We start from the raw sequence: 56,147 nt of genomic DNA on the forward strand, positions 1-56,147 counted from the left end.
ACATCGACGACGGCTATGTCGGCGCCGGAAAGCTGAAGGACAAGCGCATCCTGATCTCTGGCGGGGACAGCGGCATCGGACGCGCCGTGTCGCTGCACTTCGCCCGGGAAGGGGCGAAGGTCGCCTTCATCTACCACGCCGCCGAGGACAAGGCAGAGGACACCCGCAAGGGCATCGAAGCAGAAGGCGCAGAGGCCTTGGTGATCCAGGGCGACACTGCCAGCAGCGCGGACTGTGATGCTGCGGTTCAGAAGGTCATCGACGCCTGGGGCGGGATCGACGTTCTGGTGAACAACGCTGGCTTTCAGAAGCCGTACAAGACGTTGGAAGACGTGAGCGATGAAGACTGGCGCGCCCATTTCGACGTGAACATGGCGGGGATGTTCTTTCTCTCCCGTGCTGCGCTGCGCCATATGACCGAGGGCGCAAACATCGTGAACACCACCTCCATCAACGCCTTTGTGGGCAACGATGCCTTGGTGCCCTACAGCGCGACGAAGGGGGCAATCACCGCCTTTACCCGCTCTCTGGCAAAGCAGTACATGGATCGCGGTATTCGCGTGAACGAGGTGGCCCCCGGACCCGTTGCCACAGACATCCAGTCGGTCTTCGAGGATTTTGACGAAGACATCCTCAAGAACATGGCCGCGCCCATGGGGCGTGTGGGGCAACCGCGCGAACTGGGGCCGGCCTATGTGTTTCTCGCCTCGCGGGACGGCTCCTTTGTGACAGGGCAGACGATCCATGTGAATGGTGGGATGATCGTCGGTGCGTGACACCCTGACGAAGCTGGACCGCCCGACAATTTACGAAATCTACCCTCGCTCGTTCCGGGACACCACCGGGACGGGCGAAGGGGATCTTGCCGGCATCCTCAACGGGTTGGACCATGTGGCCGCGCTGGGCGTCGACGCCATATGGATCGCGCCGTTTTACCCAAGCCCGCGGGCCGATGGCGGCTACGACGTGACCGATCACTGTGCCGTGGATTCACGGCTTGGCACGTTGGAGGATTTTGACCACATCGTCGAGAAAGCACATGCGCTTGGGCTTGGGGTGATGGTTGATCTGGTTCTCAAACACACGAGCCTCGATCACCCGTGGTTCGTGGCGGCCGTGGAGGGGGATGATACCGCGGCGGCCCGCTACGTCTGGCGCGATGCAAAGCCCGACGGCACGGCCCCGACCAACTGGATCAGCTACTTCGGCGGCCCGGCGTGGACGTGGAACCACAAACGCCGGCAGTATTATCTGCACCAGTATGCCTCCGAACAACCGGCTCTGGATCATCGCAACCCGGATGTTCAGGCAGAGATCCGCGCCATCATGGACTTTTGGACCGCGCGCGGCGTCGACGGATTTCGCTTTGATGCCGTGACCTCGTGGTTTCACGATCCGGACTTTCGCGACAACCCGGCCGCGCCACCCGACGAGAGATCCCGGATCGAAGGGCTGCCCTTCAATCCCTACACCCACCAGTTCCATCGCCACGACATGATGCCGCAAGAAGGCGCCGCCCATATGGCCAGGATCCGGGACTGGGCGGGGCCGGATGTCTTCCTGATGGGAGAAAACAACTTCGGCATTGCTTCGGTCGAGATCGCGCTGGAGTACACCGGGCCGGAGCGGCTCGACGCTTGCTATACGACGGACACCGTCAAATGCGGTGCGGGGCTGGCGGTCTGGGATGAGCTGCTGAGCGCCATCAACGGGACATGGCGGCTGCCGTGGTGGTTCGAAAGCCACGATCAGGCCCGCAGCCCCACGCAGCTGGGGGACGGAACTGCGGCTGCCGCGCGCTTTCTGGCGCTGCTTGGCGGTGTTCTGCCCGGCGCCCTGATGCTGTATCAAGGACAGGAGCTGGGCCTGCCGCAACCGCATCTGGACCGCAAGGACGTCGAGGATCCCTATGACCTTGCGTTCTGGCCGGACGGACCGGGTCGCAGCGGCGCTCGGGTGCCAATCCCGTGGACCGAAGCGCCGGGCACGTGGGGCTTCACCGACGGCACGCCCTGGCTGCCTATGCGCTGGGCACCGGGCGCGTCGATCGCAGCGCAAGAGGCCGACCCCGACAGCGCATTGGCGTTTCAGCGCAAAGTGCTGAAGCTGCGGCGCGCGCTTGAGCTGGCGCGCCCTGAGCGGTTTGCCCATGACACAGCAGACGGGGTGCTGAGGCTGGAGATGGAGACGGGGGCAGGGCGCTTTGTCGCCGGTTTCAATTTCTGCGACCAAGCGCGCCCCGTGCCCGAAGGCGGCGAAGTGGTGCTGTCCAGCGGTGTCGACAACGGGCAAATGCGCCCACGTGGCGCGGTGCTGCGGCGGGCATGAACCTTTCCTTTTCCAGCTTTTGCCTCATCATTCCCAAGGGTTAGACAGAGAGGGGGGAACCAGACATGATCCTTGCGACCGTAGGCGCGCTGTTGTTGGCGGTGGTCCTGTGGGACATCCTGATGTCCGCGCTGGGCGCGGGCAGTGCCGGACCTTTGGCGCCGCGCATCGCGCATGGCGCCTTTCGATTGATCAGGCTGCTGCCGGACCGTGCCTACGTCCACCGCATCTGCGGCCCGCTGGTCACCGCCAGCATCGGCGCGGGATGGATCGTGCTCATGTGTGTTGCATGGTCGCTGATCCTGTCGGGCGCGCCGGAGGCGGTGGTCACCGGCGCGGAGGGCACACCGGCGGGCACCCTTGGTCGTGTCAGCTATGCGGGGCACCTGTTGTCCACCCTCGGTGGTGGGCTCAACCAACCGGGGACGCAGGCCTGGGGCGCGGTGTCCATGCTGATCGGCGTGTCGGGAATGGTGGTCCTGACCCTGTCGGTCAGCTTCGTCTACTCGACGACGCAGGCGGTGGCGACGGGCCGCGCGGTTTTGGCCCTCTCCGAGATCCACGGGCCGGGCACCGAGCGCTTCGACACGGTGCTGTTGCCGGAATTGGCGACACTGGTGGCACAGATAAAAGCGATCCCGTTCTGCCTGTACTTCAGCACGGCCCGGCCGCATAGACGTTTGCCAGCCGCGCTTGCACGGCTGCGGTGTGACGCCCGCCTTGACGCTGAGGACCGCGCGCGCCTTGATGTCTTGCTGACGGAATTGCCGGGCATGGAGCACGCGCCCGCAGACAGCTTTGGCACATCGTTCGAGGATTGGGTGCAGCGCTATTCGCTGAGATCATGGCGGTGACTTACACCGTGCGGCCTGTTCAACCGCGCCCTGTGCGCGAAGTCCAGTCCAACACCCTCGTCGCGCCTGGTCGCATATCCGCGCGTTGAGCATTTCGAGGGTGTCACAGGACCGGACACCAAAGCGGGAGCAAGGTCAGCGCCGCAGGGCTTTCCCGGTTTGCCCTGCGTTGCAAGCAACGGCAAAAACGCTAGGCAAAGCGAACGTCCGTCGCGGTGACACTGCTGATCAGTCCGCCGGTGTTCACAGCTCGATAGAGTGATCTTGGCGGCCGGGCGGCCTCGTCAACAGTGCGCTGAACCCAGTGTCTTGCTTCCATTGTCTTCAACGATTGCGACAGGGCGCGGTCCGTGATCGTTCGCAGATTGCGTTTGATGTCGTTGAAGTGGCTGGGCCGGTGGAGCACCGTCAACACCGGTAAGGTCCATGAACGGCGCAGCAAGTCCTGATCGGCTTCGGCGGTGACGCCTTGAACTTTGTGGGCGAGCGCCGCGGCAGCAACGCCAGGTTGCGTCAATCGAAACTCCGGGCGCAACGGGTGGCCATAACCGGGGTTTCGTTCCAATAACCCCAGTGAGATCAAGTGATCCATGCTCTGCGCAAAAGCGGTTCTGCTGGCGCCGGTGGCCGCCAACAGCGGTGCCTGTCGCCCGGCAACGCCTGCGTGCAGGTTGGCCAGAATGGGTATGGCCCAGGCTCTTGAGGTTGTGTTGACAAATGCATCTATGTCCATAAAGTATAGTTAGTATAATTTCAGACAAAGGGGAACAGCATGTCACTCATTTCGCTGGATGCCACCATTACGATCTCGCTTTCTGTCAGGGATCGCCATGCGAGTGCCGAGTGGTATGAGAACATGCTTGGGTTTGACACGCTCTATCATGCCGACGAGGCGGGCTGGTCAGAACTGCAGACCAAGACAAAAGGCGTGACGCTTGGATTGGGCGAGCATACCAAGCCTGCGCCCGGGAACTGCGTTCCTGTCTTTGGTGTCGCTGATCTGGATGGGGCAAGGCAAAAGCTCGAACAGGCAAACGTGACATTTGACGGCGAAACCGATGTGGTCGAGGGCATGGTCAAGACAGCCACCTTCTACGACCCGGATGGCAACGCCTTGATGCTTGCCGAAGATCTGTCGGCGGGATCATGAGTGTACGTCCCGCGCGACAGCAGGGCTTTGCACAGGCTGACGCGGCGGAGGGCTTGGGCTGCATCTGTTGGAAATCTATCGCGTGAACCCGGGGGCGGTCGATTCAGATCCCGCGTCCGTTGGGCGGATCAGCGTGATTGGATGAGGGCAAAAGACGTAGCTGGTGGTTTTCTCCGTCGGCTCAGGTAAAGACCGCGTGCCGCGGCTTCAGCTGTTAGAGGCGTGGTGCAGCGATAGGGCTCATGCGCTTTTGCGGTGATCTGCAATGACCGCGATGTGACACGTTCACAGCCCGCTGCTGGCGCGTGCGGTGGCGCTTTTTATCGACGCGGGTGTGGGGGTCCGTTGTGCGGTTCGCAATCCATTAACCACGTTTCGGCGAAGGCTTTGGTGTAGGCCCGGAACGGTTGCTTTGGCCGGAAGGCTACACGGCGGCGTCCGGAATGCTGATGTCCGACGGGCCGTGCGCATGGCAAAAAGATGCACGCTCAACTCTGGACGGCTTGCCGCATAACGGGTAGGGCAAGGTGTCAGGAAACATCTAGGTTGAGCCGTGACGCAAGGTTAAGGCGATCCTAACTTGAGATTACACGTTTAACGTGACAGTGTTTAGACGTGGATAAGACCTGAGGCGGAAACGTGCAGACGCAATTCTGTCCCAAACGGGCAATGGCAGGCTGGGGAGCGTCAAAGACGCCCGATACCGCCCTGCTGATTCGGTGACTTTTCAACCATGACTTGTCATCGCCGTAATCAATAAATCCCGCAGGTCTACATTGGTTCACCAACTGACACAGACGGCGCCGAAATGTGTCCGACTTGTTTTTGTGCCCGCGCCTTCAAAAAAACCCACACTATTGTTTCCATAATTATCGACAATCCGGGGCAAACCACCGGGCGACGTGGCTGGAAACTTCATATTTCCTCAGGAAAAGCGCGAATGGTGTTTCTCAACCTGACACAATAACCGGCCAAGTGTCCGTTGCCCTTGTCAAAATTCGCGCCGATTGGGGCGCGGATCTGTCGCGTGTTGTCCAGTTTCCGACAATTTTCTCTTCCGAGCGGAGGCACACTTGACGTATTAACATCTCCAAGCCCGCTGGGGGTGAAGAATACAGGCCGCGGGGGTGGCCGCTGAACAGTTCGGTTCTGACAGGTCCGACGTGATGCCAGGACGAAGCGCGTCCAAGCCGCCGTACTTCTTCGCCTCGCAAAAGTCGCGGGCAGAGGCATGGCGAAAACGTCGACCCATCAGAGCAGAGCGAAATGAGTAAACGGGCAGTGCCGCGAGCAGTGTCGTCGCAGTGTTTGCGACTGGGGGCTTCCCCGACAGGAAAATGAGGGCTTTTAGATGGTTGATCTGGTTCTGGACTGGGGTGCACTTGGCGGGTACGGCACCTTACTGACCGACACTGACGACACCGGTGGCGCGTCTGCCACGGTGGATACCGGCGGCGTTGCCGTCGACATTTCATTCGACGCGGCTGAGATCGGCGCAACGGCGTTCACCTTCAACGCACCCGGCTATGTGGCCGACGGCGAGACATTCGATCCGCAGTCCTGGCTGAAGCTGTACGGCGCAGCGGACGATACCGCCGATGCGACATCCACAACCACGCTGGATTTTCGTGCAACCGACGATCTGTATACCGATCAGGTCCAGAATGTCTCCTTCCGCATCAACGATATCGACACAGATACGATGGGCGACAAACAAGATGGGACCGCCGGGCCGTTCGAGGATATCCTGACAATCACGGCGCTCGATGCTGATGGCAACGAAGTCCCGGTGACATTTACCCCGGCGGGTTCGGTCAATGTGACCGGCAACACGCTGGACGGTGAAACCTCGACCGGTCTCCAGGATGCTGACGGCTCCGTTCTGGTCGAAGTGGCCGGTCCTGTCGCGTCCATCGTGATCCAATACGCCAACGGTGGCGTGTCCGATCAGCGCGTGACGATTTCCGACGTGGAATTCTCCACCGTCGATGTGGATGGCGCCAATGTTGCGCCGGTCGCGGTGGACGATTTCGCCTCCACCGATCTGGACACGGTTGTCACCATCGACGCCGCCGACAACGATACCGATGCAGATGGCGACACGCTCACCGTGACATCCATCGGCGCCGTGACCAATGGCACCGCCGAGATCGACCCGACCACGGGCGAGGTGATCTTTACACCGGACGCCGGTTTCATCGGCGAAGGCACCGTGGAATACACTGTGTCCGATGGCACTGCGACCGATGTGGGCCTGATCACTGTCACCGTGACGGATCCGACAGCGCCGAACACACCGCCGACCGCCGTGGACGACGAGGCGAGCACCGGGGTGGGCACGCCCGTGACCCTGACGCCGCTGGCCAACGACTCCGATCCCGAGGGCGATCCGATCACGCTGACCTCCGTGACCGCTCCGGCCAACGGCACCGTGACCTTCGATCCGACCACGGGCGAGGTGACCTACACCCCCAACGCGGGCTTCGAGGGCACCGACACCGTCGACTACACCATCACCGACGGCGCGCTGACAGACACCGGCACAATCACCTTCACGGTGGATGACGACGACCTGCCGCCGCCGCCACCGGCGAACATTGATCCGGTTGCCGTTGACGACACCGCGGAAACCGCGCCCGGCACGCCGCTTGTCGTGACGCCGCTGCTGAACGACACCGACGCCGACGGCGATCCGCTGATCCTGACCGGCATCACCCCGCCCTCCAACGGCACGGCGTCCTTTGACCCGACCACCGGGGAAGTGACTTACACCCCGGCAGATGGCTTCATCGGCACGGACACCATCGAATACACCATCTCCGACGGCAACGGCGGAACGGATACCGGCACGATCACCATCGGCGTGGGCACCCCGGCCGGAGGCGTTGGCGCCATCGACGCCGATGTGTTCCCGGTCGATCCGTCGCTCCAGCCGCTCGATCCGCTTGATGGCCTCGACCAGGACTCCGATCCGTCCGACGATCTGGACAGCGTGACCGGCACCTCCGGCGCGGACTACATCACCACGGGCGACGATGACGACACCATCACCGCAGGCGGTGGCGACGATACGGTCTTTTCCGGCATCGACGACGACGTCGTGAGCCTTGGCGGCGGTGATGACTACCTGTACGACGTCCAGGGCGCCGACACCATCTCGGGCGGTCAGGGCAACGACACCATCATCGCGGGCACCGACACGTTCTCGGATTACGAAGGTGACGATGCCGCCTTTGCACCGGGCGGGTTCCTGAATGATACGTTTGGCTTCACCTCTGATCCGAACCAGGAAGACGGTCGTGACAGTGTCGATGGCAACATCGGGGACGACTACATCGAAACCGGCGATGACCGCGACACCATCAACGGTGGTCAGGGCAACGATACCATCCTCGGCGGCATCGACGACGATTTGATCCGTGGCAACCAGGGCGATGACAGCCTGATCGGCGGCCATGGCTCTGACACCATCGACGGCGGGCAGGGCAACGATTACATCGACGGCTCCAACATCGCGGCGCTGGAACTGACCGACGACATCGACGTCAACACCGAGAACGACCGTGACCTGTTGCAGGGCTTCCTTGGCGATGACACGATCTTTGGCGGTGACGATGACGACACGCTGGAGGGGGGCTCGGGCAACGACTACCTCGACGGCGGCATTGACGACGACCTGATCTCCGGTGGGCGTGACAACGATACGCTGATCGGTGGCCAAGGTTCCGACACGCTGAACGGCGGCGCGGGCGTTGACTCGATCTCCGGCGGCGAAGGCCGCGACGTGATCGTCGTCGACAGTGCGGCGCATGGCGCTGGCGACGTGGTTGACGGCGGCTCCGGTGGCTTCGTCGATACGGCTGATCCTTCCGATCCGGCGAATGGCGACTACGACATACTGGATCTGACCGGCGTAGGGATGCGCGGCGAAGACTGGCGCATCGTGAACCAGGTCACCGACTCCAACGGCAATGGTCTCGACGGCACCGTGGAATTCCTGGACTCTGCCGGCGAAGTCACCGGCACCATGGACTTCTTCGAGATCGAGGAAATCGTGCCCTGCTTTACTCCGGGCACGCTGATTGCGACCCCGTCGGGCGAAAAGCTGGTCGAGGATCTTGAAGTTGGCGACCGCGTGATCACCCGTGACAACGGCATGCAGGAGATCAAGTGGGTCGGCCGCAAGGACCTGACCGGCCATGACCTTGCGCGCAAGCCGCACCTGAACCCGGTCCTGATCAAGCAGGGCGCACTGGGCAACGGTCTGCCTGAGCACGACATGCTGGTCTCTCCGAACCACCGCGTTCTGGTGGCCAACGACAAGACGGCGCTGTACTTTGAAGAGCGCGAAGTTCTTGTCGCGGCAAAGCACCTGGTGGACCTCGACGGTGTCGAAGAAGTGGAAACGGGCTCCGTGTCCTACATCCACATCATGTTCGAGCAGCACGAAGTGGTCCTGTCAAACGGCTCCTGGACCGAGAGCTTCCAGCCGGGCGACTACTCCCTGAAGGGCATCGGCACCGCACAGCGTCAGGAAATTCTGGAACTGTTCCCGGAGCTTGCCGAGGCAGATGGTCTTCAAGGCTATGCCGCCGCGCGCCGCTCGCTGAAACGGCATGAGGCTGCGCTTCTGACGCGCTGAGATCGACACCACTCGCCCCTTTGATGTACCGGGGGCGACGTAACGGACGGGGCGGCCTTGGGGGAGGTCGCCCCGTTTATTGTTGAAAATTCTCGATAAATCCAAGGCTTAACCCGTCATTAGGACCCGTACTGGCATGATCTGATCCTGGGTCGAGCGAATGGTGAATCGATGGTCAAGTCAGAGAAACTGTGCCTGATTGTGGATGATCAGGAATTTGACCGCCGCATGATGCGGCGGGTGTTTACCAAGGAATATCCCGATTTCCCCATGGTGATCGCGTGTGATCTGGCGCAAGCCCGAAAAAAACTGCTGACTTCCAAGGTCTCCATCGTATTTCTCGACAATGCTTTGCCTGATGGGTTTGGCGTGGACTTCGTGCATGAGCTGGCACAGAAAGACGCGTTCAAGCGGGTGCCTTTCGTGATCGTCAGCGATTTCCCCACGCCCTTCATGTATGCGAAGGCGCGCGCCTCCAACGTGAGAGAGATCTGGTCCAAACAGGATTTCAACGGACCGTCGCTTCAGCGCGTGATGCAGCAGCATACCGTGCTAAACTAACCAGACCACTGACCTGAAATGACAAACGCCTCCGCAATGATCGGAGGCGCTTTTGTTTCATGGATGCGGGGGAGGGTCTTACTCCGCTGGCATACAGATCTTTTCGTCGCCATTGTCGGAACACTCTCCGCGCCATGCATCCCAGGCCTCCGGCGTGTCGAGATCAAGCAGCGCCCGTTCACCGGGCAAGGCCACCTGACGGAGGCGATGCTTGTTGGACCGGAGCACTTCTCTCGCGCCCTGATCGCCCGTCAACTGCGCCATGGCAGAAAAGCAATCGGCCGGGAACAGGACCGGGTGGCCGGGCGTGCCGTCCTCCGTCGAGGCCTGTTGCAGCATCGGATAGGGCACCGAGCAGAATCCCGTCATCACTTGCAGGATATCGGAGGTTTCCAGCTCCGGCATATCTGCGGGCAGGATCACCACCGCGCGCATACCACGGGGCAACATGCCGACGCCGCGACGCAGCGAAGACGACATGCCCTCATCCGCATCGGGAACCGATATGACCTGAACGGGCAAACCCGCCAGAGCTTTGGCGCGGGGATGGTCGTGATCCGGAAGCGTCACGGACACATGCGCGCCGGTGGCGATTGCGGTCATAGCCATGTGGCGCAGCAGCGGCACGCCACAGACAGTTTCAAGCAGCTTGTCTTTGCCGCGCATCCGGGAACTGGACCCGGCAGCAGGGATTAATATCGCAATGTCTCGCATGGTAATATCTATAACCGTGATCTCACTGAAAAGACAGAAAATTATACGCTGCACCTGCATCCGCGCGCCGCTGCAACGCGGCAATTTAACCCCAATTTAATCCTGCAAAGGCCCTCGATGGGCGTCAAAGCGGCTTGAACGGCCCATCAAGCGCGCTTTGACGTGAGAGGCGAATATCCCGATACGCCCCTTTTGCGGGACCACGCGCCCAAGGTCAGGCATCGCTCTGGCGGGAAGGATTACAAAGTGCAATGCGCCGTGAGGCCGCGCATACAAAAGCGACAGGGCGCACGATTCCCGCTGGGCAAGCCTGCATGGCACGTTAAGTTGCGCCCCATGAACAAGGTTTTTGCTCTCCCGCGCAAGGCGGTGCGCGTCCTGCGCGGATATTCTCGCATCTTGTGGGTGCGCGTGGCGATTTTCGGAATGGTCGCGGTGCTTTCCATCCCGCTCAGCCAGGTGATCGAGGCTTTGCTGCCGCAGAAAATGCAAGGTTGGGTGGCCGGTGGGTCGGTGGACCGGCTGCTGGATATCATTGCCTCGGCCATGTTGACCGTGACGACCTTCTCGCTGACGGTGATGGTGTCGACGAACCAGGCCACGGCGTCGCAATTCACTCCGCGTCTGCAACAGCTCATTCGCCAGGATGCGGTGACGCAAAACACCTTGGCAACCTTCATCGGCTCCTACGTTTACGCGCTTGTGGCCATCGTCCTGCGGGAGGTCAGCTACATCTCGGATGAGAAAGCGCTGGTGATGTTCGTGCTGACGGTGGCCATGCTGGCGCTGATCGTGTGGTCGTTGATTCGCTGGATGCAACACCTGCAATCCTTGGGCTCTCTCATCAACTCCGCCCGACAACTGGAAACCATGACCGCCCGGCAATTTGCGCAGCGGCTGGAGACCCCCTGTCTCGGGGCGAAACCGCTGACCGGCGACGTGCCCAAGGATGGGCTGGTGATCGCGACACCCAAGACCGGCTACGTGCAAATCATTCACCCAGAGCCGCTGCAGGAACTGGCCGAGGAACTGGACTGCGAGATTTACCTGCTGCAAGAGATCGGGGACTTTGTCTTTCTGCACGCGCCGGTGGCGAAGGTCTGTGGCCTGGACAAGGATCCCGATGACGAAACGCGGACCCGGCTGAAAGATGCTGTTCATGCAAACGTCATCCTCGGGGATGAACGCACCTATGATCAGGATCCGCGCTTTGGCTTGATGACCATGTGCCAGATTGCCTCCAAAGCCCTGTCACCCGGCATCAACGATCCCGGTACGGCCATCGACATCATCAACCGTTGCGGCAGCATCCTGTCAGGCTATCGGGATGAGACGGAGGGCGATGGTAAGCCGCGCCACCCGCGTTTGCATGCCCGCCCTCTGGATGCCGCGGCGCTTGTTGGCGATGCGTTTGACGCCATCGCGCGCGATGGGGCGAGCATTCGTGAAGTTCAGGAACGGCTGCAGAAGGTGCTCGGAGGGTTGAAACGCCATCCAGACCCGGAGCTTTGCGCGGCCGCCGATGAGCGGGGGCAGGAATACCTTGAGCGCGCGCTCGACTCTTTGAATTGGGGCACGGACCGGCGTCGTCTGAAAGCGGCCGCCGACGCGCGCGACGAGGCCTGAAACTACCTCACTTGCCCGGGGCAGGCGGCGCCTGCCTCGGATCGTGAGGCCGGTGCCATTCACATCGCAGCTTTGGCGGTGCGTCTGATGTGATCGTCCACCGGCCAAAAGCCTGCTTACGGTCCAGGGACAACGCACGAAGTCGCAGCATATGAACGATGTCGTCTGGGGACATTGCCAACCTCCGCACAAATCAACTTTTGCACAGCGTAGCCCCAAGCCGTTAACGCCGCCCTGACGGGCAAGCGCATTCAGATTTGCATTATCTTCAATTTGGTGATGCGGTTGTTTTCACGCTCCATCACTTCGAACCGGAAGTTATGGTAGGAAAACACCTGACCCACGGTCGGGATCATCTGGCTTTCGAAAATAACCAGACCTGCCAGCGTGTTGGCCTCATCGTCGGGCAAGGCCAGATCCGTGGCGCGGTTGAAGTCCCGGATTGTCATCGCGCCATCGACCAGCATCTGTCCGTCTTCGCTGCGCATGATCTGATGGTCCGCCTGCGGGTCGAATTCGTCGGTGATCTCGCCGACGATCTCTTCGAGGATATCCTCAAGCGTGATGAGCCCTTCGAGCGATCCGTATTCGTCCACCACCAGCGCGAAATGCGTGCGGCGGCGCAGGAACTGGCGCATCTGCTCATCCAGCGGCGTGGTGTCCGGGACAAAATACGGCTTCATCATGATCGACGTTACGTTGAAGCCGCTCAGCGCGTCGGCAAGGCTGCCTTCGGTCGTGGTCAGTCGATAAATGGCGCGCAACAGGTCCTTTGCGTGCACCACGCCGATGATGTTTTCGGGATCATTGCGATAGACGGGCAGGCGGGTGTGATTGGATTCCAGGCATTGTTGCACGATGTCCTGCGGTGCGATGTCCGCATCGACCATTTCGATGTTGGAGCGATGCAGCATGATTTCTTCGACGGTGCGGTCGCCAAGGTCCAGCGCGCCAAGGATACGGTCCCGGTCTTCTTTCTGAACGACGCCTTCGGAGTGGCCAAGATGCAGCGCGCCTGCGATCTCTTCGCGCACGGCAAGGATCTGGCTGTCGGGGTCGGTCCGCACGCCAAACACCCGCAGCACGCCGCGCACCAGAAGCCGCACGGCAGACACCACCGGGGAGAACAGCTTCACGATCACCGCGATGGGCGTGGCGACGCGCGCGGCGGCAGATTCGGGGTTGGTGATGGCGTAGGTCTTGGGCAGCACCTCGGCAAAGACCAGCACGATCACGGTCATCACCAGCGTCGCCAATGCCACGCCGCTGTCGCCGAAGATCCGGGTGAACAAGGCCGTCGCCAGGGAGGTGGCAAGAATGTTCACCAGGTTGTTGCCCAGCAGGACCGACCCGATCAGCCGTTCGTTGTCTTCGGTGATCGCCAATGCCTTTTCCGCCCCGGTGGCGCCACGGTCAGCGGCGGCCCGCAGCTTGCCACGCGACGCGGCGGTCAGGGCTGTCTCCGAGCCGGAGAAAAAGCCCGACATCGTGATAAGCAGGACAATTGCGCCGGAGGTGATCCAGAAGGCGGCATCAAAGACTGTTTCGGGTTCCATCTACGCTGTCTTTCCTTAAGGGTTGATGGGGTTATGGGGCGCGCGGGCGCTTGGTTCAAGGGCTAGGAAAATGCGCTTTCGCAGACATGTTGTCGAACCGTATGAGACGGGTCCGATCCTTGCATTCGGTGGCCCGGTGTCGAACCTTCAGGCTACGCGGGCCCTGCGGGCAGAGGCCGTCCGTTTGGGCATCCCGGCGGCGCGCGTGATCTGCACCGGCGATGTCGTGGCCTATTGCGGCGATCCGGTTGCGACCGTGGCAGAGATTCGCGATTGGGGCTGTCACGTCGTGGCCGGCAACTGCGAGCGACAACTGGCGGAGGATGCCGAGGGCTGCGGTTGCGGCTTTGACGAGGGGTCGACCTGTGATCGGTTGTCGGCGGCATGGTACGCCCATGCGCGTGGTGCGATGGATGCCGAGACGCGCGCCTGGATGGCGGGCCTGCCCGATGAGGTCAGCCTTGGCAACATCGCGGCGATCCACGGAGGCTGGACCGATATATCGCGGTTTCTCTGGCCCACCTCGGCAGAAACGGATTTCATCGAAGAACTGGCAAAGCGCGCGGAGCTGACGCAGGCCCCCCAGCCGCAGATCGTTTTGGCGGGGCATTGCGGGTTGCCATTCTGCCGACAGATAGAAAACACGCTTTGGGTGAACGCGGGCAGCGTCGGGATGCCCCCGAACGACGGCAGCCCCCGGACCTGCTATGCGATCATTGACGGCGACCGGGTCACGCAGCACCGGTTGGACTACGACTGGCCCGGAGCGCAAAGCGCAATGCAGGCCGCCAATCTGACACAAGGCTATGACCGGTGTCTGGAAACCGGGCAGTGGCCGTCGCTCGAGATCCTGCCAGCGGCGTTGCGTCCGTCCGGCTAGTCCTTGGCCATCGGGTGATGATCCATGACCAGCTCCCTCAGACGTTCCTCCAGCACATGAGTATAGATCTCCGTGGTGGCCACATCGGCGTGCCCCAGCAAAGTCTGGATCGCCCTCAGATCCGCGCCGTTGGCCAGCAAATGCGTGGCAAAGGCATGGCGCAATGTGTGCGGCGTGACCTTTGCGGGAGAAACCCCAGCTTCGACCGCGAACTCCTTGATAAGCGTATAAAAAGCGTGCCGTGTCAGGTGTCCGGCCTTGCCATGTGAGGGGAACAGGAATGCCGAGGCTTGCGTGCCCTTGCTGGCGCGCGCCTTGTCCTCGGCGTCGTCGCGGAACTGCAACCATCCGGTCAGCGCATCGCGCGCGGGTGGCGAGAGAGGCACCATGCGTTCCTTGCCGCCTTTGCCGCGCACCAACAACATGCGAGGGTCGCCCCGTGCCGATGACACCGGCAGCGACACCAGCTCCGTCACGCGCATTCCCGTCGCATAGAGCACCTGCATCAGGCAGGCATTGCGGGCGCGGTCGGCCTCTATCCGGCCATGGGCCTGCGCCGCGACAAGCAGCCGGTCGACCTCTTCGATGGACAGCGTTTTGGGCAGGCGTTTATCTCGACCCGGCCCGCTGATCTGCACGGCAGGGTTGTCGTCGCGCAGCCCTTCCTCAAAGGCGAATCGATATAGCTGCTTGATCGCAGACAGACGCCGCGCCCGTGTCGCGCGTGACAGGCCAAGCGCGTCGCAATGTACGAGGTACTCCTCGTAGTCGCCGCGCGCAGCCGTATCGAAGCCGCGCCCCTGATCGCCAAGCCACTCTTCCACATGTTCCAGATCGCGGCGATAGGCGGCCAGCGTGTTGGCCGCCGCACCGCGCTCCGCCGCCATCGCGTCAAGGAACAGCGGCAGCCACCGGCCCGCGGCGATGGTCATTGCAGCGCCCGTTCCGCGTCGAGGATCATCAGCTCAAGGCTTGCCCTGCGCGCCACATCCTCCAGCCCCACGGCACGGAAGGTGGAAATGGCGTCTGACAGATCCTGACCGTTGCCATCCGCGCCGGAGGCAAACAGCGCCATGGCCCGCAAGACGACCTCGCCCAGACGTCCCTCGGCCAGTTGGTCGCGCAGCACGCTGGGCACTTCGACGCCGCGAAAGCCAAGCGCCACGGCCTCTGCGTGGGGCAGGGCGGGCACGTTTTGCGGGGGCAGACCACGCGCGACTTCGGTCAGGAACTGTGCCTCGGCGGAGGTGTCTTTCATGTCGGCGGTCAGCTCTTCGTAGCCCGACGACAGGAACATCAGGCGCCGCGCCATCCGGGCGGCCCGTCCTTCGAACGTGCGGCCTTCGAGTTCGACGGCGAACATTTCTGCGAAAGGCGACAACAGGCGCGCGTGCGCCATCTGGGGCCAGACCTGCACCAGCGCGCGGCCGATAAGGTCATCGTTGTCGCGTTGCAATGCGGCCTCGAAATTCTGAAGCGCATCAACCCGATCCCAGACCCCGCCGGACGCCGCCGCATCCCGTAAGGAGTAGAGGCCAAGCAACCGGTTCGGCGGCAGGCTGCCCGCGCGGGCCAGCCGTTCCGCCGCCTCGATCTGCGCACGCCAGCCATTGTCGCCGGACAAGTCCAGTACGGCAAAGGACCGCGGCAGCGGCGCTGTGGGCAAGGGCTCACCCAAGGCTTCGAACAGGCGGAATTCCAGGGCCGAGGGGCGCACCGGAGGCAGCAGATCGCGGCCATTGCCGGCCTCGGGATCGAGGAAACGCACCATCAGCTCCGCATGTCGTCCGGTGATTTCCCCAAGGGTTTCCGCGCTTTGCAGGATCAAGGCGGCGCGTTGCCAGTCTCCCGACCGGGCCGCACAGAAGATCCGTAACGACAGATCGGATGACAGGCGCGGCTCAGCGTCCAGCTTGGCGCAGACCGGTTCCGTCTGGCCCAGCAGCAGCGACAGATTCACCCAATGCGCAAACAGACGCGGGTCGTCGACACCGGTGATGTCCAACAGCGCCACCGCCTGTTCCACCGCCCCCTGCGAGGTCAGCCACGTCAGACGCGAATCGAGGAAATCGTGGCGCATGTCGCCACGGGGCGGCTGCGCCTCGGCCAGAATCAAGGTTTGCATCATGCGCGTCATCGCGGGCACCGGCAGGTCCACCGCGGCGATCAGCGTGGCAATGCTGCGCGGGTCCGATCCGGTCCACAGATCGTTCGGCAGGCCGGTGGTGGCACTGCTCAGCAGACCCGCCGCGCCGACGTTGGGGGCGGACAGGGGCTGGCTGTCGACGGCAGGCGGCAGCGCGCTTTGACTGACGGGATCAGCCTGCGCAAGCGCCAGCCCCGGCATCACGGCCAGTGCGGACACGGTGATCATTCGGCGCAGGCTGCGCGGCATATCAGTCCTCTTCCAACTGCAACGGGACGCGGATCTCTGTCTGTGGGGGGCTGAAATCCGCCCCGAAGAAAGGTCCGATGTAGGCATATGCCACCAGTGCCAGCGCAGCCAGCACCACAAGGTAGAAAAGCCATTTGAATAGTCGGCCCATATGGGCACCCCCTGCCTCAGGTATTTTTTGCTTTATACCTAGCCTTTTTGTCCGGTTCACGTCATTCACGCAACAGGCAAGAGATGGGCAAGGAATGGCCGAAGGGACAGATCACAAGGGTTTGACCAGGGGACTGGACGACATGTCGCGCGGATCGGCGTCTGCGGTGCTGAAATTGCACAAGACGATCGTCTTTGTGGGCATGATGGGCGCGGGAAAGACGGCCGTGGGCCGAACCCTCGCCGCACATCTGGGCGTGGTGTTTCGCGATTCGGATCACGAGATCGAAGAAGCCGCGCAGATGACCATTGCCGAGATTTTCGCCCGCGACGGCGAGGCCTTCTTTCGCCGCAAGGAAACCCAGATCATCGACCGCTTGCTGGATGGCGTGCCGGGCGTTCTGTCCACCGGGGGCGGTGCCTTCATGTCCGAGGAAAACCGTCGCAACATGTCGCAAAAGGGCGTCTCCATCTGGCTTAACGCCGATCTGGATCTCTTGTGGGAGCGTGTCCGCCACAAGGACACGCGCCCCTTGCTGAAAACCCCCGATCCCAAGGCGACGCTGCGCGAAATCTATGAACGCCGCACGCCGATCTATCGGCTGGCTGACCTGTCGGTCAAATCCGAGCCAAAGATATCACTCGACAGCATGGCGCATCGGGTGACGCTGGCTCTGCTGGCGGAGCGGCCCGACGTATTGGAGAAAAACGCATGATCGACACCGTTGGTGTGCCGCTTCCGGGGCGGGAATACGAGGTTCGCATTGGCGAAGGCTTGCTGGCCCGCGCCGGGTCCGAGATCGCGCCGTTGCTGAAACGCCCGCGCGTTGCCATCGTCTCTGATGACACCGTTGCCGCCGCGCATCTGAGCACCTTGCAAGACGCTCTGTCGGCGGAAGGTATCGAAAGCGTTGCCATGACCCTGCCCGCGGGCGAGGGCACCAAGAGCTGGCCGTTCTTCAGCCAGACCGTCGAATGGCTGCTGGATCAAAAGGTCGAGCGGCGGGATGTGGTCATCGCCTTGGGCGGCGGCGTGATCGGAGATCTTGTGGGCTTTGCCGCAGCGGTGTTGCGACGGGGCGTGCGTTTTGTTCAGATCCCGACCTCGCTTCTGGCGCAGGTCGACAGTTCCGTCGGCGGCAAGACCGGCATCAACACCGCGCAGGGCAAGAACCTCGTCGGCAGCTTTCATCAGCCGTCGATGGTGCTGGCCGACATCGGTGTGCTGGGCACTTTGACGCCACGGGACTTTCGCGCCGGCATGGGCGAGGTCGTAAAATACGGCATGTTGGGCGACGCGGGTTTCTTTGACTGGCTGGAGCAAAACGCCGATCGGGTGATCGGCGGCGACGTCGAGGCCCGGCAATACGCGGTGACACGCTCGGTGCAAATGAAGGCGGAAATCGTTCTGCGTGACGAGACAGAGCAAGGCGACCGCGCCCTGCTGAACCTTGGGCACACCTTCTGTCATGCGTTGGAAAAAGCCACGGGCTACGGCGACCGACTGCTGCATGGCGAGGGCGTCGCCATCGGCTGCGCCTTGGCGTTCGAGCTGTCGTCCCGCCTTGGCCTGTGTCCCCAGGAGGACCCCAGCCGCGTGCGCGCCTTGCTCAAGGATGCCGGAATGCGCTGCGATCTCAGCGACATTCCCGGCGATCTGCCCGATGCCGATGCGTTGCTCGACCTTATGGGGCAGGACAAGAAGGTCATCGACGGGCAGTTGCGCTTTATTCTGGCGCATCGCATCGGTCAGGCATTTGTCACCTCTGACGTGCCTGGCCAAACCGTCCGTGACCTGCTGACGGAGCAGTTGGCGGCACGCTGAACAGGTTTGCACGTTCTATGTGAAAGGGCCGGTCACTTCAGACCGGCCCTTCGTGTTTTGCGTCAAGATCAGGAACTGGGGCAGGCGGCGCCGGTGTCGATCCAGGCCTGCGTCAGCTCGCCAAACACCTTCTGGCTGCCGGGCGCGGGCGTGCGGCCTTTGCCGGGCTCCCAGCCCCAACCGACCAGACCGTCCTCGGCATTGTGCTCGTGCAGCTCAGCCAGTGATTTGCCGCCATTGCGCTCCGGGTCCTTGAGCTGCGCGCAGATCTCGGACGCGCTCTTGCCGATCCAGCCCATGGAGATCGGGGCCAAATTCCACGGATCGTGACCCGGGATCGACCCTTCGCCGGTTTCAAAGGCGACGTTTTCCTCCGAGTGGCAGGTGGTGCAGCGCATCCCCGGCGCGCCAAAGTCGGCGGCCCCGCGCACCACGGGCGGCTGGTGCATCCGCATGTCGTCGCCTTGACGCGGGGAGTTGTCCACCGGGTGGCAGTTGCTGCACCGAGGGTGCTCGATCACCACCATCATCTCCTCGAACAGCGCAACGGAGCGCTCGCCTTCGGCCTCGATGCTGTCAAATTCATCGACAGTGCGCAGGCCGTTGACGTTTTCTGCCATGGCCGGGGTGGCGCACAGCAGCGCCGCGATCATCAGGTTCTTCATGGCTCAGGCTCCGGTTTTCTTGGCAAAGGGCAGGGTGGTGCCGGTCTCGCCGGTCAGCGCACGCCAGGCGTTGGCAACGGCGGGACCGATGGGCGGCAAGCCCGGTTCGCCCACGCCGGTCGGATCCGCGTCGGACTGGATGATCTCGACCGTGACCTCCGGCATCTCGTGGATGCGCAACATGCGGTAGGTGTCAAAGTTCGACTGCTGAACCTCGCCGCCGTCGGCCAGGGTGATCTCGTCAAACAGAACGGTGCCAAGGCCAAAGCCCACCCCGCCTTCCATCTGCGCCCGGATCACGTTGGGGTTCACGGCCACGCCGCAATCCACGGCGCACCAGACACGATGCACTTTCGGCATCCCGTCAACGTCGGAAACTTCAGCGATCTGAGCGACATACGTGCTGAAGCTCTCGTGAAGCGCGACGCCGTAACCCTTGTCGCCTTTGACCTTTTCGCCATCCCAGCCGGCCATCTCCGCCACTTTTTCCAGCACGCCGCGGTCGCGGGTCATGTCGGATTTCAGCAGGTCAAGACGCCCTTGCACCGGGTCTTTGCCCTGCGCCTCCAGCACCATGTCGAGGAAAACCTCGGTGGCGTAGCCGGTGTGTGAGTGACCGACAGAGCGCCACCACAGCACGGAAACCGGGCTTTCCATCTGCGCCCAACCGGTGCGCGCATGGGCCAGATCGTACGGCATTTTCGTCGATCCCTCGTAAGAGGTCGGGTCCATGCCGTCCTGCATCATCTGTGCCATGGGGCCACCGGCCATGATGGACTGGTTGACCACCACGTCTTCCCAGCCGGTCAGCGTGCCGTCCTCTGCCAGACCGGCGCGCATCTTGTGCACCGTCAGCGGGCGGTAATAGCCGCCGTGCAGGTCATCCTCGCGGGTCCAGACCAGTTTGTAGGTGCCGGGGCCTGCGGCCTTGGCGACCTCTGCCAGCTCATTGGCAAAATGCGCCGTGTCCTGCGCGCGCCGGCCAAAGCTGCCACCGGCCAGCATGACGTTGACCCGCACATTTGCCGGCTCAAGCGACAGCACATTGGCCACCGCCGGATGGTCCAGCCCGGGGAACTGCGAGCCCATCCAGACCTCGGCCTTGCCCTCGCTGTATTCGATGAGACCGTCCAGCGGCTCCATCGGGGCGTGCGCCAGGTAGGGAAAGCGGAACTCGGCTTCGATCACCTGCGCGGCGCCGTCGATGTCCGCTGCGCCGTTGCCGATCATCTCGGCATCCTGACCACCCTGCGCGGCCGCTTCTGAGAAGGCCTCGAAGATCGCATCGGTCGACCGGGTTTCGGCGTTGCTGTCATCCCACTGGATGTCGAGCGCGTTGCGCCCCTTGATCGCGGCAAAGGTCGAGGTCGCGTAGACCGCGATGCCCTGCGGGATCTGGTGGACCGCTTCGACGCCGGGCACCTTCAGCGCGGCGCTGTCGTCGAACGACGCAACCGCACCGCCGAACTTTGGCGCATGGGCCACAACGACGGTCTTCATCCCGTCGCGGTACAGATCCATCGAGAACGTCGCCGTCCCGTTGGATTTCGCCACGGTGTCGAGCTTTGGCAAGTCCTGCCCGATCAGCACGAACTGGTCGGCGGTCTTGACGGTCGGATCCTCGGGAACGGTCTGCTGCGCGGCTTTTTCAGCCAAGGCGCCAAAGGCGGAGGTCTTGTCGCCGTGGCTGATCACACCCTTGGAGACGGTGATCTCTGAACCATCAACACCCCATTCTTCGGCAGCGGCAGCGACCAGCATGGCGCGCGCGGCGGCCCCGGCCTTGCGCATCTGCATGTAGCTGTTGGCCATCGCGGTGGACCCACCGGTTCCCTGCATCCCGAAGGCGAGGTTCTTGTAAACGGCATCGGCCGGCGCGGCTTCGGCGCGCATCTGCGACCAGTCGGCGTCCAGCTCTTCGGCCACGAGGGTCGACAGGCCGGTATAGGGCCCCTGGCCGAATTCGATGTGCTTGATCATCACGGTGACGGTGTCATCGGGCGCCACGCGGACAAAGGCGTTGGGCGCGAATGTGCCCTCGGTGCCGTCGCTTTCAAAGGCCAGGGCAGCCCCGGATTGCGCGCGTGCCGCGATGGGCAACGACAGGCCGATCACCAGACCGGCGGAGGAGGTCAGGAAACCCCTGCGGTTCATCTTGGTCATGGTTTATCCTTCCAGGCTGTCGGCGGCGTCATGGATCGCCTTGCGGATGCGGACATAGGTCGCGCAGCGGCAGATGTTGCCTGCCATGGCGTTGTCGATGTCTTCATCCGTCGGCTTGGGGATTTCCCGCAGCAGCGCCGAGGCGCTCATCACCTGACCGGACTGGCACCAGCCACATTGCGGCACGTCGAGGCTTTCCCACGCGGCTTGCACGGCCTTGGTTTCCGGGCCGTCCATGCCCTCGATCGTGGTGACGCTGCTGCCGTCCACCATCGAAATCGGCGTCACGCAGGAGCGCCGCGTCATGCCGTTGAGCATTACGGTGCACGCACCGCATTGCGCAACGCCACAGCCGAACTTGGTGCCGGTCATTTGCATTTCGTCCCGAAGGACCCAGAGCAGCGGTGTGTCGTCGGGGACATCTACCGTCACTTCTTTTCCATTGAGATCAAAGGTCGCCATGCGAGCCCTCCCTGGCTGTCAGCTTTTTGCTTGGGGGTTTGGAGTGTTTGTGATTGCGGTTTGAAGTGCCACATAGGGTGCTGAGCGGCCGGGGCGATGAAAAAAGTATCTCGTGATTGCGAAAACCTTTATCGCAGGCGCGTCTTTTGCGGTTGCGCGGCGCTCGCACGCCGTCGACCCGGCCCGGGGCGCGCGCGCCGTTTTCTACGCCGCAAACGAAAAAACCCGGTGCGCAGGCACCGGGTTTCGGATCTTTCAACGGGGATCCCTCAGAACGGGATTTCGTCGTCGATATCGCGGGCCGGAGCGCGCGCCGGGCCGGAGCCGCCACCGGACGAAGATCCCCCGCCGTAGCCGCCGCCCTCTTCATAGCCGCCACCGCCGTAGCTGTCCTGGCCACCGCCGCCGCCACCACCGTAGTTGCCACCGCCGCCACCGCCGCCGCCGCTCGGGCCATCCAGCATTGTCAGGTTACCGCCAAAGCCCTGGAGCACGATCTCGGTCGAATAGCGGTCCTGACCGCTCTGGTCCTGCCATTTGCGGGTTTGCAGCTGGCCTTCGATATAGACCTTGGAGCCTTTGCGCAGGTACTGTTCAGCCACCCGGACCAAGCCTTCCTGAAAGATCGCAACCGAATGCCATTCGGTTTTCTCCCGGCGCTCGCCGGTGTTGCGGTCTTTCCATGTCTCGGACGTTGCGACGCGCAGGTTGCACACCTTGCCGCCGTTCTGAAAGCTGCGGACTTCCGGGTCACGGCCCAGATTGCCCACGATGATGACTTTGTTCACGGAACCGGCCATGTTTTTCCTCTCGAAACCTAGAATCGCATAGGCGAATGTCTGCCGTTTCTAACGAACCCTCCAACCGGGGTAAACGCCGGGTCGGTCCGGGGGTTCCCGAAGATGCGTTTTGCGGCTAGTCTCCGCCGAAATTTGAACAACGGTGAAGAGGTTTGCAATGGCGGGGGTGCGCTTTGGAAGTGTGGCATGGACGGCTCTGGCAGCTGTCGGCATGCTCTGTCTGTCGTCAGGTGTCGTACAGGCAGAAACGATTTCCACCAAAAGCCGCGCCGGCCTGTTTTCCTCTCAAATCGGTGTCTTGGACAGCCGCGCCTCCGCTCAATACAAAAGCTCCGTGCGCCTCCAGCCGCCTCAGGTTGTGACCCCGACCAAGTGGGGCACAGGCGCAGCCGCTGCGGCGGAGGTGCCGAAATATCGCGGGCGCTATAACGGCCCCTACGCGACCATGGCGCGAATCGCGGCGCAAAAACATGGCGTGCCGGAGGATCTGTTTCTGCGTCTCGTGATGCAGGAAAGCCGGTTCAATCCCAAGGCGCTTTCCCACAAGGGGGCCATCGGTCTCGCGCAGCTGATGCCCGCCACGGCCAAATCGCTTGGCGTGGATCCGCATGATCCGCAGGAAAACCTGCTGGGCGGCGCGAAGTACCTGATGATTCAGTACAGGAAATTCGGCTCCTGGCGTCTGGCGCTGGCCGCCTACAACGCGGGTCCCGGCGCGGTTGAGAAACACGACGGCGTGCCGCCTTATCGCGAAACCCGCAACTATGTTAAGAAAATCTGGGGCAGCTGACGGCGCTTGCCTTTGCGACCTATTTCCAGCGGATTTTATAGCTTAAGCCGCAGTTGACCATTGGATGACACTCTTGACCCGGGACGTGCTCAGACGTCCGTTAACACGGGACTTCGGGGTGCATCACATGCTCGGTTTGGCGACCCTATTCGAACCAGTTGTCAGGGCGGGACGCACAGCGGCGTCGGTGCTTGTGATGCTGATCTGGGCCAATGCCACCTTTGCACAGGAGTGTGATCGGCCACAGGCGCTGACCGGGTTGGTGCTGACCCTCTCGGTCCTGCCCGCGGACGGCACACAGGTCAGCCCGCGCATTGCAGAGCGGATCAGCGACCAGATGTCAGGGCTGAGTGAACAGCGCCTGCTCAATACGTTGGATGATACGCCCTTCGAGGCGCTGGAAGGCATCGCGCTCGACCTGATGGCCGAAGGCGCGCGGCTCAGCACCGGCGGAGCGCGCTACGATCCACGCCACATGCAGTCCATGCTGCGGGAATTCGACCGGCAAAGCGAGCTGGCCTGCGCCATGGCCAAGGACCGCGTCATAAGTGTCCTGCCAGAGGCGCGTTGGGCCATCGTAACCGACGGACGCATTGATTGGCAGGCGCTGGACCGCGTCCTGAAAGACAGCATTTTGGCGACCGGCGGGGCGGTTGTGGTCGCACTGATCCTCGTAATCGGGCTGTTGTTCACGTTCGACATCGCTGCGCGCTGGATCTGGACGTTGTTCTACAATCGCCGGGCGTGCTGTGTGCCCGCCGTTCTTGAAATCGACGGCAAGGGTGTGCCCGGACTGATGCTCACGCTGGGGCGGGGTGGTTTCCGTTTTCAACCGCGCGACGCGTCGGAAATCCCGTTGGTCGTCGGCTGTGACGCGGTCCTGAACGTGTCCGGAACGGCGCTTCCCGGGGCAAAGCTTGCACGCTTTCACCAGACAATGGGGGATTTCAAATTTGCGGAACCTCTGTCCGTCGAGGAGCAGAACGGGATCTTGGCTCTTTCCACGATCCCGCCCCGTTTCATCCGCAAACGACGCGGGGGCGGGGAGGCGCAGCTTGCCCAGCTGGTGGCGGACGACGACACCGGTAAAGAGAGCGACGCTCGGGCTGTCTTTATCTCGGCACGCGCGCCGTCGGCGGCACGCTGACACGTCTCATGCGGCCAGTCCCAGTTTGTACAAATGGATCTCGAAAGACGGGTGCATCTCTGCGCCAAGGACACCCGGTCGGTAATGCCGATAGAGTGAGCGCCAAAAGGGTTGGATCATCACATGATCCGAGCGCAATATTGTTTCAATATCGGCCATGACGATGCTGCGGGCCTCTGCATCGGCGATCGACATGGCCGCCGCCAGCTTGGCATCGAATTCCGGGTTGGCATATCCGGTCTCGTTCCACGCCGCACCGGACCGGTAGGCCAGCGCCAGGGTCTGAACGCCCAGCGGTCGATGCACCCATTCGGTGGCGGAAAACGGGTAGCTGGACCATTCGCTCCAGAATGACGAACCGGGCAGAACGGTGCGCTTCACCTTGATGCCCGCATCGCGCAATTGGGCCGCCGCGGCATCGGCGGTGTTCTTGGTGTAGCCATCGTCAAGCGAAATCAGGTTGTGCTCGTAATCGCGCATGCCGATCTCGTCGAGCAGCGCCGCAGAGCTTTCCGGATCGTAGATCGCCGGGCCGATGTCAGCATATTCGGGATGCACAGGCGCGACGTGGTGGTTTGCCGCCACCACACCGCGTCCGGAATAGCCCAGCTCAAGGCAGATCTCATTATCCACCGCCTTCACCAAAGCCTCCCGCAGCTTGGGCTCCGCATACACGGCCGTCCCATCCACCGGAGTGTTCTGGTTGAAGCGCACGACAACGGTGGCGCCCGTCACGACCTCTGACTTCTCCCACCCCATGGCGTCGGCAATGTCGATGAATTCACCGACATTCTGGTACAGCATATCGACCTCATCGGCCTGCGCTGCCCTGATCCAGGATGCAGGGTCGGTCCCAAGGTCGATGAATTCAATCCGGTCCAGCGACGCGCCACCGAACCCCTCCGCCTCGGCCCCCCACCAGGCGTGCTGCGTATTCCTGACCAACACCCCATTGTTGCGGGGCTCATAGACCTCCGGCAGGTAAGGGCCTGTTCCGATAGGTTTTTCAAGCATGGTTTCCGGCGAATGGCTGGCATGAACCACGGCGGCGGGGTAATCCGCCATGCCCACGATCAGGGTGATGTCGGGTTTTGGCAGGCTGACGCGCACGGTCCGGTCGTCGACCTTGGTCACGGCGCCTTCGATCAGCTGCGAGGTGCTCTCGTCCACCAGTGTGGCCATGCGTCCGGCCATGGAATTGCCTTCAACGGTTCGATCACACCAATAGGCAAACATCCGTATCACGTCATCTGCGGTAAAGGCATCGCCATTGGTCCACAGCACGCCGGGGCGAACATGCAGGAGGTATTCTGTGGCGTCGTCGTTGACCTCCCAGCTGTCCAGAAGCATGCCGCGCAGCGATCCGTCGCGGTTGTACTCCACCAGATATTCCAGCCACCCACGGGTGAAGTTCGCGATCTGCGGCCAGTCGTAGGTGCGCGGATCTTTTAGCGGGCGCACCTCTTGCTGGATGCGCAACGTTCCACCCGTCTCACCGGGCGGCACATGGCTTTCGGCCTCGGCAGGTTGCGCCAGACCGCCCAGCACGTAGGCGGCAGAGGCGGACAACCCCAGGGCGGTCGTACGGGTCAGGAACTCACGTCGGTCCAGGGCACCGCTTTGCAGCTCTTTTGCGTACATCCGGGCCGCGGGATGATGCCGCTGCTTGGTGCCTTGCGAAGCCATGGTGATCGTCCTTTCTCATTCGGTCAGCAGGATCGCGCCATGCGCCAGATGAAAGCGTTTGTGGCCACCTGCCGACCGTCGCGCCATTGCGCATGATCTGACGCATCGCGTCAACGCTTGGAATGGGCGCGGGCGGGGCATTGGCGTCGTGCCGCCGGCCCGGCGGGTGCGGCAGCCTTGCTTAAAATGTAGACCGCAGTGTGGCGGGCTTGCGTCCGGCGCGGCGCAACTCGGTCGGCGAGACCCCGGTGTGGTTTTGGATGAAGCGCGCGAAATAGGCCGGGGAGGAAAAGCCCAGCGACTTTGCCACATCCTGAACCGGCGGCTTCGGACTTTCGAGCGCGACGCGTGCGGCGTGCAGCCGCCGTTCCGCCAGAAGGTCGGCGGCGGTCTTGCCACAGCAGGCGCGGCAACAGCGGGTCAGATGCGTCGCGGTGACATCCAGCGCTTCGGCATAGCTGCCCATGCTGCGAGGCGTCCGGAAATGGCGTGTCAGATCTGCCGCGTAGCGATGCACCAGCCGTTGTGCGGCGGTTGGCTGAGGCGCGTCGGCGGCCCCGGCCTCGATTTGCCGGTGCAGCCAGATCCCGATCAAGGCGGCCCGCGCTTCCAGCGCGTCCTGCATCAAGGGGCGTTTGGCGTGCAATTCCCGGTGCATGGTGTCGATTTCACCGGTCAGCTCTGCCTGACCATAGCCGTCCCGGATGCGCAGCAAGACCGGTGCCTGCGGTTCCTGCGGCGCCAGGCCCGGTGGCGCCTGGACGAACAGCGCCTGCGTGCCGGGCTGAAGCTCGATGGAAAACAGCGTTCGGGCGGGCAGCCACAGCGCGATATGCGTGCTCAGCCCCCGTCGCACGCCATTCACGATCGCCCGCCCTTGCCCTTTGGTGATCCAGAGCAGCGTGACGTCCTCGCGGTCATGGGCCAGATGGTAGCGCCAGGGCGCGGCCTGCAATTCCGGCATGAAGGAGCCAGCCCGGATCGCCCCGCGCGCCTTGGCGGGCGCGGGCGGCATGGGGTTCTTGAGGAACCCGGGGCGGCTCATGTTCGGCGCCGCTGGTGTGTAACATCGCTCATGAAAGATCCTCCGGCGTGACCTTCGGCCAGTCCGACATACGTGATTTGAACCATGTCCGCTGCCGCTTGGCAAACTGTCGGGTGAGGATCGTGGCGCGGTCGGTCGCCTCGGTCAGGGTCATCTCGCCGCGCAGGTGCGCGATCAGCTCCGCCGCACCGATGGCCTTGGCAGAGGGCAGGGCGGGCGACCACGTGTCAAGATTGGCGCGCGCCTCCTCCAGCGCGCCCTGCGCCAGCATCAGATCAAAACGGCGTTCGATGCGTGGCGTCAGCCAGTCCTTTGGTGCATCGAACACGAACCGCTGCGTCTCCGTGACGGGCAGCAGTGGCGGCGGTGTGTCCTCCTGCCAGGCGCGCAGCCCACGCCCCGTGGCATGCAACACCTCCCAGGCGCGCTGCACCCGCATCGGATTGCGCAGGTCGATGCGCTGCGCGGTGGCGGCGTCAAGCTCTGCCACCATCGCGTCGAGGCCGTGCTGTGCAAGGCGCGCATCGGCCGCGGTTCGTATCTCCGGCGGGGTCGGCGGGATCTCGGCGAGCCCTTCCGTCAACGCCGTGAAATACAGGCCCGTGCCGCCGGTGATGATGGGCCGCGCGCCGTGCAATACAGACGCCACCTCACGCAGCCAGTCCCCGACCGAATAGGCGGTGCTGCCCGCGATGTGGCCATATAGACTGTGGGGCGCGCGGGCTTCCTCCGCGGCCGAGGGGCGCGCGGTCAGCACACGCCAGTCGTCGAACACCTGCAAGGCATCGGCGTTGACCACCACCCCGCCTTGACGCTCTGCAATCTCCAGCGCCAGCGCGGATTTGCCGCTCGCCGTCGGGCCTGCAATCAGGACGGGGCGCGCCGGGTCCAACGTGTCGATCCGGGCGCGCAGTGCAGGGCCTAGGGGCATGGTCAGGTCGTGTCCTCATGTGGTGAAACGCAAAGCTTGCGCATATTCCGCAGTGCAGCACCATTGCACCGGGCGGGCTTTTCCGCCAGATATGCCAGCAACATTATCCCCCGGCCGACAAGGAGCGCAACATGAGCGAAACCGATACGCCCGCGACCACATACAATCGCGTGATGCTGAAAATTTCGGGTGAGGCGCTGATGGGCGACCAGGGCTTCGGCCTGCACCCGCCGACCGTCGAACGTGTCGCGCGCGAGATCAAGGCCGTGCACGATTTGGGCACCGAGATCTGCATGGTGATCGGCGGTGGCAATATCTTCCGCGGTCTGGCCGGGTCGGCGCAGGGGATGGAACGCACCACCGCCGATTACATGGGCATGATGGCCACTGTGATGAACGCGCTGGCCATGCAATCCGCGCTCGAAGGTCTGGGGGCCTATTGCCGCGTGATTTCGGCCATTCGGATGGATGAGGTGGCAGAGCCCTACATTCGCCGCCGCGCCGTCCGCCACCTTGAAAAGAAGCGGATCTGCATTTTCGCCGCAGGCACCGGCAACCCGTATTTCACGACCGATACGGCGGCAGCGCTGCGCGCGTCGGAAATGGCCTGCGAAGCGATCCTGATGGGCAAGAACGTGGATGGGATCTACGACAGCGATCCCAAGCTTAATCCCGACGCCAAGCGGTTCGACGAGATCACCTACGACGAGGTGCTGCGCGACAACCTGAAGGTCATGGATGCCTCCGCCATTGCGCTGGCGCGTGACAACCGGATGCCGCTGGTGGTCTTCTCGCTCAACGAACCCGGCGGGTTCAAAGGCATCCTGAGCGGGCAGGGCACCTTCACCCGCGTGATTCCCTGATATCACGGTTCTAGGATTTCAACGCGCCTCGGAGATTGCTCTTTCGGGGCGCGTTTGCGTTTCAGCCTGTGGTTGAGGCTGTTGGCGCCGCCACTGTCGGGCGGGTGGCCTGCGAATCTTCGGCCCACGTGGTGGGGCCTGCCTGCGCTTTCAGGCGGCGCAGCTTGGCCGCTTTTGGCTTGGCCTGGCGTTTGCGGTCGGCACGCTCCGCGCGCGGCGGCTTGCCAAAGTGGCTGCGATAGCTGCGGGTGAAGGCGGAGGGCGACGCAAACCCCGTCGCCGCCGCGATCTCGGACACCGACAGGGCCGTGTCCTCCACCAGCTGTGCGGCCCGCTTTAGCCTCAGGTCGAGATAGATCTGCATCGGCGTCTTGCGCAGCGCCTTGTCACAGCGCAGGCGGAGCTGTTTCAGGCTCATTTCCAATTCAGCGGCGATGCGGGGCAGGGGCATCGGGTCGTGCAGATGGGCGGCCATGATCGACTGCATCTTTTGCATGACGGGATCGGTGCTGTCCGGCAGCCGCTGGCGGCGGCTGTTGTCTGCCACCCGACCGATCGCCATCGCTTCACCGGTTTGCGCCGCCAGCGCCGGGGAGCGGGCGCGCGCGATCCAGTCCAGCAGCGCCTCTGCGGCGGCCAGCCCTCCGGTCGAGGTCAGCCGATCCCGGTCAAAGACATGGGTGCGGCGTGACAAGGCCACCGCAGGATAGCTGCGCTCAGGGTCGGGCGGCAGCACCGCTTCGCGTCCGTCGAGCATCCCCAACCGCGCAAGGATCAGCGCCCCATGGTCGAGGCCCGCAAGCGTTGCGCCCGCCGCCTCCGCCCGGTGCAGGAAGCCGCGCAACCCCATGGGCAGATGGCCCAGCGGATCGGGCCCGGCACACAGCACCAGCAGATCAAAGCCCTGCGCCCCCTCCCAATCCTGCGCGTCCGCCGCGATCACCGTCCCGTCCGACGCGGTCACGGGATCCCCCGTCACCGTGCGGATGCGACAGCTGAACAGCGCTTGTCCCGCGCACAGGTTGGCAATGCGCAAAGCCTCGCGGATCAGGACGTATCCCAGCATGGGAAAACCGGGAAAGAGGATAAGGCAGACGTGCATGGACTATCCGGTCTGGTCGTTTGTGCATGGTTTTCGGGCTTTCGAGCATCAGCCACACCCGATGCCCTTGTTTCGCACAGGAGGCGTTAATGGACTCTTATGATTAACGCGGCTCCGCGCAGATCCTTCGGCCTGCCCACATCACATGCGGGGCGGGCGGTTCTTGATCTGCGCGTCCGGACGGGCTAAGCCTCCGCACTGACGAAGGTTATCCCAACGAGGCACAGGCTCATGTCCGAACAATTCGAACTCGACACCGACGATCTCCAGCGCCGCATGGATGGCGCCATGAGCAACCTGAAGACCGAATTCGCCTCGCTGCGGACCGGGCGTGGCTCTGCCTCCATGCTGGAACCGGTGCAGGTGGACGCCTACGGGCAGATGACACCGATCAACCAAGTGGGCACGGTCAACGTGCCGGAGCCGCGCATGGTCACCATCAACGTGTGGGACAAGGGTCTGGTCGGCAAGGTGGAAAAGGCCATCCGTGAAAGCGGCCTTGGCATCAACCCGCAGCTCAACGGCACCATCATCATGCTGCCGATCCCCGAGCTGAACGAGGAACGCCGCCGGGATCTGACCAAGGTCGCGGGCCAATACGCCGAACACGCCCGCGTCTCCGTGCGCAACGTGCGCCGCGATGGCATGGAACAGATCCGCAAGAACAAGGACAACATGTCCGAGGATGACGCCAAGCTCTGGGAAAGCGAAGTCCAGGAGCTGACCGACAGCTACATCAAGAAGATCGACTCGTCGCTTGAGAACAAACAAGAAGAAATCATGCAGGTGTGACCCTTCGGGACACCGATGACGGCGAACAGGGGCGGGCGACCGCCCCTTTTTGCATGTGCGCCACTGGCAGAAGCATGCGTAAAAAACCGACTGCACAAACTATGCACGACTAACTCTTTGGCAACGCCTATGCTTTGGTCTATGACGACCACAGCCAAAAGAGATTGCCGCGCCGGAGGGCCCTTCATGACATCCAAGACTCGTCCTGATCGGGGTGGACCACGCCACGTGGCAATCATCATGGATGGCAATGGCCGCTGGGCCACCATGCGCGGACGGCCCCGCCTGTTCGGCCACCACGCAGGGGCACGTCGCGTGCGCGAAATCGTTGAGGCCTGTCCCGGCGTGGGCGTGGATTATCTCACCATTTTTGCTTTCTCGACAGAGAACTGGAAACGTACACAGGTCGAGGTCGCCGGCCTCATGAGCCTGTTCCGGCGCTACATCATGAAAGAAATGCAGGCCTTCGTAAAAGAAAACGTGCGCGTGCGTTTCATCGGTGACCGTCCTCGGCTGGACGCCAAGCTGCGCGGCCTGATGGACGAGGCGGAACGCATGACGTCCCATTGCACCGGGACGAATCTGACGATTGCGCTGAACTACGGCGGCAGAGACGAGGTTGCCCGCGCAACGCAACGGCTGGCGCAGGATGTGGCGGATGGCAAACTGTGCCCCGCCGACATTTGCGAAGAGACGTTGCCGCGCTATCTGGACACACACGTGCTGCCCGACCCTGACCTGGTGATCCGCACCAGTGGCGAGGCGCGCGTGTCCAACTTTCTCCTCTGGCAGTCGGCTTATGCGGAATATGAATTCATTGATACACTTTGGCCCGATTTCAGCCCCGAAGAATTCGGCAGGCTTTGCGGCGCTTATGGAAAGCGGGACCGCCGCTTCGGGGCGGTGAAAGCATGAGTTCGCATCGTTGGGATGATCTGAAGGTTCGGCTGGCCTCTGCCGTGGTGATGCTCGCCGTGGGCGTGTTCGGGGTCGCGATGGGCGGCTGGGTGTTCCACCTGCTGATCGCTGCGGCCTCCGGCATCATGGTGTGGGAGCTGGTCTGCCTGCTCGACACCGGCCGGACCAAGTCGCAGTACGTTCTGGGCATAGCGACCTTCCTCGTGGCGCTGGTGGCCATCCGTCTGCCGGGCAGCTTTGCGCTGCCGCTGTTGATGGTGCCGGCCATGCTGGGCTTTGCCCGGATGGATCAGGGCGCCACGCGCTACGGCGTGTTTACCACGCTTATCGTCTTTGCCGGATACGGCATGATGAGCCTGCGCGATGACCTGGGGCTGGTCTGGATCCTCTGGTTGCTGACGACGGTGGTTGTGACCGATGTCTTCGGCTACTTCGCGGGACGCGCAATTGGCGGGCCAAAGTTCTGGCCCAAGGTGTCGCCCAAGAAAACATGGTCGGGCACCGTGGCGGGCTGGGTCGCGGCGGCGATTGTGGGCCTGCTTTTTGCATGGATCACGGGTGCGAGCGCTGGTCTGGCCGGGATTTCCATCGCGGTCAGCATGGCCAGCCAGATCGGGGACATTGCCGAAAGCGCGCTCAAGCGCAAAGCCGGCGTCAAGGACAGCTCGAACATGATTCCCGGACACGGTGGACTGCTGGACCGCTTCGACGGGATGCTGGGGGCGGCGGTTTTCCTTGTGTTCGCCACGCAGATCGTAGATTTCCCGCCGGGACTGATCGCACAGTAAGCGACCGGCCAAACGGCGGAAGGACATGAACGACATGCGGCGGGTTTCCATCTTTGGCGCGACCGGATCCATCGGTCAGAACACCATCGACCTGATCGCCCGCGAGCCGGAGGCCTACGATGTCGTGGCGCTGACCGGCGGGCAGAACATCGCACAGCTTGCACAGGATGCGATCCGTCTGCGCGCGGACCTTGCGGTCACGGCGGATGAGACGCGGCTGGACGAGCTGCGTCAGGCGCTTGCTGGCTCCGATGTGGAGGCCGCTGCCGGGCGCGAGGCTTTGCTGGAGGCTGCGGACCGACCCGCCGAATGGGTGATGTCGGCCATTGTCGGCGCGGCGGGGCTGGAACCGGGCCTGCGCGCGCTGCAACGGGGCGCTACTCTCGCGCTGGCCAACAAGGAAAGCATGGTCTGCGCCGGTCAGTTGATGCTGCGCACGGCGCAGGCGCACGGCGGGCGGCTTCTACCGGTGGATTCGGAGCATTCGGCGGTGTTTCAGGCGCTGATCGGCGAGGATCTCGATGCCGTGGAGCGTGTGATCATCACCGCCTCCGGCGGCGCTTTCCGCGACTGGCCCATCGAGGATCTACCCAAGGCCACGCCGGCGCAGGCCGCCACCCATCCCAACTGGGACATGGGTCAGCGGATCACCATCGACTCCGCCTCAATGTTTAACAAGGCTTTGGAGCTTATTGAAACCAAAGAGTTTTTTGGATTGTCAGCTGACAAGATCGAAACCGTCGTGCATCCCGAAAGCATGATCCACGCGCTGGTTGGTTTCAATGACGGGGCGCTCATGGCCCATGTGGGGCCGCCGGACATGCGCCATGCGATCGGCTTTGCGCTGCATCACCCGGAGCGCAAGCCGCTGCCGGTGGAGCGTCTCGACCTTGTGAAGCTGGGGCAGATGACCTTTCGGCCCGCATGTGAGATACGTTGGCCTGCGCTGCGACTGGCGCGGGAGGTGATGGAAGCCGGGGGCCTGTGCGGCGCGGCCTTCAACGCGGCCAAGGAAGTCGCCTTGGACGGCTTCATTGACGGGGCGATAAGCTTTACCCGGATGACGGAGGTGGTCGAAGAGGTGCTCTCCCGCGTTTCGCCCAGACTGCGACATATTGATGACGACTTTGGCCTTGATATGGTTGTCGAGGCCGACCATCTCGCTCGGGTAGAGGCGGGAAATATAATTGCTGGCAGGACCTAGAAGGGGCGTATTTTGGATCTGACGACTTTGAGTTCATCCTTCGGGGGTGTCCTGTGGACGGCGGTGTTCTTTGTTATCGCCCTGTCGGTGATCATCGCGATCCACGAATATGGTCATTACATCGTGGGAAAGAAATCCGGGATCTTCCCGGAGGTCTTCTCGCTTGGCTTCGGGCCTGTGATCTACTCCCGTGTCGATGGCGATGGCACCAAGTGGCAGCTGGCCGCGATTCCCTTTGGCGGCTACGTGAAATTCCGCGGTGACGGCAACGCCTCTGGCGCCATTGCCGAAGAGGGTGTGATGGACAGCCTGTCGGAAGATGACAAACGGTCCACCATGATCGGTGCCCCGTTGTGGGCACGTGCGGCGACCGTCGCGGCGGGGCCTGTGTTCAACTTTGTCCTGTCCATCGTGATTTTCACGGCTGTGTTCCTGTATCGCGGTGTCGCGGCCGATCCGCTGATCATCGACGAGCTGAAGCCGACGCCTTACACCCAGAACCTGCGCAACGGCGATCAGGTGCTCGCCATCGAAGGCAACCCGATCCCAAGCCAGGAAAACGGCGTGGCCTATTCCGAATTCGTGAGCGGTCTGCCGGAACAGCCTCTGCTGGACTACACCGTGCTGCGCGATGGCACCGAGCTGACCGTCGAAGGCCCATACCTGCGCGCACCCATCGTCGGCAGCGTTGTGCCGCGGTCGGCCGCGATGGATGCCGGCCTGCAAGTGGGCGACGTGATCACCAAGCTGGAAGGGCAGGAGGTCTTTTCCTTCATGCAGCTGCCGGCTGTGATCGAAGCCTCCGAAGGGGCGCCGGTCGACCTGGAAATCTGGCGCGATGGCGAGGTGCTGAACAAGACGCTCGAAGCGCGCCGCATGGATGAACCGCTGCCCGAAGGGGGCTTTCGGACGGTCTATCGCATTGGTCTTGGCAGCGGCCAGATCTTTGAGCCGGAGACGGTCACGCCGTCTTTCCTCGATGCGCTTTGGGGCAGCGTGCGGCAGGTCTGGACGATCATGTCTGGCTCTGTCTCCGGCCTGTGGCACATGGCAACGGGGGCGATCAGCACCTGTAACCTGTCCGGCCCCATTGGCATCGCGGAAACGGCGGGCGATATGGCGAGCCAGGGCACCGTCAGCTTTATCTGGCTGATTGCGGTGCTGTCCACGGCCATCGGGATGTTGAACCTGTTCCCGATCCCGGTTCTGGATGGCGGGCACCTTGTGTTCTACGCCTACGAGGCTGTCTTTGGCAAACCGCCCAGCGACGGTGCGCTGAAGGTGCTGATGTCGGTCGGTCTGACGCTTGTTCTGGCCATGATGCTCTTTGGTCTGACCAATGACCTGATCTTCTGCCCATAACGCCCGATCGTTGAAGACGGAGAGATTCTGACCGCTGCGATCCGTCGCGGCGGTCTTTTGCATTTTCAGGGTTCGGTGAGCGGATTGCGGCGTCACACGGAACAAAGCACCCAAACCCGCAGTGATTATTTCGCAGTCCGACGTACAAATTAACGTTGTTGCCCAAATCAGGCCAGAATCTCAGTGCATAAAGCGGTTGAGCCGACGCGAAGGTCGTGTTCCACATCTGCATTCAAGGACCATTGTCATGGCAACGATCACAGCCGGATACCGCAGCATGAGCCTGCTTGTGAGCATTAACTATGATCGACTGTTGTATGTCTTTACCGTCGTCTTCGCCCTCTTCCTTGGCGCTTATGTCGGGATGCTGGTGCAGTAAGCCGCGCAGTCTCAGCGCGATCTATGCGTACATCGCGCTGCAATATCCCGTAGCTCGCGTGGGGAGTGACGCGACTGCTTGCCGTGATCTGCCCGTTTTCCAGCCATCGGCTTTTGACAAGCCTGCTCAATCCGTCTAGTCACATCGGCAAGGGATGTCGAAGTGGATAGCGAAAATGGCTGAAGTCATTTCCGCGCGAGGCGCGCAGGGAACAATGAAAAACAAAAGCCTGAATGGCGCAGTGCAGGCCGTGTGTCTGTCCATGGCGCTTGGAGTTGGTGCAGGCGCAAGTATTCTTGTGGCACCGCAAGCTGCCTACGCGCAGTCCTATAGCTTTTCCAACGTCCAGATCGATGGCAACCAGCGCGTTGAGGACGGGACCATCCTGACCTACGCCGGTATTGCCCGCGGACAGCGCGTCAGCGCCGGGGAATTGAACGACGCTTATCAGCGCATTCTGGGCTCCGGCCTGTTTGAGAGCGTCGATATTGCGCCGCAGGGCAACACTCTGGTGATCAGCGTCGTTGAATATCCCACCGTGAACCGCATCGTGTTCGAGGGCAATCAGCGCATCAAGGATGAAGACCTTGCTCCCATGGTGCAAAGCCAGACGCGCCGGGTGTTCAGCCCGCGCTTGGCGGAGCAGGATGCGCAGACCATTGCCGAGGCCTACACCGTGCAGGGCCGTCTGGCCGCGCGCGTTACGCCCAAGGTCATTCGCCGCAACGACAACCGCGTCGATCTGGTGTTCGAGATCTTCGAAGGCGGCGTGTCCGAAGTCGAGCGCATCAGCTTCGTGGGCAACACGATCTATACCGATCGCCGTTTGCGCCGCGTGGTCGAGACGAAACAAGCCGGCCTGCTGCGTGCGATCATCAAGAAAGACACGTTCATCGCGGATCGTATCGAATTCGACAAACAGCTGCTTCGCGATTTCTACATGTCGCGCGGCTATGTCGATTTCCGTATCCAGGGTGTGAATGGCGAGCTGGCGCAGGAACGCGACGGCTATTTCGTTCAGTTCAACGTCGAAGAAGGCCAGCAGTTCAAGGTTGGCAATGTCTCGGTGAATTCCGACCTGCCCGAGGTGGATACGGACAAGTTTCAGAATGCACTGCGGCTGCGCTCCGGCGCGGTCTATAATCCGGCGCGCATCGAAAACGAAATCGCGCGGCTGGAAAAGCTGGCGATCCGCGAAGGTCTGAACTTTGTCCGGGTTGATCCCCGGATCGACCGCAACGACCGCGATCTGTCGCTGGATGTGTCGTTCAACCTGGTGCGCGGCGAGCGTATTTTTGTTGAGCGGATCGACATCGAGGGCAACTCCACCACGTTGGACCGCGTTGTGCGCCGTCAGTTTGACGTTGTAGAGGGCGACCCTTTCAATCCGCGTGCCATCCGTGAAAGCGCTGAGCGTATCCGTGCACTCGGCTTCTTTGCGGCAGTGGACGTGAACGCACGTGAAGGATCGACACCGCAGCAGGTCATCGTCGATGTGGATGTGGAAGAACAGCCCACCGGCTCGTTGTCCTTCGGCGGCAACTACTCGTCGTCCAGCGGTTTCGGTGCGGCCATCTCCTTCTCGGAGCGCAACTTCCTTGGCCGCGGCCAGACGTTCGGCTTTACGGTCAACACGTCGTCGTCTGCGCGGCAGTACGGCATCAACTTTGTTGAACCGGCGTTGATGGGCCGGGACCTGACATTCGGTTTGCGGCTGAACTATGCCGAAACCGACAGCCTTGGGTCGTCCACATATGACACGACAAACGGGATCTTTTCACCGTCCATCGCGTTCCCGGTGTCCGACAATGGGCGCCTGCAGTTGAACTACAAGTATCTTCTGTCTGATATCAGCGCGGGCAACGCGATCGGTGTCGATACCAACGACATGGGCGTCATTGCGACTGAGGCCGCCGAGGGCGAACGGTCCAGCAGCTCGCTTGGCTACCTGTACACGTACGATACCGCGCGGGCAGGTCTGTCGCCGGTCAGCCGGGTGCGTCTGGAATTCGGGCAGGATTTCGGCGGCGTCGGGGGGGACACGTCTTACGTGAAAACCTCGCTGAAGGCGATTGCCCAGACCCAGGTGTGGAGCGAGGAAGTCACGCTGCGTGCCACGTTGGAAGGCGGAGCGCTCAACTACAGCCAGGGCGAAAGCCGCGTGACCGACCGGTTTACCATTTCCCCGAACCTGATGCGTGGCTTTGAATATGGCGGCATTGGCCCGCGTGAAATCAATGGCGACGAAGAGGATCCGCTGGGCGGCAACTACTTTGCCGTTGCCCGGTTCGAAGCGGAGTTCCCCGTGGGCCTGCCCGAAGAATATGGCATCGCCGGTGGTTTGTTCTACGACGTCGGTTCTGTCTGGGGTGTGAACGACAACGCAACGGGTGCAACCGGCAGCGAGATCGTGTCCTCGGATTTCGAGGCGCGCCATGTCGTCGGCTTCTCCGTGCTGTGGGACAGCGCGCTTGGTCCGCTTCGGCTTGATTTCTCTGAGCCGCTGAAGAAAAGCAAGTACGACGAGGTCAAGAACTTCAACCTGACCGTGTCTACGGAATTCTGATCGGATGCGCGGGCTGGTGTTCAGCCTGATGTTGGCGGCCGCCGGGACCTGTTCCGGCGGTCTCTTTGCGCAACCTTCGGATCTGGGCATGATCCAGAGCAACGTCCTTGTGGTCGACATCGACCGGATGTTCTCTGAAAGCGCCTACGGTCGGCAGCTGAACGACGAGATCGAGCAGGCCAGCGCAGAAATCGTGGCGCAGAACCGGCGCATAGAGACAGAGCTGACGGCCGAGGAATTGACCTTGACGGGCCAGCGGAGCTCTTTGCCGCGCGAAGACTTTCGCAAGCTGGCCGAAGAGTTCGATGAAAAGGTCCAGCGGCTGCGCGCGGAGCAGGACGCCAAGGCGGAGTCGCTGCGAAATCGCGGTGATGAGAACCGCCGGGAGTTCCTTCAGGCCGCGCGCCCGGTGTTGGAGACCCTGATGCGCGCGTCAAACGCGCTGGTCATCATCGAGCGGCGCGATGTTGTCATCACCGCCGATGCCGTGGACGTCACAGATCGCGCCATTGCGCTGATTGATGCGCGCGCCGAGGACGACGATATAGGGGGTGGCGTGACACCGGAGGCGGCGACGTCCGATGACGCGGAGGATGCGCCGACGCCCGACGACGAGGTGACGACGCCCGAGGACACGCCGGATGCGCCGACGCCTGAGGCCGCGACGGACCAGCCCTGAACGGCCTGCGCTTGCTCCTGCGCTGTGGGCTTGGTACTGCGGTATCCAAGTGACACGAGAGAAAGCCTACCTGATGAGCGATGATCTTCTTTCTGCTGATATCCAGCTGATCCAGCGGATTATTCCGCACCGCTACCCGTTCCTTCTGGTGGACCGCGTCGAAGAGATCGACGGCACCAACAGTGCGGTCGGCATCAAGAATGTCACCATGAACGAGCCGCATTTTCAGGGCCACTTTCCCGGCATGCCTGTGATGCCCGGCGTGACCATCGTTGAGGCGATGGCCCAGACCACGGCGGTGATGGTGGGCGCTGCGCTCGATCTGGCGGACAAGGAGTTGAAGGTTTTCTTCATGTCCATCGACAAGTGCAAATTCCGCCGCAAGGTGGTTCCGGGCGATCAGCTGCGCATGAAGGTGGAAACCCTGCGTGGCAAGCCCGGCGGCAAGGTCTGGAAATTCGCGGGCACGGCCACCGTGGACGGCGAAGTTGCGGCAGAGGCCGAATTCACCGCCATGATGGAGCTTCCGGTTTGAGTGATCTGATCCATCCTTCTGCGGTGATCGAACCCGGCGCCAAGTTGGGCGAGGGGGTGCGCATCGGTCCCTTTTGCCACGTCGGTCCGGACGTGACACTGCACGCCAACGTGGAGCTGAAAAGCCATGTTGTCGTGACCGGCACGACCGAGGTTGGCGAAGAGACGGTGATCTTTCCCTTCGCCGTGATCGGCGAGATCCCGCAGGATCTGAAATTCCGGGGCGAGAAGACCTCTCTCAGGATCGGTAAACGCAACCGCATACGTGAACACGTTACCATGAACACCGGCACCGAAGGCGGTGGCGGTGTGACCGAAGTGGGCAACGACGGGTTGTTCATGGCGGCCTGCCACGTGGCCCATGACGTGAAGGTCGGCAACAACGTGATCCTGGTGAACAACGTGGCGCTCGCCGGGCATTGCGTGATCGAGGATGACGTGATCGTCGGCGGTCTGTCGGGCGTGCACCAATGGGTGCGCATCGGCAAGGGCGCGATCATCGGGGCTGTTACCATGGTGACCAACGACGTGATCCCCTACGGTCTGGTGCAGGGGCCGCGCGGCAAGCTGGACGGGTTGAACCTTGTTGGGCTGAAACGTCGTGGCGTCGCGCGTGAGGACATCACCGCACTGCGGGCCGCGTTCCAGATGCTGGCACAGGGCGAGGGCGCCTTTCAGGAGCGTGCGCGCCGCCTGGGGAGCGAAACCCAAAGCGCCTACGTGCGCGAGATCGTGGATTTCGTTCTGGGCGACAGCGACCGTTCCTTCCTGACGCCGGGCTGATGCTGGCGCTGATTGCCGGGCGGGGGGATCTGCCTGCCGCCGTGGTGGCCGCGCATGACGGCCCGGTGGTGGTCTGTGCGCTCGAAGGTCACAGGCCGGACGGGGTGTCCGTGGATCGTGTTTTCCCCTTGGAGGGATTGGGCGATCTGCTGCATTGGCTGCATGGGCGCGGCGTGACAACCATTTGCTTTTGCGGCGCAATCTCTCGGCCATCGTTGTCGCTGCGGCGGATTGCCTGGCGTACCTGGCCCTTGGTGCCGCGCGTGGTACGTGCCTTGCGGCGTGGCGATGATGGGGCCTTGCGCATCGCCATGAGAATTTTCGAGGACGCCGGATTTCGGATGCTGGCCGCGCATGAGGCTGCGCCCTCGTTGCTGCCTTTGGCGGGTGTCTGGGGCGTTCTGCCCGATGGAATTGAGGCCACCGCGCGCCTTGGCGATCAGGTGAGCGTTGCGCAGGCGGCCGCCGACCTGGGACAAGCTTGCGTCCTGCGCGGCGATACGGTCTTGGCGCGCGAGGACGAGGACGGGACCGACGCCATGCTGGACCGCGTGACGGATGCCTCCGGTGGTGTGTTGTACAAAGCGCCGAAGCCCGGACAGGATCGTCGCGCAGATCTGCCTGCGATTGGTCCGGGAACGGTGCACGGGGTGGCCAAGGCGGGTCTGAGCGGGATCATTGTCGAAGCAGACGGGGTCATGGTCCTTGGACAGCCGCAGGTGCGCGATGCACTGGCGGCCGCCGGGCTGTTCCTCTGGATACGGGAAAGGGGCGCGTGATGCGGGTTTTTGTAACGGCGGGAGAGGCCTCTGGCGACAAACTCGGTGCGGCCTTCATGAAGGGGGTCCGCCAGCTGTGTCCGGAGGTGGAATTTCGCGGCATCGGCGGACCGCTGATGGAGGCGGAGGGCCTTCAGTCGATCTTTCCGATGGATGAAATTTCGATCATGGGGATCACGGAGATCCTGAAGGAATACTGGGCGCTGAAGCGCCGTATCCGCGAGACGGCGGATGACGTTATCGCCTGGTCCCCGGATGTGCTGGTGACCATCGACCTGCCGGAATTTTCCCTGCGGGTGAACAAGCTGGTGAAGGCGGAGTCCGATATTCGCGTCGTGCACTACGTGGCGCCAACGGTCTGGGCATGGCGTCCGGGGCGCGCGCAAAAGATGGTTGGCGTCGTGGACCAGGTGCTGGCGCTGCTGCCGTTTGAGCCACCCTACATGGAGGCCGTGGGCATCGACTGCGACTTTGTCGGTCATCCGGTCGTGATGGAGCCTGTTGCCAGCGCAGAAGACGCGGCGGCATGGCGGGCAGAGCATATCCCGACGGGCGATTTGTGCCTGCTGTTGCCGGGGTCTCGACGTTCGGAAGTGTCGCGGCTGATGCCGGTGTTCCAAGATGTCGTAGAGCGGTTGAAGGCTGTGCGTCCTGATCTGCATTTCGTACTGCCTGCAGGTCGACAGGTGGAGCCGATGGTGCGCGAGGCTGTGCAGGGATGGCGCGTGCCTGTCACCGTGATCGCCCCGGACGAGTCGCAGGCCAAGCAGGCGGCGTTCCGGTCGGCGGATGTGGCGCTGGCGGCGAGCGGGACGGTCTCGCTGGAGCTTGCGGCGGTGGGCACGCCGATGGTGATCGCCTACGACATGTCGTGGTTGTCGCGCCAGATCATCGGACGTCTGTTGATCGTGGACACGGTGACTTTGGTCAATCTGGTCAGCGAAACCCGTGATATACCGGAGTTCATTGGCAAGGACTGCGACCCTGCTGCCATCAGCGCCGGCATGTTGGAGGTCTTGAATGCGCCGGAACGCCAACAGGCTGCCATGGACCTAACGATGCAGCGGTTGGGGCGGGACGGCGAAGAGCCGGGGCTGCGCGCGGCGAGGGCGGTTCTGGATCGCCTCTGAGCAAATGGCTGCAGGCTTGCGAAGTGCCGCGAGCTTAGATGAGGCGCGTGAGCAAGACCGCGATAAGCACCCAGATGAGACCGCCTAGGATCGCAAAAGGGAAAACCCACCAGGTCTTGAGAACCAGATCGTCGTTGTTCGGGTCCGTGGCGCGTGCGGGATCTGTTGAACAAGGCGCCGGAGTATAATTTGTGCCAGTAAGGGTGCCTGATGTCATGTCAGGCTCGCTTGAAAAAAGGGTTGATGATGGCGGGGGAATTTCTTCAAGCCAGCGCTCGCCCTTCTGATCGCGTCGATATTCTTTCCGTTTCTGGCAAGAAGAGACGACGTTCCCGGGGTTTGTGGCGATGGAGCGAAAGCCCACTTCAGCATAATTGATCAGATTGCGTCGGGCCGGTTCCATCTTGAGTCGGGAGACCGAGGCGAGGCGGCGCGTTTGATGTCGGCGCGGATACTCTGGTGTGTCGGCGGCCATAACGTCGATGATCCGATCCTGCTTGGGCATTCATTCTCTCCGCGTTCACCTTAGTTCACCTTACAAAGATTAATTTAAGACTAACAAGCGCGGATTGACCAAGAATTTCAAAAGGTTACTTTACCTTTGGTTGTGTTGTATTCTTGTAAAGCAATCTAAAGTGTTAAAATTCCCTGAACACACCACACCGAGTTGTGAACTTTTGTCGTGTTTCCGGTGAGAGTCCATGCCGCCAATCCGGTCGATTGACGAAGGCGGAGGGCTGGGTGGCGTGACAGCGATCCGCACCAGGGCGAGCGATTGGCAGCCAGTCGATCTGGGGGTCCTTGAAATGCAACAGGCCCCCGCCGGGGCGGAGGCCTGTTGATATTGTCTTTGCGCGGTCACGCTTGGGTCAGAGAAGACCCTTGGCGGCGGCGGTCACAGCCTCGGCGGTGATGCCGAACTTCTCGTAAAGCTCATCCGCAGGCGCGGAGGCCCCAAAGCCGGGCATGCCGACAAAGGCGCCCTTGTCACGCTTGCCACGCTCGGAGAACAGCCACTTGTCCCAACCGAACTGCACGGCGGCTTCGACGGCGACGCGCACCGGACCCGCTGGCAGAACCTTGCGGCGGTAAGCTTCGTCCTGTTGCTCGAACAGCTCGATGCAGGGCATGGAGACAACGCGAGTGCCGATGCCTTCGGCCTGCAGGGCGTCGCGCGCGGCCAGAGCGATTTCCACCTCGGAGCCGGTCGCCATCAGGATCACCTGACGCTTGCCCTCTGCCTCGGCCAGCACGTAGGCGCCTTTCTCGGTGAGGTTGGCGGTCTTGTGCTCGGTGCGGACGGTGGGCAGGTTCTGGCGGGTCAGCGACAGAACGGAAGGCGTCGCCGTCTGGTTCAGCGCAACTTCCCAGGCCTCGGCGGTTTCCACGGCGTCCGCAGGGCGGAAGACAAGGGTGTTCGGCGTGGCGCGCGAGATCGCGAGGTGTTCGACCGGCTGGTGTGTCGGGCCGTCTTCGCCCAGACCGATGGAGTCGTGGGTCATCACGAAGATGGTCGGGGTCTTCATCAGTGCGGCCAGGCGCATGGCAGGGCGCGCGTAGTCGGTGAAGGCCATGAAGGTGCCGCCGTAGGGGCGCAGACCGCCGTGCAGACCGATGCCGTTCATGGCGGCGGCCATGCCGTGCTCGCGGATGCCCCAGTAGACGTAGCGGCCCTTGCGGTTGTCGGTGTCAAAGACGCCCATGTCGCCGGTCAGCGTGTTGTTGGAGCCGGTCAGGTCCGCCGAGCCACCGATGGTTTCCGGCATGATCGGGTTGATGACTTCGAGGGCCGTTTCCGACGCCTTGCGGGTCGCAACCTTTGGCTGTGTTTCGGACAGCTGCTTTTTCAGCGCTTTGATCGTTGCGGACAGCTTCTTGGGCGTCTCGCCGGTCATGCAGCGTTCGAATTCCTTTTGGCGGGATTCGCTGGCCTCGGCCAGACGGCCTTCCCATTCGGTGCGGTCCGCCGCGCCACGGGTGCCGACGTCTTCCCACCAGGATTTTACATCTGCGGGCACCTCGAACGGGCCTGTGGTCCAGCCCCAGGCGTCCTTGGCGGCGACGTTCTGCTCATCATTGGTGAGCGCGCCGTGACCTTTGGATGTGTCCTGAGCCGCGTGGCCCAACGCGATGTGCGTCTTGCAGGCGATCATGGACGGCTTGTTGGACTTCTTGGCGGCCTCGATGGCGGCGTCGATGGCTTCGGGATCGTGGCCGTCGATTTCCTGAACGTGCCATTGCGCCGCTTTGAAGCGCATCACCTGATCGGTCTTGTCGGACAGGGACACCTTGCCGTCGATGGTGATGTCGTTGTTGTCCCAGAAAACGATCAGCTTGGACAGCTCGTGGCGGCCCGCGATGGCAATGGCTTCCTGGCTGACGCCCTCCATCAGGCAACCGTCACCGGCGATGACATAGGTGTGGTGGTCGACAAGCTTCTTGCCGAACCGACCGCGCAGCATTTCCTCTGCCATGGCAAAGCCGACGGAGTTGGAGATGCCCTGACCCAGCGGGCCTGTGGTGGTTTCCACGGCCTTGAGCAGGAAGTTTTCCGGGTGGCCGGCGGTCTTTGCACCGGACTGGCGGAAGTTCTTGATCTGGTCGAGTGTGACTTCTTCGTCGCCGCAGAGATACAGCAGCGAATAGATCAGCATGGAGCCGTGGCCCGCAGACAGGATGAACCGGTCGCGGTCGTGCCAGCCGGGGGTCTTTGCGTCGAACTTGAGGTGCTTTGAAAACAGGACGGTCGCAACGTCCGCCATGCCGATGGGCATGCCGGTGTGGCCGGAGTTGGCCTTTGCGACGGCGTCGAGCGCCAGGGCCCGGATCGCGGTCGAGCGCATCCAGTGTTCCGGATTGCGGGTGCGAAGCTCTTGGATATCCACCGTGATGTTCCTTGGTTTGCAATGTTTGCCGTTTCCTTAACAGCGAATGGCCGAAAGGCAAGGTTTGCGCTCACATGTGGCGCAAAACCGGATGAAAGCCGCCGTCTAAGGTGTTGTGATCAAAAGGGGGCGCATTTGCTAAGGTCCCTTGATAAAGTTATTGCAAAATGACCCAGGGCTGATTCGCATCGGAATCAGGATGGCAAGGGTCAAGGGATTACGAGGGGCGAGAGGGCACATGACCCAGATCGACGACATGCAGGCGCGGATCATGCGCGCGCTCGACCGCATCGGGCAGGGGCTGGAAAGCTATCAACCCGGCGCGGACACGGCAGAGATCGAGGCGCTGCAACAGAAGTTGACCGCGGCAGAGGCCGCCTTGGTCGATGCACAGGAAAACGCTGTGGCTTCCCTGGAGACTGCTGTGGAGGCGGCGCGCCAGGAGGCGGCGGAGGCGCAGGAGGCCGCATTGGCCAATGCGCGCGACGAGGCCACCGCCGCGCAGGAAGAGGCGATTGCCGCGGCCGTGGAAACGGCTCTTGAGCAGGCGGGCGAGGCCCATGAGGCCGCGCTTGCCGCCGTGCGTGCCGAGGCCCAGGCCGCCATTGCCGCCAGCGCCGCACAGGCGCCCGAGGCCGACCCGGCAGAGATCCCCTCCGAAGAGTGGGCGCGGATCGAAGATGAATTGCGGTTGGTGCGTGAGGCATTGGAAGATGAGAAACTCGCCAATGCGCAACTTACGGAACGGATGCGCCACCTGAAGGACAAGATGGTGTCAGGTGCGCCGGCGGAAGCCCCGGTTGCCGCGGATGCAAATGTCATCGAGGCGCTGGACACCGAGGTGCAGCGTCTGCGGGCGGCCAATGCCACGCTTGCCGAAAGCAACACAGCCCTGCGCGAGGCCAACGCCATGGGCGTCGGCGACACGCAGCTGATCAACAAAGCTCTGGCCGCGGAGCTGGAGGCCATGCGTGCGAGCCGCGCGGTGGATGCAGCCGAGGCGGAGGCCCTGCTGCACACGCTGGAGCCGCTGCTGGCCGAAGCCGGGGCCAATCGTGACAATGAGGTGAACGCATGAGCCAGATCGAAGTGGACATCCATATCGGTGAGCGCGTCTTTCAGGTCGCCTGCCAGGAAGGGGAGCAAGCCTTTTTGCAGTCGGCGGCGGCACTTCTGGATGCCGAGGCGCAGGTCCTGGTCGAACAGATCGGCCGCATCCCCGAAGGCCGCATGTTGCTGATGGCGGGACTGATGCTGGCGGATAAAACCGCAGGTCTGGAAGAAAAGCTGCGCGAGGCCGAGGGGCAGATGCAGGCGTTGCGCGCCGAGGTCGAGGCGCTGAAATCCGCGCCAAAGCCCGAGCCGGAGCGCGTCGAAGTCCCGGTGATTCCGTCCACCGTGAGCGACGCGCTGGCCGATATCGCCGCCCGCACGGAGTCACTGGCCGAGATCGTGGACGAAAAACTGCGCGCCTGAGACGGCTTCGCCCGTACAAATGATAACGAGACCGCCGAAAAAGACGGTCTCGCGTGTTTGGTCGTCACGCTTGTTATTGGTCTAATGAGCGTGCGTCTTCCATATCTTCTTTGTCAGCTTCGTTCGCCGGCTCCTGGAGTTCATTGATGCAGGCGTAAAGGTCTTCGCTCAACGCGGCGGCCTGAAAGCTGAGTGTGACCATCTCCCGGCGCAGCGTGCGGCATTCGGTGTTTTCCTCGCGGCACTCCAGCACTGCTTCGGATTTGATCTTGCGGCAGTCGAAGCGGGCCATGCGTTTCTCGTCGCGGCACTGGCGCTTGCAAAGGCGTTTGTCCCGCCCGGACAATGTCTTGCAATCCTGGATACAGGCGAATTTGGCGGTGCGTGCATCCATCTTGCACGTGCGCTTGGACAGTCTGGCGTCCTGCTTGCACAGACGCATTTCTCCGCAAACAGTAGATCGTTGCGCCTCGTTTTCGACGATTGCGGCGGTGACCTTGGTCAATTCGGCGCGGACGGTGTCGCAGGGGCTTGTGGCTTCCGGATCCTTTGGGTCCGGCGTGTCCTGTGCAAATGTGGGCGAGGCAATGGCCGTCACCAATGACAATAGAATGAGGGTGCGGCCAAGGCCGCGTAATGCAAATGAAAGCATATCGACATCCTGAAATGGAATGAATGAAACGTGTGTCTATCGCTACACGGATCAGGCGAAAATTGCATTCGGGAGATCGTAAATAGCACTGCTTTTGCGTGAAAACGATGTGAGTGAAACGCGAACTTCGTAGTTAAGAACGTCGTAACCGCTTGCCAGCCTTCGCAAAAATTCGGCCGCTTGCTGTGAAAATCAGGTTGTGCGCCCAGACGGCCCACGAAATTGAAAAGGGCGGGAATTCTCCCGCCCCGTGTCGTTTTTAGAAAAATCAGCGCAGGCCGGCTTAGCCGTTGGCTTCGCGGATCTTGTCGGCAGCGTCCTGGTTGAAGGAGATGCCGTTGTCGGTAAAGAGCGTGTCGAGTTCGCCGGACAGGGTCATCTCCGTGATGATGTCACAGCCGCCGACGAATTCACCTTTGACATAAAGCTGCGGGATGGTGGGCCAATCGGAGTAGGTCTTGATCCCCTGGCGGATGTCCTCGTCCGCAAGCACGTTCACGTCGTGGAAATCCACGCCCATGTAGTTCAGCACACCGGCGACGCGCTGCGAGAAACCACACTGCGGCATCTGCTTGTTGCCCTTCATGAAAAGCACAACGTCGTTGGTCTTTACGGTGTCTTCGATACGGGTTTTCGTGTCAGTCATCTTGGTTCTCCTGAGCCTGCCGCCGTTTGCGGTCTTGGCGGATGTAGGGTTGCAGGGCGCCCCATATGATAACACCGACGAGGGCCATTGCCCCGAAAAATGGCCATGTGTCCGAGAGGAAGCCCATGAGTGGTCTCAGTCCGGCGCTTTGGTGGTGAGCGCGAGGGCGTGGAGTTCGGCAGAGTTGCCGTCCATCTTGCCCTTCAGCGCGGCATAGACGGCACGCTGTTGCTGCACACGGTTTTTTCCACGAAAGCTTTCGTCGATCACCATGGCGGACATGTGAACTCCGTCATCGCCTTCGACCGCGATCTTGGCGTCGGGAAAGGACTGGCGGAGCAGGGCTTCGAGGTCCTGAGCGTGGATCGGCATATGGCGAGGTCCCTGTTTACTGAGGTCTTTGGTCAGAAATTAGGGGTTTCGGCGCGGGGGTTCAAGGTGCGAAGCGGGCACAGCCGCGCGCACCACGGGAGAATCGTCCCGCTTACGGGCAACGGCGGCGTGTCAGGCGTCCAGTTCGATCCAGACCGGTACGTGGTCGGAGGGCTTGGTCATGGCGCGCACATCTCTTTCGATCCAGCAGTCGGTCATGAGGTCGGCACATTGCGGCGTCAGCAGGAAATGGTCGATGCGGATGCCGTTGTTGCGCTCCCAGCTGTTGGCTTGATAATCCCAGAAGGAATAGTGGCCGGGCGCTTGCGTGCGGGCGCGGAAGGCTTCGGTGAAGCCTTCGTTCAGGATGGCGCGAAAGGCTTGCCGCGAGGTGGGCAGGAACAGCGCGTCTTTCTCCCATGCTTTGGGATTTGCGGCGTCCTCTGACTGCGGAATGATGTTGTAATCGCCGCCCATGAGAGCGGGCATTTCTTCGGCCATCAAGACCTTGGCGCGGGCGTGCAGCCGGTCCATCCAGTCGAGTTTGTAGCCGTATTTGCCGTCGCGGATCGGCTGACCGTCGGCGTCGAAATCGACCGGGTTGCCGTTGGGCAGGTACAACCCGCACAGGCGCACGGCGGTGTGATCGCCAACCACGGTGGCCTCGATCCAGCGGGCCTGTTCGTCGCTGTCATCACCGGGCAGGCCGCGAGAGATGTCCTCCAACGGCAGCTTGGAGACGATGGCCACGCCGTTGAAGCCCTTCTGGCCGTGGGTTTCCACGTTGTAGCCGAGGTCTTCGATCGGCTGGCGGGGGAAGGCCTCGTCGACGGACTTGATCTCCTGGCAGAGGACGACGTCGGGCTGCGCGGATTCGAGCCACGACGTAAAGGTTTCGAGCCGGGCCTTGATGCCGTTGATGTTGAATGTGGCGATTTTCATGGGCGGCCTCGGTTCGCTGTCAGGTCGGCGCAGGGAGACCGCGTTTGGCCGCCAAGGTCAAGTCGCCGCGATGCCTTCGCGTCGGTCAGATGGAGAAAGACGTGCCGCAGCCGCAGGAGCTGGTGGCGTTCGGGTTCTCGATGGTGAAGCGCGCGCCGATCAGCTCGTCGGCAAAGTCGATCACGGCACCTGCGAGGAAGGGCAGGGAGATCGGATCGACAACGACCTTTTCGGTGCCTTCGGCGATCACCAGATCGTCGGCGCCCGGTGCGTCGAGCTTGATGTCGTATTGAAAGCCGGAGCAGCCGCCGCCTTCGACTGCGACGCGCAGGGCCATACCCTGATCGGCCGCGCCAATTTCGGAGAGGCGTTCAAAGGCGCGTGGTGTCACGGAGGGGGGCAGGTTCATGGGTGTGATCCTTTTCAACTGACCCTTTATGTAGGGAATCCCGGCGCGCGGGACAAGGGATCGTGCAGTTCCAACCGCTGCGGTTGTTTCCTTAACCCGCGACAGCTATGTGGTGCGGCGAAAGACATCAGCCGAAGGCACACCGCATGAGCGAGACATTCGCATGTGACCCCTCGCAGTCGCGTGGGCGGCTGTTTCCCGAAGATGAAAGCGCGCATCGGTCGTGTTTTCAACGGGACCGGGACCGCATCATCCATTCCAGCGCCTTTCGGCGGTTGAAGCACAAGACGCAGGTCTTTGTCGAACACGAGGGCGATTTCTACCGCACGCGGCTGACCCATTCCATAGAGGTCGCGCAGGTGGCGCGGACGATTTCCAACACTCTGGGGTTGGATGTGGATCTGGCGGAGGCCGTGGCCCTGGCGCATGACCTTGGCCACACGCCTTTTGGCCACACCGGCGAGGACGCGCTGGATGCGCTGATGACGCCCTACGGTGGCTTCGATCACAATGCGCAGACGGTGCGGATCGTGACCTCGCTTGAGCGCCACTATGCGGAATTCGACGGTCTGAACCTGACGTGGGACACGCTCGAAGGGATCGCAAAGCACAATGGGCCGGTGGTGGGTGACATTCCCTACGCGCTGTCCGAGTACAACCGCAAGCACGACCTGGAGCTGCACACCCATGCGAGTGCAGAGGCGCAGGTGGCGGCGCTGTCTGATGATATTGCGTACAATAACCATGACTTACACGACGGTCTTCGCGCAGGGCTTTTCACCGAAGGGGAGATCCGCGACCTGCCGATGGTGGCAGAGTCCTATGCCGAGGTGGATCGTCTTTATCCGGACACGGACCCCTATCGACGGCGGCACGAGGCGCTGCGGCGGGTGTTCGGGATCATGGTTGTGGACCTGATCGACACATCGCGGCAACTGCTGAAGGACAGCGGTGCGCAATCGGCGCAGGACATCCGGGACCTCGGGCGTCCGGTGATCGCGTTTTCTGACACGCGCTTTGCCGAACTGAAAGAGATCCGCCATTTTCTGTTCACGCGGATGTACCGTGCGCCCAACGTGATGGCGGTGCGGGAGCGGGTGAACCAGGCGCTGAACGAGCTGTTCCCGATCTACATGGCGGACCCGTCGCTGTTGCCGCAGCGTTGGCAAGGCGATGTGGCGCGGGCGCAGGGGCAGGCGGCGCTTGCACGGCTGGTGGCGGATTATGTCGCGGGCATGACGGACCGGTTTGCCTTGCAACACCATGCCGAACTGACCGGGCGCGACATTCTTGACGGATTGGGGGAAACGCCGCTTTCGCGGCGGTGACCTCGCCGTAAATCTGATGTGCGCCACGCGTATTCTTGGTTGCTGTGGCACTAAAAGCGTTTCCGCTGTCGACTGGACACCGGAACAGACCTAAGTGCAGTCAGATGACTTTTGGAGAGTGACATGGCAACAGCGGAAACGGCGGCGGGCGTTTTGGACCCGGTCCTTGCCTTTGCATTGGTTGGGGCGCTTGGCGTCGGTGGGCAGTGGATCGCGTGGCGGCTAAGGCTGCCGGCCATCGTGCTGATGCTGGCGGCGGGTCTGATCGTCGGGCCGGTTCTTGGCGTGTTGGACCCGGCGGCGCAATTCGGTGACATGCTGCAACCCATGATCGCCATCGCGGTGGCCATTATCCTCTTTGAGGGCGGTTTGACGCTGGATTTCCACTCGCTCAGCGACGCGGCCAAAGGCGTGCGGCGGCTGGTGTTCATCGGCGGGCCTCTGGGCTGGCTGGCTTCGGCCTGCGCATTGCATTTCGTGGCCGGATTAAGCTGGGAATCTTCTGCGGTGTTTGGCGGTATCATGATCGTCACCGGGCCGACGGTGATTGCGCCGCTGCTGCGTCAGGCCAAGCTGTCGCGCCGCCCCGCCGCGCTGTTGCAGTGGGAAGCGATCGTCAACGATCCGGTCGGCGCGCTGGCCGCAGTCCTTGCGTTCGAGGTGGTCGTCGTCCTGCAGACCGCCACCGGCGCGGGCCATGCGGTCCAGCAGCTGGCGATCGGGATCGGTATTGCGACGGCTCTGGGCCTTGCCGCAGGTTGGGGGATGGCCACGGCGTTCAAGCGCGGCTGGGTGCCGGAATACATGAAGGTCCCGGTCTTGTTCGTTGTTTTGCTTGGCGTTTTCGCGCTGTCAGATTCGGTTCTGCATGAAAGCGGCCTGCTGGCCGTGACGCTGATGGGGATCTGGATCGCAAACGCCGGGCTGCCGTCCTTTACCGAGCTCTACCGCTTCAAGGAGCACGCAACGGTGCTGTTGGTGTCGGGCGTTTTCATCCTGCTGGCGGCTGGCATGTCGTTCGAGCGGCTGATGATCCTCGACTGGCGCGCGCTGGTCTTTGTGGCGGCGGTGATCCTGATTGCGCGGCCCTTGCCGGTGTTGATCGCGCTCGCGCTGACCAATGTGCCGTGGAAAGAACGGTTTCTCGTGGCCTTCACCGGGCCGCGTGGCGTGGTTCTCGTGGCTGTTGCGGGATTGTTCGGGGACCGTCTTGCGGGGCTTGGCATCACGGATGCGGAGCGCATTGCGCCGCTGGCCTTTGTTCTTGTGGCGGCGACGGTGGTCCTGCACGGGTTTACGCTGTCTCCCTTCGCCCGTGCCTTGGGTCTGAGCGCGGGCGAAAAGCCCGGGGTGCTGATCCTTGGTGGGTCGCGCTGGTCGGTGGAGCTGGCCAAGGCGTTGGAGAAGATGGAACTGCCGGTGATGATCGCCGACACCAACCACGCCCGCCTGCGCAACGCGCGCGATGCAGGCGTGCCGACTTTCTTTGGCGATATCCTGTCTGAGGCGGCGGAGGAGCGGGTCGAGCTGATGGCCTATGAAAAGCTGATCTGCGCTTCGGAAAACGATCCCTACAATACGCTGGTGGCCACCGACCTTGCGCCGGAATTCGGTCGCGAGAACGTGTTTCAGTTGAAGCGGGTCAAGCAGGCGAGCTCGCGCCACGCCTTGCCGGCGACGCTGGGCGGGCGGCCCCTGGCGCAGGAGCTGACCTTCATGGAGGCCAACGCGCAGATCGCGGGCGAGCATGAGTTCCGTGTCTCGACCCTGTCTGAGGAATGGCGGCTGGAGCAGTGGCGCAAGCAGCTGCCGGATGCCATTGCACTTGCCGAGCTGGGACCGGGCGGGCGTTTGCACTTTCTCGATCCCGGGGAAGATCCGTCTGACCGTGAAGGGATGAAGATCCTGTCCATCGGACCGGCCCGCGCCGAACGCAAGAATGGCGACGAAGCCAAGGAGGCGAAAGCCGCCAGGGTGGCTGGGCAGGGCAACGCCGCGCCGGTCAGCAGCAAGGGCGGTCCCGCGACCGGTTGAATCCGGCGGCGGGCATGGTACAGGAGGCGCAATCTTTGGAGCTGACCGATGAACCTCTTTGCCGATATCCGTGCCGTTGTCCTCGACGCGATTGCTGATCTGACCCGCGATGGTGTCTTGCCCGAGGGCTTGAACACCGCCGCCGTCACAACGGAGCCGCCGCGCGATCCCTTGCATGGGGATATGGCGACCAATGCTGCCATGGTGTTGGCGAAACCGGCCAAGCTGAAGCCGCGCGATATTGCCGAGGCGTTGGCCGCCAAGCTGGTGGCCGACGACCGGATTGCAACGGCAGAGGTGGCCGGGCCGGGTTTCCTTAACCTGCGGTTGGAGCAGGCCGTCTGGCAGGGCGTGCCGGGCATGGTGCTGACCGCCGGAACCGCCTTTGGCCGCTCTGAGATGGGGCAGGGCGAGAAGGTCAACGTCGAATATGTTTCCGCCAACCCCACAGGGCCGATGCACGTGGGGCACGCGCGTGGCGCGATTGTTGGCGATGCCATGGCATCGCTGCTGGCCTATGCGGGCTATGACGTGACGCGTGAGTATTACATCAACGATGGCGGCGCGCAGGTCGATGTCCTCGCACGGTCGGTGTACTTGCGCTACCTGGAGGCACACGGTCAGGATGTGGAATTCCCCGATGGCACCTATCCCGGCGACTACCTGAAGGACGTGGGCGCTGCGCTGAAGGATAAGGTCGGGGAGGATTACCTTGACCAGCCCGAAGACGTCTGGCTGGCGGATGTGCGCGTCTTTGCCACCGACGCGATGATGGACCTGATCCGTGACGATCTTGGCGCGCTTGGCGTTAAGATGGACCGCTTCTTTTCCGAGAAGTCGCTGTATGGCACCGGCCGGATCGAAGAGATCATTGACCGGCTCAAGCTAGACGGACTGGTCTACAGAGGTACTTTGCCCAAACCGAAGGGCAAGGCCGATGAGGATTGGGAAGAGCGCGAGCAGTGGCTGTTCAAATCCACCGACTTTGGCGATGACGAGGATCGCCCCGTGGCCAAATCCGATGGGTCATGGGCCTATTTCGCGCCCGATATCGCCTACCACTATGACAAGGTGCAGCGCGGCTATGACCTGCTGATCGACGTCTTCGGGGCAGATCACGGCGGCTACGTCAAGCGGCTGAAGGCCGTGGTCAAGGCGCTGTCCGATGACCGCGTGCCGCTGGATATCAAGCTGATTCAGCTGGTGAAGCTGTTCAAGAACGGCGAACCCTTCAAGATGTCGAAGCGGGCCGGGACGTTCATCACCCTGCGGGATCTGGTGGACATGGTCGGCCCCGATGTGGCGCGCTTTCACATGCTGACGCGGAAATCCGATGCGCCGCTGGACTTCGACTTTGACAAGGTGGTCGAACAGTCCAAGGAAAACCCGGTGTTCTACGTGCAATATGCCCATGCGCGGATCTGTTCCGTGCTGCGCAAGGCACGCGCCGAGGGCATCGACGTGTCGGACGCGACATTGGCGCAGCAGGATCTGTCCGGTCTGACCCACGCCTCCGAGCTGGCCCTGGTGGGAAAGCTGGCGGAATGGCCGCGTCTGGTGGAAATCGCCGCGCGCACCCATGAGCCGCATCGCATCGCGACTTACCTCTCGGAACTCGCCGCAGACCTGCATGGGCTGTGGAACGCGGGCAACGACACGCCGTCCTTGCGGTTCATTCAGGACACACCTCAGGCAACACAGTCAAAAATCGCACTGGCACGCGCCACGGCGGTTGTGATTTCCGCCGGCCTTGGTATCTTGGGCGTGACTCCGGTCGAGGAAATGCGCTGAAATAAAGCGCGCCGCCGGGGCGTCTACACGAGCAGAACCACCTTTCGGGCATGTATCCGACGGGGGAAGACGAGGCAGAGATGGCGGATTACACCTATGATAGGGGGTATCGTGCCCCCGTATCTCACAGTGTCGGAAGACCTGTATCGTTGACGAATGTCGCGGGCGCTGCGGCGTCGCTGGCTTTGGTCGTGGGCGTTGGCGTCTGGGGCTACGGTGTCCTGGCGCGTGATGTCAGCGGCGTGCCCGTGGTGCAGGCGGTGGCCGGCCCCATGCGTGTGGCGCCGAAGGATCCCGGTGGCACGCTGGCGGACCATCAAGGTCTGGCGGTGAATGTGGTGGCGGGCCTGGGCGCAACCGAAGGACCGGCGGACCAGTTGTTGCTGGCGCCTGTTCCTGCCGGATTGGCCGCCGAGGATGTGGCCGCCGGTTCGATGGAGCCGATCGAAGACCCCGCTGAACAAGTCGAGATCTCGACCTCCACCACGGCGGCATCGCCGGAGGAGGATGCGATCTTGACGCTTGCGGCACAGATTGCGGCTGAAAACGAGCCTCTGTCGCCGTTGAAAGAGTATGAACCGAGCGCCGACTCGCCCTTTGCGGATGCGCAGGATGTGAGTTCTGCCGGGGCAGAGTTCGAGGACGACGACAGCGTTCAGAGCGCACCCTTTGCGGGTCCGGGCATCCGGCGTTCGTTGCGGCCGCGTGTGCGTCCTTCGGGGATGCAGGTTGCCTCCATGGGGCCGGTGGATGCGGCCACGGTCGCGGCAGCGGCCAGCGCCACGCGCGAGATTGATCCGGCCTCGTTGCCCACGGGCACCCGCCTCGTGCAGATCGGTGCCTTTGACAGCGCCGAAACCGCGCGCAGCGAATGGACCCGGCTGGAGGCGCGCTTTGGTCAGTTTCTCGACGGCAAAGGTCGCGTGATCCAGAAGGCGCAATCCGGCGGTCGCACCTTCTTCCGTCTGCGCGCCGAAGGGTTTGTCGACCTGGCCGATGCGCGCCGGTTCTGCGCGGCCTTTGTGGCCGAAAAGGTTGATTGCATCCCGGTGGTCACACGATGAGCCGCTTTGGCGCGGCCATCTTTGGCTGCGTCGGGGAGCGGCTGAACGAAGACGAGAAACGCTTTTTCGCCGAGGCGCGGCCGTTTGGGTTCATCCTTTTTGGCCGAAACCTGAGCGACGCCGACCAGATCCGCGCGCTGTGTGACGAGATGCGGCAGGCGGCGGGCCATGACGCGCCGATTTTCATCGATCAGGAAGGCGGGCGGGTGCAGCGTCTGCGTCCGCCGCTGGCGCGAGAGTTTCGTCCGCCGCTGGAGGATGTCCCGCTCGGCGCGCGGGCGTTTTACCTGCGGGCTCGG

53 protein-coding genes (2 of these 53 only partly in view) are annotated in these 56,147 nt (G+C 62.6%); 32 read left to right on the top strand and 21 right to left on the bottom strand.

The genetic code is table 11. The features are described from left to right. The 3 genes from GGQ68_RS06480 to GGQ68_RS06490 all read left to right on the top strand — a co-directional run. Window positions 1–776: the 3' portion of an SDR family oxidoreductase gene (locus GGQ68_RS06480; protein ID WP_183964202.1), read on the top strand. The gene continues 40 nt to the left of window position 1, outside the view; the window shows 776 of its 816 coding nt (coding positions 41–816); its start codon lies beyond the left edge, outside the window; its stop codon occupies window positions 774–776. Beyond that, window positions 769–2,328, top strand: a complete 1,560-nt coding sequence (locus GGQ68_RS06485) for an alpha-amylase family glycosyl hydrolase (RefSeq protein ID WP_183964204.1) — start codon at window positions 769–771, stop codon at window positions 2,326–2,328. The genes GGQ68_RS06480 and GGQ68_RS06485 overlap by 8 nt, the downstream gene beginning before the upstream one ends. A 65-nt stretch (window positions 2,329–2,393) precedes the next feature. Continuing rightward, window positions 2,394–3,182, top strand: a complete 789-nt coding sequence (locus GGQ68_RS06490; RefSeq protein ID WP_183964206.1) for a hypothetical protein — start codon at window positions 2,394–2,396, stop codon at window positions 3,180–3,182. Between the two features lie 190 nt (window positions 3,183–3,372). Here GGQ68_RS06490 and GGQ68_RS06495 read toward each other — a convergent pair whose 3' ends face one another. Next, window positions 3,373–3,915 carry a winged helix-turn-helix transcriptional regulator gene (locus tag GGQ68_RS06495; protein ID WP_183964208.1) on the bottom strand — a complete coding sequence of 181 codons (543 nt, stop codon included), beginning with the start codon at window positions 3,913–3,915 and terminating at the stop codon, window positions 3,373–3,375. Between the two features lie 39 nt (window positions 3,916–3,954). On the opposite strand from GGQ68_RS06495, the gene GGQ68_RS06500 reads away from it, so the two are divergent. From GGQ68_RS06500 to GGQ68_RS06510, 3 genes are all read left to right on the top strand, one after another. Continuing rightward, on the top strand, window positions 3,955–4,332 hold the full coding sequence (locus tag GGQ68_RS06500; protein WP_183964210.1) for a VOC family protein: 378 nt from the start codon (window positions 3,955–3,957) through the stop codon (window positions 4,330–4,332). Window positions 4,333–5,683: 1,351 nt separating this feature from the next. Further along, window positions 5,684–8,974 (top strand): Hint domain-containing protein, encoded by a 3,291-nt coding sequence (locus GGQ68_RS06505; RefSeq protein ID WP_183964212.1) that lies wholly within the window; start codon window positions 5,684–5,686, stop codon window positions 8,972–8,974. 171 nt (window positions 8,975–9,145) lie between these two features. After that, window positions 9,146–9,535: a response regulator gene (locus tag GGQ68_RS06510; RefSeq protein WP_183964214.1), complete on the top strand. Its 390-nt coding sequence runs from the start codon at window positions 9,146–9,148 to the stop codon at window positions 9,533–9,535. A gap of 78 nt (window positions 9,536–9,613) precedes the next feature. Here GGQ68_RS06510 and GGQ68_RS06515 read toward each other — a convergent pair whose 3' ends face one another. After that, on the bottom strand, window positions 9,614–10,249 hold the full coding sequence (locus GGQ68_RS06515; protein WP_183964216.1) for a nucleotidyltransferase family protein: 636 nt from the start codon (window positions 10,247–10,249) through the stop codon (window positions 9,614–9,616). 336 nt (window positions 10,250–10,585) lie between these two features. On the opposite strand from GGQ68_RS06515, the gene GGQ68_RS06520 reads away from it, so the two are divergent. Further along, window positions 10,586–11,875, top strand: coding sequence for a DUF2254 domain-containing protein (locus GGQ68_RS06520; RefSeq protein ID WP_221235539.1), 1,290 nt, complete (start codon window positions 10,586–10,588; stop codon window positions 11,873–11,875). Window positions 11,876–12,126: 251 nt separating this feature from the next. Here GGQ68_RS06520 and GGQ68_RS06525 read toward each other — a convergent pair whose 3' ends face one another. After that, window positions 12,127–13,431 (bottom strand): HlyC/CorC family transporter, encoded by a 1,305-nt coding sequence (locus GGQ68_RS06525; protein ID WP_183964218.1) that lies wholly within the window; start codon window positions 13,429–13,431, stop codon window positions 12,127–12,129. A 70-nt stretch (window positions 13,432–13,501) separates the two neighbouring features. Here GGQ68_RS06525 and GGQ68_RS06530 point away from each other — a divergent pair, with 70 nt between their 5' ends. Beyond that, on the top strand, window positions 13,502–14,311 hold the full coding sequence (locus GGQ68_RS06530) for a metallophosphoesterase family protein (protein ID WP_183964220.1): 810 nt from the start codon (window positions 13,502–13,504) through the stop codon (window positions 14,309–14,311). Here the strand turns inward: GGQ68_RS06530 and GGQ68_RS06535 are convergent. The 3 genes from GGQ68_RS06535 to GGQ68_RS06545 are packed head-to-tail and all read right to left on the bottom strand — an operon-like array spanning window position 14,308 to window position 16,857. Next, complete coding sequence (locus GGQ68_RS06535) at window positions 14,308–15,243, bottom strand: site-specific tyrosine recombinase XerD (RefSeq protein WP_183964222.1); 936 nt, start codon at window positions 15,241–15,243, stop codon at window positions 14,308–14,310. The two genes, GGQ68_RS06530 and GGQ68_RS06535, sit on opposite strands and share 4 nt — an antisense overlap. After that, window positions 15,240–16,706, bottom strand: a complete 1,467-nt coding sequence (locus tag GGQ68_RS06540) for a hypothetical protein (RefSeq protein ID WP_183964224.1) — start codon at window positions 16,704–16,706, stop codon at window positions 15,240–15,242. The genes GGQ68_RS06535 and GGQ68_RS06540 overlap by 4 nt, the downstream gene beginning before the upstream one ends. Before the next feature lies 1 nt (window position 16,707). Further along, window positions 16,708–16,857, bottom strand: coding sequence for a hypothetical protein (locus GGQ68_RS06545; protein WP_183964225.1), 150 nt, complete (start codon window positions 16,855–16,857; stop codon window positions 16,708–16,710). A 142-nt stretch (window positions 16,858–16,999) separates the two neighbouring features. Here GGQ68_RS06545 and GGQ68_RS06550 point away from each other — a divergent pair, with 142 nt between their 5' ends. Beyond that, on the top strand, window positions 17,000–17,572 hold the full coding sequence (locus GGQ68_RS06550) for a shikimate kinase (protein ID WP_183964917.1): 573 nt from the start codon (window positions 17,000–17,002) through the stop codon (window positions 17,570–17,572). After that, window positions 17,569–18,681 carry a 3-dehydroquinate synthase gene (gene aroB / locus GGQ68_RS06555; RefSeq protein ID WP_183964227.1) on the top strand — a complete coding sequence of 371 codons (1,113 nt, stop codon included), beginning with the start codon at window positions 17,569–17,571 and terminating at the stop codon, window positions 18,679–18,681. The genes GGQ68_RS06550 and aroB overlap by 4 nt, the downstream gene beginning before the upstream one ends. Window positions 18,682–18,749: 68 nt before the next feature. Here the strand turns inward: aroB and GGQ68_RS06560 are convergent, their stop codons facing one another. The 4 genes from GGQ68_RS06560 to ssb form a co-directional block, all read right to left on the bottom strand. Further along, window positions 18,750–19,346, bottom strand: coding sequence for an Isoquinoline 1-oxidoreductase subunit (locus GGQ68_RS06560; protein WP_183964229.1), 597 nt, complete (start codon window positions 19,344–19,346; stop codon window positions 18,750–18,752). A 3-nt stretch (window positions 19,347–19,349) separates the two neighbouring features. Continuing rightward, window positions 19,350–21,509, bottom strand: coding sequence for a xanthine dehydrogenase family protein molybdopterin-binding subunit (locus tag GGQ68_RS06565; RefSeq protein ID WP_183964231.1), 2,160 nt, complete (start codon window positions 21,507–21,509; stop codon window positions 19,350–19,352). A 3-nt stretch (window positions 21,510–21,512) separates the two neighbouring features. Then, window positions 21,513–21,971 (bottom strand): (2Fe-2S)-binding protein, encoded by a 459-nt coding sequence (locus GGQ68_RS06570; RefSeq protein ID WP_183964233.1) that lies wholly within the window; start codon window positions 21,969–21,971, stop codon window positions 21,513–21,515. A 269-nt stretch (window positions 21,972–22,240) separates the two neighbouring features. Then, window positions 22,241–22,771, bottom strand: coding sequence for a single-stranded DNA-binding protein (ssb, locus tag GGQ68_RS06575; RefSeq protein WP_183964234.1), 531 nt, complete (start codon window positions 22,769–22,771; stop codon window positions 22,241–22,243). A gap of 157 nt (window positions 22,772–22,928) precedes the next feature. Here ssb and GGQ68_RS06580 point away from each other — a divergent pair, with 157 nt between their 5' ends. Further along, a complete protein-coding gene (locus GGQ68_RS06580) occupies window positions 22,929–23,561 on the top strand; it encodes a lytic transglycosylase domain-containing protein (RefSeq protein ID WP_484592948.1) in 633 nt (210 codons plus the stop codon). 64 nt (window positions 23,562–23,625) lie between these two features. Beyond that, entirely contained in the window at window positions 23,626–24,708 is a 1,083-nt protein-coding gene (locus tag GGQ68_RS06585) for a hypothetical protein (protein ID WP_183964236.1), read from the top strand. A 6-nt stretch (window positions 24,709–24,714) separates the two neighbouring features. Here GGQ68_RS06585 and GGQ68_RS06590 read toward each other — a convergent pair whose 3' ends face one another. From GGQ68_RS06590 to miaA, 3 genes are all read right to left on the bottom strand, one after another. After that, window positions 24,715–26,394 (bottom strand): ABC transporter substrate-binding protein, encoded by a 1,680-nt coding sequence (locus tag GGQ68_RS06590; RefSeq protein WP_183964239.1) that lies wholly within the window; start codon window positions 26,392–26,394, stop codon window positions 24,715–24,717. A gap of 181 nt (window positions 26,395–26,575) precedes the next feature. Beyond that, a complete protein-coding gene (locus GGQ68_RS06595) occupies window positions 26,576–27,439 on the bottom strand; it encodes a helix-turn-helix domain-containing protein (RefSeq protein ID WP_246429289.1) in 864 nt (287 codons plus the stop codon). A gap of 28 nt (window positions 27,440–27,467) precedes the next feature. Next, entirely contained in the window at window positions 27,468–28,370 is a 903-nt protein-coding gene (gene miaA / locus GGQ68_RS06600; RefSeq protein ID WP_183964241.1) for a tRNA (adenosine(37)-N6)-dimethylallyltransferase MiaA, read from the bottom strand. Between the two features lie 131 nt (window positions 28,371–28,501). On the opposite strand from miaA, the gene pyrH reads away from it, so the two are divergent. Continuing rightward, a complete protein-coding gene (gene pyrH, locus GGQ68_RS06605; protein ID WP_183964243.1) occupies window positions 28,502–29,233 on the top strand; it encodes a UMP kinase in 732 nt (243 codons plus the stop codon). 61 nt (window positions 29,234–29,294) lie between these two features. Here pyrH and GGQ68_RS06610 read toward each other — a convergent pair whose 3' ends face one another. Then, entirely contained in the window at window positions 29,295–30,335 is a 1,041-nt protein-coding gene (locus GGQ68_RS06610) for a GlxA family transcriptional regulator (RefSeq protein ID WP_183964245.1), read from the bottom strand. Window positions 30,336–30,566: 231 nt separating this feature from the next. Here GGQ68_RS06610 and frr point away from each other — a divergent pair, with 231 nt between their 5' ends. The 12 genes from frr to lpxB all read left to right on the top strand — a co-directional run bounded on the left by frr (window position 30,567) and on the right by lpxB (window position 42,249). Continuing rightward, window positions 30,567–31,127 carry a ribosome recycling factor gene (frr, locus tag GGQ68_RS06615; RefSeq protein WP_183964247.1) on the top strand — a complete coding sequence of 187 codons (561 nt, stop codon included), beginning with the start codon at window positions 30,567–30,569 and terminating at the stop codon, window positions 31,125–31,127. Window positions 31,128–31,313: 186 nt separating this feature from the next. Then, on the top strand, window positions 31,314–32,042 hold the full coding sequence (gene uppS, locus GGQ68_RS06620; protein ID WP_183964249.1) for a polyprenyl diphosphate synthase: 729 nt from the start codon (window positions 31,314–31,316) through the stop codon (window positions 32,040–32,042). Next, window positions 32,039–32,833 (top strand): phosphatidate cytidylyltransferase, encoded by a 795-nt coding sequence (locus GGQ68_RS06625; RefSeq protein WP_183964251.1) that lies wholly within the window; start codon window positions 32,039–32,041, stop codon window positions 32,831–32,833. Before uppS ends, GGQ68_RS06625 begins: the two co-directional genes overlap by 4 nt. A 34-nt stretch (window positions 32,834–32,867) precedes the next feature. Continuing rightward, window positions 32,868–34,037, top strand: coding sequence for a 1-deoxy-D-xylulose-5-phosphate reductoisomerase (gene dxr, locus GGQ68_RS06630; RefSeq protein ID WP_183964253.1), 1,170 nt, complete (start codon window positions 32,868–32,870; stop codon window positions 34,035–34,037). A gap of 12 nt (window positions 34,038–34,049) precedes the next feature. Then, entirely contained in the window at window positions 34,050–35,399 is a 1,350-nt protein-coding gene (gene rseP / locus GGQ68_RS06635) for an RIP metalloprotease RseP (protein ID WP_183964255.1), read from the top strand. A 247-nt stretch (window positions 35,400–35,646) separates the two neighbouring features. Beyond that, the gene (locus tag GGQ68_RS24555; protein ID WP_281374669.1) at window positions 35,647–35,778 is read left to right on the top strand and encodes a hypothetical protein; all 132 of its coding nucleotides are present in this window, start codon (window positions 35,647–35,649) and stop codon (window positions 35,776–35,778) included. Between the two features lie 214 nt (window positions 35,779–35,992). Continuing rightward, a complete protein-coding gene (bamA, locus tag GGQ68_RS06640; protein WP_425502961.1) occupies window positions 35,993–38,344 on the top strand; it encodes an outer membrane protein assembly factor BamA in 2,352 nt (783 codons plus the stop codon). A gap of 4 nt (window positions 38,345–38,348) precedes the next feature. Further along, a complete protein-coding gene (locus tag GGQ68_RS06645) occupies window positions 38,349–39,023 on the top strand; it encodes an OmpH/Skp family outer membrane protein (RefSeq protein WP_183964257.1) in 675 nt (224 codons plus the stop codon). A gap of 73 nt (window positions 39,024–39,096) precedes the next feature. Then, window positions 39,097–39,558 (top strand): 3-hydroxyacyl-ACP dehydratase FabZ, encoded by a 462-nt coding sequence (fabZ, locus tag GGQ68_RS06650; protein ID WP_183964259.1) that lies wholly within the window; start codon window positions 39,097–39,099, stop codon window positions 39,556–39,558. Then, on the top strand, window positions 39,555–40,340 hold the full coding sequence (gene lpxA, locus GGQ68_RS06655; protein WP_183964261.1) for an acyl-ACP--UDP-N-acetylglucosamine O-acyltransferase: 786 nt from the start codon (window positions 39,555–39,557) through the stop codon (window positions 40,338–40,340). The genes fabZ and lpxA overlap by 4 nt, the downstream gene beginning before the upstream one ends. Further along, entirely contained in the window at window positions 40,340–41,119 is a 780-nt protein-coding gene (locus tag GGQ68_RS06660; protein ID WP_183964263.1) for an LpxI family protein, read from the top strand. Before lpxA ends, GGQ68_RS06660 begins: the two co-directional genes overlap by 1 nt. Continuing rightward, window positions 41,119–42,249: a lipid-A-disaccharide synthase gene (gene lpxB / locus GGQ68_RS06665; protein ID WP_183964265.1), complete on the top strand. Its 1,131-nt coding sequence runs from the start codon at window positions 41,119–41,121 to the stop codon at window positions 42,247–42,249. The genes GGQ68_RS06660 and lpxB overlap by 1 nt, the downstream gene beginning before the upstream one ends. A 34-nt stretch (window positions 42,250–42,283) precedes the next feature. Here lpxB and GGQ68_RS06670 read toward each other — a convergent pair whose 3' ends face one another. Both GGQ68_RS06670 and tkt read right to left on the bottom strand, forming a co-directional pair. After that, entirely contained in the window at window positions 42,284–42,754 is a 471-nt protein-coding gene (locus GGQ68_RS06670) for a hypothetical protein (protein WP_183964267.1), read from the bottom strand. A 364-nt stretch (window positions 42,755–43,118) separates the two neighbouring features. Beyond that, window positions 43,119–45,134, bottom strand: a complete 2,016-nt coding sequence (gene tkt / locus GGQ68_RS06675) for a transketolase (protein WP_183964269.1) — start codon at window positions 45,132–45,134, stop codon at window positions 43,119–43,121. Window positions 45,135–45,372: 238 nt separating this feature from the next. Here tkt and GGQ68_RS06680 point away from each other — a divergent pair, with 238 nt between their 5' ends. Beyond that, the gene (locus GGQ68_RS06680) at window positions 45,373–46,212 is read left to right on the top strand and encodes a hypothetical protein (RefSeq protein ID WP_183964271.1); all 840 of its coding nucleotides are present in this window, start codon (window positions 45,373–45,375) and stop codon (window positions 46,210–46,212) included. Beyond that, a complete protein-coding gene (locus GGQ68_RS06685) occupies window positions 46,209–46,610 on the top strand; it encodes a cell division protein ZapA (protein ID WP_183964272.1) in 402 nt (133 codons plus the stop codon). Before GGQ68_RS06680 ends, GGQ68_RS06685 begins: the two co-directional genes overlap by 4 nt. A 73-nt stretch (window positions 46,611–46,683) precedes the next feature. Here GGQ68_RS06685 and GGQ68_RS06690 read toward each other — a convergent pair whose 3' ends face one another. From GGQ68_RS06690 to GGQ68_RS06710, 5 genes are all read right to left on the bottom strand, one after another. Further along, the gene (locus GGQ68_RS06690; RefSeq protein WP_183964273.1) at window positions 46,684–47,262 is read right to left on the bottom strand and encodes a hypothetical protein; all 579 of its coding nucleotides are present in this window, start codon (window positions 47,260–47,262) and stop codon (window positions 46,684–46,686) included. A gap of 283 nt (window positions 47,263–47,545) precedes the next feature. Then, window positions 47,546–47,908, bottom strand: coding sequence for a Grx4 family monothiol glutaredoxin (gene grxD / locus GGQ68_RS06695; RefSeq protein ID WP_183964274.1), 363 nt, complete (start codon window positions 47,906–47,908; stop codon window positions 47,546–47,548). A gap of 135 nt (window positions 47,909–48,043) precedes the next feature. Next, window positions 48,044–48,280, bottom strand: a complete 237-nt coding sequence (locus GGQ68_RS06700; protein WP_183964275.1) for a BolA/IbaG family iron-sulfur metabolism protein — start codon at window positions 48,278–48,280, stop codon at window positions 48,044–48,046. Window positions 48,281–48,412: 132 nt separating this feature from the next. After that, window positions 48,413–49,222 carry an exodeoxyribonuclease III gene (xth, locus tag GGQ68_RS06705; RefSeq protein WP_183964276.1) on the bottom strand — a complete coding sequence of 270 codons (810 nt, stop codon included), beginning with the start codon at window positions 49,220–49,222 and terminating at the stop codon, window positions 48,413–48,415. Window positions 49,223–49,307: 85 nt separating this feature from the next. Further along, window positions 49,308–49,631 carry a HesB/IscA family protein gene (locus tag GGQ68_RS06710; protein WP_183964277.1) on the bottom strand — a complete coding sequence of 108 codons (324 nt, stop codon included), beginning with the start codon at window positions 49,629–49,631 and terminating at the stop codon, window positions 49,308–49,310. 146 nt (window positions 49,632–49,777) lie between these two features. Between GGQ68_RS06710 and GGQ68_RS06715 the strand changes: the two genes are divergently transcribed. The 5 genes from GGQ68_RS06715 to GGQ68_RS06735 all read left to right on the top strand — a co-directional run. After that, on the top strand, window positions 49,778–50,959 hold the full coding sequence (locus tag GGQ68_RS06715; protein WP_183964278.1) for a deoxyguanosinetriphosphate triphosphohydrolase: 1,182 nt from the start codon (window positions 49,778–49,780) through the stop codon (window positions 50,957–50,959). 123 nt (window positions 50,960–51,082) lie between these two features. Next, complete coding sequence (locus tag GGQ68_RS06720; protein WP_183964279.1) at window positions 51,083–52,993, top strand: cation:proton antiporter; 1,911 nt, start codon at window positions 51,083–51,085, stop codon at window positions 52,991–52,993. Between the two features lie 48 nt (window positions 52,994–53,041). Beyond that, window positions 53,042–54,784: an arginine--tRNA ligase gene (argS, locus tag GGQ68_RS06725; RefSeq protein WP_183964281.1), complete on the top strand. Its 1,743-nt coding sequence runs from the start codon at window positions 53,042–53,044 to the stop codon at window positions 54,782–54,784. 50 nt (window positions 54,785–54,834) lie between these two features. Then, entirely contained in the window at window positions 54,835–55,848 is a 1,014-nt protein-coding gene (locus GGQ68_RS06730) for an SPOR domain-containing protein (RefSeq protein ID WP_246429290.1), read from the top strand. Next, window positions 55,845–56,147: the 5' portion of a glycoside hydrolase family 3 protein gene (locus GGQ68_RS06735; protein ID WP_183964283.1), read on the top strand. It continues 678 nt past the right edge of the window; 303 of the gene's 981 nt are visible here — the first part of the coding sequence; the start codon lies at window positions 55,845–55,847; the stop codon falls past the right edge of the window. The genes GGQ68_RS06730 and GGQ68_RS06735 overlap by 4 nt, the downstream gene beginning before the upstream one ends.

This window comes from Sagittula marina, from assembly GCF_014196795.1.
GTDB classification, from domain to species: Bacteria; Pseudomonadota; Alphaproteobacteria; order Rhodobacterales; family Rhodobacteraceae; genus Sagittula; species Sagittula marina.

What these genes read in the sequence shown, in the direction of transcription:
- GGQ68_RS06520 (WP_221235539.1), top strand. Translation starts at nt 10,586, where the DNA reads ATGAACAAGGTTTTTGCTCTCCCGCGCAAGGCGGTGCGCGTCCTGCGC.
- GGQ68_RS06500 (WP_183964210.1), top strand. Translation starts at nt 3,955, where the DNA reads ATGTCACTCATTTCGCTGGATGCCACCATTACGATCTCGCTTTCTGTC.
- bamA (WP_425502961.1), top strand. Translation starts at nt 35,993, where the DNA reads ATGAAAAACAAAAGCCTGAATGGCGCAGTGCAGGCCGTGTGTCTGTCC.
- frr (WP_183964247.1), top strand. Translation starts at nt 30,567, where the DNA reads ATGTCCGAACAATTCGAACTCGACACCGACGATCTCCAGCGCCGCATG.
- GGQ68_RS06495 (WP_183964208.1), bottom strand. Translation starts at nt 3,915, where the DNA reads ATGGACATAGATGCATTTGTCAACACAACCTCAAGAGCCTGGGCCATA.
- GGQ68_RS06625 (WP_183964251.1), top strand. Translation starts at nt 32,039, where the DNA reads ATGAGTTCGCATCGTTGGGATGATCTGAAGGTTCGGCTGGCCTCTGCC.
- dxr (WP_183964253.1), top strand. Translation starts at nt 32,868, where the DNA reads ATGCGGCGGGTTTCCATCTTTGGCGCGACCGGATCCATCGGTCAGAAC.
- argS (WP_183964281.1), top strand. Translation starts at nt 53,042, where the DNA reads ATGAACCTCTTTGCCGATATCCGTGCCGTTGTCCTCGACGCGATTGCT.
- GGQ68_RS06730 (WP_246429290.1), top strand. Translation starts at nt 54,835, where the DNA reads ATGTATCCGACGGGGGAAGACGAGGCAGAGATGGCGGATTACACCTAT.
- ssb (WP_183964234.1), bottom strand. Translation starts at nt 22,771, where the DNA reads ATGGCCGGTTCCGTGAACAAAGTCATCATCGTGGGCAATCTGGGCCGT.
- xth (WP_183964276.1), bottom strand. Translation starts at nt 49,222, where the DNA reads ATGAAAATCGCCACATTCAACATCAACGGCATCAAGGCCCGGCTCGAA.
- GGQ68_RS06585 (WP_183964236.1), top strand. Translation starts at nt 23,626, where the DNA reads ATGACACTCTTGACCCGGGACGTGCTCAGACGTCCGTTAACACGGGAC.
- GGQ68_RS06530 (WP_183964220.1), top strand. Translation starts at nt 13,502, where the DNA reads ATGCGCTTTCGCAGACATGTTGTCGAACCGTATGAGACGGGTCCGATC.
- GGQ68_RS06590 (WP_183964239.1), bottom strand. Translation starts at nt 26,394, where the DNA reads ATGGCTTCGCAAGGCACCAAGCAGCGGCATCATCCCGCGGCCCGGATG.
- grxD (WP_183964274.1), bottom strand. Translation starts at nt 47,908, where the DNA reads ATGACTGACACGAAAACCCGTATCGAAGACACCGTAAAGACCAACGAC.
- GGQ68_RS06610 (WP_183964245.1), bottom strand. Translation starts at nt 30,335, where the DNA reads ATGCACGTCTGCCTTATCCTCTTTCCCGGTTTTCCCATGCTGGGATAC.
- lpxB (WP_183964265.1), top strand. Translation starts at nt 41,119, where the DNA reads ATGCGGGTTTTTGTAACGGCGGGAGAGGCCTCTGGCGACAAACTCGGT.
- GGQ68_RS06720 (WP_183964279.1), top strand. Translation starts at nt 51,083, where the DNA reads ATGGCAACAGCGGAAACGGCGGCGGGCGTTTTGGACCCGGTCCTTGCC.
- pyrH (WP_183964243.1), top strand. Translation starts at nt 28,502, where the DNA reads ATGAGCGAAACCGATACGCCCGCGACCACATACAATCGCGTGATGCTG.
- GGQ68_RS06545 (WP_183964225.1), bottom strand. Translation starts at nt 16,857, where the DNA reads ATGGGCCGACTATTCAAATGGCTTTTCTACCTTGTGGTGCTGGCTGCG.
- GGQ68_RS06490 (WP_183964206.1), top strand. Translation starts at nt 2,394, where the DNA reads ATGATCCTTGCGACCGTAGGCGCGCTGTTGTTGGCGGTGGTCCTGTGG.
- GGQ68_RS06535 (WP_183964222.1), bottom strand. Translation starts at nt 15,243, where the DNA reads ATGACCATCGCCGCGGGCCGGTGGCTGCCGCTGTTCCTTGACGCGATG.
- GGQ68_RS06595 (WP_246429289.1), bottom strand. Translation starts at nt 27,439, where the DNA reads ATGAGCCGCCCCGGGTTCCTCAAGAACCCCATGCCGCCCGCGCCCGCC.
- GGQ68_RS06660 (WP_183964263.1), top strand. Translation starts at nt 40,340, where the DNA reads ATGCTGGCGCTGATTGCCGGGCGGGGGGATCTGCCTGCCGCCGTGGTG.
- GGQ68_RS06680 (WP_183964271.1), top strand. Translation starts at nt 45,373, where the DNA reads ATGACCCAGATCGACGACATGCAGGCGCGGATCATGCGCGCGCTCGAC.
- GGQ68_RS06670 (WP_183964267.1), bottom strand. Translation starts at nt 42,754, where the DNA reads ATGCCCAAGCAGGATCGGATCATCGACGTTATGGCCGCCGACACACCA.
- GGQ68_RS06700 (WP_183964275.1), bottom strand. Translation starts at nt 48,280, where the DNA reads ATGCCGATCCACGCTCAGGACCTCGAAGCCCTGCTCCGCCAGTCCTTT.
- GGQ68_RS06540 (WP_183964224.1), bottom strand. Translation starts at nt 16,706, where the DNA reads ATGCCGCGCAGCCTGCGCCGAATGATCACCGTGTCCGCACTGGCCGTG.
- GGQ68_RS06645 (WP_183964257.1), top strand. Translation starts at nt 38,349, where the DNA reads ATGCGCGGGCTGGTGTTCAGCCTGATGTTGGCGGCCGCCGGGACCTGT.
- aroB (WP_183964227.1), top strand. Translation starts at nt 17,569, where the DNA reads ATGATCGACACCGTTGGTGTGCCGCTTCCGGGGCGGGAATACGAGGTT.
- uppS (WP_183964249.1), top strand. Translation starts at nt 31,314, where the DNA reads ATGACATCCAAGACTCGTCCTGATCGGGGTGGACCACGCCACGTGGCA.
- GGQ68_RS06565 (WP_183964231.1), bottom strand. Translation starts at nt 21,509, where the DNA reads ATGACCAAGATGAACCGCAGGGGTTTCCTGACCTCCTCCGCCGGTCTG.
- GGQ68_RS06510 (WP_183964214.1), top strand. Translation starts at nt 9,146, where the DNA reads ATGGTCAAGTCAGAGAAACTGTGCCTGATTGTGGATGATCAGGAATTT.
- GGQ68_RS06580 (WP_484592948.1), top strand. Translation starts at nt 22,929, where the DNA reads ATGGCGGGGGTGCGCTTTGGAAGTGTGGCATGGACGGCTCTGGCAGCT.
- GGQ68_RS06550 (WP_183964917.1), top strand. Translation starts at nt 17,000, where the DNA reads ATGTCGCGCGGATCGGCGTCTGCGGTGCTGAAATTGCACAAGACGATC.
- GGQ68_RS06525 (WP_183964218.1), bottom strand. Translation starts at nt 13,431, where the DNA reads ATGGAACCCGAAACAGTCTTTGATGCCGCCTTCTGGATCACCTCCGGC.
- GGQ68_RS06685 (WP_183964272.1), top strand. Translation starts at nt 46,209, where the DNA reads ATGAGCCAGATCGAAGTGGACATCCATATCGGTGAGCGCGTCTTTCAG.
- miaA (WP_183964241.1), bottom strand. Translation starts at nt 28,370, where the DNA reads ATGCCCCTAGGCCCTGCACTGCGCGCCCGGATCGACACGTTGGACCCG.
- fabZ (WP_183964259.1), top strand. Translation starts at nt 39,097, where the DNA reads ATGAGCGATGATCTTCTTTCTGCTGATATCCAGCTGATCCAGCGGATT.
- GGQ68_RS06690 (WP_183964273.1), bottom strand. Translation starts at nt 47,262, where the DNA reads ATGCTTTCATTTGCATTACGCGGCCTTGGCCGCACCCTCATTCTATTG.
- GGQ68_RS06505 (WP_183964212.1), top strand. Translation starts at nt 5,684, where the DNA reads ATGGTTGATCTGGTTCTGGACTGGGGTGCACTTGGCGGGTACGGCACC.
- GGQ68_RS06560 (WP_183964229.1), bottom strand. Translation starts at nt 19,346, where the DNA reads ATGAAGAACCTGATGATCGCGGCGCTGCTGTGCGCCACCCCGGCCATG.
- GGQ68_RS24555 (WP_281374669.1), top strand. Translation starts at nt 35,647, where the DNA reads ATGGCAACGATCACAGCCGGATACCGCAGCATGAGCCTGCTTGTGAGC.
- GGQ68_RS06710 (WP_183964277.1), bottom strand. Translation starts at nt 49,631, where the DNA reads ATGAACCTGCCCCCCTCCGTGACACCACGCGCCTTTGAACGCCTCTCC.
- GGQ68_RS06515 (WP_183964216.1), bottom strand. Translation starts at nt 10,249, where the DNA reads ATGCGAGACATTGCGATATTAATCCCTGCTGCCGGGTCCAGTTCCCGG.
- GGQ68_RS06715 (WP_183964278.1), top strand. Translation starts at nt 49,778, where the DNA reads ATGAGCGAGACATTCGCATGTGACCCCTCGCAGTCGCGTGGGCGGCTG.
- GGQ68_RS06570 (WP_183964233.1), bottom strand. Translation starts at nt 21,971, where the DNA reads ATGGCGACCTTTGATCTCAATGGAAAAGAAGTGACGGTAGATGTCCCC.